The organism is Sphingomonas sp. 67-41 (genome assembly GCF_001899725.1).
GTDB lineage: Bacteria > Pseudomonadota > Alphaproteobacteria > Sphingomonadales > Sphingomonadaceae > Sphingomonas > Sphingomonas leidyi.
Map to the genome: position 1 here is coordinate 1 of NZ_MKWJ01000023.1, position 57671 is coordinate 57671.

Genomic DNA, 57671 nt, shown 5'->3' on the forward strand with positions numbered 1-57671 from the left:
CTCGACCCTGAACGGCAATGCGGCAGGCCCGCTCGTCGTGCAGGCAGGCACGCTGGCGCTGAACGGCACCACGGGCGGCGATGTCGCCGTCAATGGCGGCACGCTCGCGCTCGGCGCATCGAACCGCCTGGCCGACACCGCCACGGTAACCGTCGCATCGGGCGCGACGCTCAACCTCGGATCCTACAGCGACACGATCGGCGCCCTTGGCCTGAGCGGCACGCTGGCCGGCACCGGCACGCTCACCGCCGGCCAGTACCAGCTCACCGGCGCGACCGTGAACGCCAATCTCGGGGCAGGCACGGTGTTCAACCTGGGCGGCAGCTCGACCCTGAACGGCAACGCGGCAGGCCCGCTCGTCGTGCAGGCGGGCACGCTGGCGCTGAACGGTACCACGGGCGGCGATGTCGCCGTCAATGGCGGCACCTTGGCACTCGGCGCGGCAAATCGCCTGGCCGACACTGCAAATGTCACCGTCGCCTCGGGCGCGACGCTGGATATCGGCACGTACAGCGACACGATCGGCGCCCTTGGCCTGAGCGGCACGCTGGCCGGCACCGGCACGCTCACCGCCGGCCAGTATCAGCTGACCGGCGCGACCGTGAACGCCAACCTCGGTGCGGGCACCGTGTTCAACCTGGGCGGCGCCTCGACGCTCAACGGCAAGGTGGCCGGCGATATCGCGGTCCAGGGCGGCACGCTGACGCTCGGCACCTCGAACCGCATCGCCGACGCGGCGACCGTGCTGGTCAGCACCGGCGCCACGCTCGACCTCGGCGCGAACAGCGACACGGTGGGCGTCTTCGCGCTCGGCGGCACGCTGGCCGGCACCGGCACGCTCACCGCCGGCCAGTATCAGCTTACCGGCGCGACCGTGAACGCCAGCCTCGGCGCCGGTACGCTCTACAACATCGGCGGCACCTCGGTGCTGAACGGGACGGCGGCAGCGAACGCCGTCACCGTCCAGGCCGGCACGCTGCGCCTGGGGGCCAGCGACCGCCTGGCCGACGGCGCGACGATCGGAGTCGCCTCGGGCGCGGCCTTCGACCTGGCCAACTTCAACGAGACCGTCGCCGGCATCTCCGGCCCCGGCACCATCGCGCTGGGCACCGGCCGCCTGACCCTGGCGAGCGGCGCCAACTCGGCCTTTGGCGGCGCGATCACCGGATCGGGCTCGATCGACAAGCAAGGCATCGGCACGCTGACGCTGGCCGGCACCTTCGCCACCACCGGACGCTTCGACGTGACGGCGGGCACCCTCGCCTTCTCCGGCTCCACCCAGGGCGGCATGCGCGTCCAGGGCGGCACGCTGATCGGCGGCGGCACGCTGGCGGGCGCGCTGACGATCAACTCGGGCACCTTCTCGCCGGGCGGTCTCGCCACCGGGGCGCTGGGCGCGATCAACCCGATCGGCAGCTTCACCGCGGGCAGCCTGACCGTCAGCGGCGGCACCCTGCTCTTCGACTTCGGCGGCACGAGCCTGAACTTCGCTTCGGACAGCATCAAGGTGAACGGCGCCGCCACGCTCACGGGCGGCACGGTTCAGGTCAACGCGCTGACCGCGGCGGCAAGCGACTATCGCTTCAACCAGCTCTACACCATCGTCCAGGCGAACGCCCTCACCGGCACCTTCGCCAACGGCTCCGTGTTCGCCACCGTGGCGAGCAACCCGAGCCTGAAGTGGCGCCTGCGCTACGATCTGGTCGCCAACGCCGTCGTCCTCCAGGTCCAGAAGAACATGGAGTTCAACGACGGCGTGGCGGCGGGCGACACGAATAGGCTCGCAGTCGCCAATGCGCTCGGCAACTCCACCACCGGCAACGCCTCGGATCAGTGGGCGGCGACGCTCAACACGATCACTTCGCTCGACACCCGGCAGCGCGTCGCGGCGTTCGGGAGCTTCAGCGGCGAAGTCCTCGCCAATGTCTCGACCGCGACGATTTCGGCGAACAACCTGTTCACCGACCTGCTCCGCCGGCGCGTGGGCGATGGCAGCGATGCGCTGATCGGCGGCGGGTTCGCCGGCGCGAGCCTGGCCGATGTCCGCACCACCAGCACGGCGGGCAACGGCTTCGCCAGCGCACTCTCCGGCGCAACGCTGCCGGGCGCGGGCAATGACGATACGGGCAATGGCGGCGTCTGGGGCCAGGTCTATGGCGGCTATCAGAAGCTGCTGGGCGACAGCGTACATGCCGGCCTCGACACGACCGTGGCGGGCGTCGCCATGGGCGTGGAGACCCGGCTGGACGGCTTCACCGCGGGCATCGCCGGCGGCGTCGCCCAGATCGATGCGGATATGGACAGCCGCTCCTCGACGGTGAGCGGCAACCAGTATCAGCTGGGCGGCTATCTGAGCTACGATGCGGGCAGCGCCTTCGTCGCCGCTTCGGGCAGCTGGTATTCGAGCGACCTGAACAGCAAGCGCACGCTGGCCATCGGCACGACCACGGCGCTCGCCACCGGCGACATCCGCGCCACCGGCTATTCGGTAGGCATCTCCGGCGGCTTCCGCACCGAGTTCGCGAACGGCCTGCGCCTCGCCCTGATCGGCAGCGCAAGCAAGGTCCGCGACCAGCGCGACGGCTTCACCGAGAATGCCGCCGGCGGCCTGGGCCTGCAGATGGCGTCGGCCAACCGCGACCTGTTCACCGCGGGCGCGGAGCTGCGCCTTGGCGCCAGGGTGAAGGCCGGCGGGGGCACGGCGATGCCATGGGTCAGCATGGGCGTCCGCTACAATTCGGGCGATCTCGATACCGTCGGCGCCGTCCGCTTCTCGGGTGCGCCGAGCGGCACCGGTGGCTTCGGCGTGACCGGCGTGCGGATCGCCCCGGTGCTCGGTACGCTGGGCGTGGGCATCGATGCCCGGGCCAGCAAGAATGTCCGGCTGGGCATCGCGCTGGAAGGCTCGGCAGGCGAGAACACCCGCGAGGGCCGTGCATCGGTCCGCGTGAAGATCGGCTTCTGACGACAGTCGGCGCCAGGGTGCGGAGGGCCTGGAATCCCGCTCCGCACCGTGGCGCCGTTGCAGGCCTCACTCGGGGGGGCCGAGAGCCCGGGCAGGAAGACTGCACGGGCTCTCTTGCCGTCTGCCGCCGGCGCTGTCCTCGTCCGGCGGCCCCGCCCCGCGCCGTCAGACCAGCTTCAGGTCGGCCGGCCGCGCCTGAGGAAAGACCGTCGCCATCCGGTCGGCCGACAGCCCATATTGCCGCGCGACCAGCCCGCCGATCAGCGCGCGGTAATCGGTCAGCACCGGCAGGTCGCGCGCCTGGTTGAGCGTCGCGGCCGAGAGCGCCACCTGCGCGCCCGCCATCCGGCCGCCCGCAACGTCGCCGCCCATCACCCAATAGATGCTGCCATGGCCGTGATCGGTGCCCTTGTCCCCGTTCTCGCGGAACGTGCGGCCGAATTCGGAGACGACTACCACGGTGGTCGATCCCCAGGCCCTGGCGCCGAGCGCGTCGACGAATCCGGCCAGGCCGCGCCCGAGTTCGCCGATCCGGTCGGCCAGATAGCCGCTCGCATTGCCCTGGTTGACGTGCGTATCCCATCCGCCGACATCGACGAACGCCAGGTTGAACCGGTCACGCATCAGCGCGCCGATGCGCCGCGCCGAGAGTTCGAACCCCTTGCTGCTCACCGCACCCCGTCCCGCCGCCTTCATCTCCTGGTCGAGCGTGTCGAACACGGTTTCGCGGACATGGAAGCCTTCGGCGACGGATTGCGCGAGTTGCCCTCGCTTCCCGTACATCGACTCGATGATCGCCGTCTGGCGCCGGTCGATCGGCTTGCCGACATTCGTGAGCCCGAGATTGGGCACCGGCACCGGATCGCCGCGGAAGCACAGCGGCAACTGATCGGTGAAGGCGATGGGCCGGTCGTCCCTGCCCAGCATTTGCGCCAGGCGAGCCAGGAAGCCGGAGCCATAGTTGCGCGAGCCGCCGACAGGCTGGCCCAATTCTATCGTGTCCTGCGTTTCGAAATGGCTGCGGCTCAGGTCGTCGGTGCCGGCGAACGGCACGAACGCGATCTGTCGCTGCCGCCACAGCGGAAGGATGCTCTCCTTGAGCGCGGGATGCAGGCTCCAGTCGCCGTCCAGGGGCAATGCCGCCTTCGGATCGGCGGGATTGGGCCTGGCGAGCGCGATCGTCGGACGCGACTGGTAATAGAAATCGCTGCCCGTAGGAACGATGATGCTCGTCGCGTCATAGGCGCCCCGCAGGAACACGACGAGCAGCCGGCTGCCCGCCTGCGGCGCGGCAAAGGCACGGCCGGCGACGATCGAGGGCGCGAACGCGGCGGCGCCCTTCAGAAGATCTCGGCGTTGGATAGGCGGCATCACGACATCTCCTGCCGTTCAACGGTGCATGAATTCGGGGGAGGACAGGTACAGCGCGTTCCACTCCTGCGGCGACGTCGCCTTGGCCAGGGCGTCGCGCGTCGGCTGGCCCAGCGTGGTGCCGAGCCCCCCGAAATAGAGCGCATTCTGCAGCTGCGGAAAGGCCGGCTGGTCGGCGGAGGCGCCCGGTGGGCGAAACAGGCCGGCCGATCCGCCACCGATCTGGCGGGCGATGTCGAACCGGGTCGCCATCTGGCCGGGGCCGGACCAGGCGTCCGACCGCATGTCATAGCCATCGGGCGTCTCGTGGTTGTAGAGCCCTTCCCCCATCCGGTTGAGCCAGCCGACGATCGGCTGGGTATTCAGGATCACCCGGTCGCCATAGGCATAGCGCACGGCCGATATCGCATAATGGGCCGGATCCTTGAACACCGTCCCGAGCGAGGCCCTGAACGCCGGCGCCCCGATCATCGCGCGCAGCACCCTGGCGATGTCGCCATCGCTATGCCGAAACGCCTGTTCCATGCGTGCCACGACGTCCGCGGGCGGCGTATCGCCCATGAAATAGGTCGCGATCTGGAGCGAAACATGATGCGCGGTCGCGGGCGAGGAAGCGATCAGGTCGAGCGCTTCCTCGACCTCGGCGAAACCGCGCCCCTTGATGTCATGCCCCAGGAAATGCTTGTCGCCGAAATCGTGGCGCGCGGGATTGAATTCGAACAGGCCGGCGCGGACGTAGAGCGGCTGCCATTGCGGCTTCAGCCTGGGCGGATCGGGCTTCAGGTCGACGCCGACGCCGGTCAGGATCCGCGCCAGTTCCTGCACGTCCTGCTGCGAATAGCCGGAGCCCACGCCCATCGTGTGCAGCTCCATGATCTCGCGCGCATAATTCTCGTTGATATGCCCCGCCGCATTCTGGTCGTTGTCGAGATAGCGCAGCATCGCGGGATGGCGCAGCGTCGCCTCGAGCAGGTCGCGGAACTTGCCCAGCGCGCGGGCGTGGATCGTGTCTTCATAGTCGCCGACCATTGCGCGCACGTCGCGCTTCGGCGCGTGGACGTTGAAGTGGTTGAACCAGAACCACGTCATCTGCTCGCGCAACTGATCCGGGCCATAGAGCGCGCGCAGGATCGACCTTGCGCGCGCCTCGTCGGCGAGCGCGTTCATGTCCTTCTGATAGGCGTCGCGTGCCGCCTTGCGCTGGTCGGGATCGGTCATTGCGTTGGCGGCGCGGATCGCGGAATCCTCCTCGACCACCAATTGCGCCATCGGCTCGCGGACGATCCGCATCGCATCGACCTGGCGCTGCGCGTCGGGCGGCAGCGCCCCGGGGCCGGCGCGCAATTGCACGTCGAGCCAGCGGCCGGCATCGGGCGCGGTGCCGCCGCGGGAGGCAGCCGAACCCTCGACGCCCCAGGTCAGCCTGTCTGCCCAGGCCAGGTTCTTGACGGGGATGCCGGCGGACTGCGCCTGCAGCGGTGGCGCCGACAGTGAACAGAGGGCCACGAGAACCGTACGGATGCTCAGCTGAACTCTCATCATCGGCCGACGATTCCCGAGCGACCGGCCAATGCGACGCCGCCTGCCAGACCCGTCGGGTCCACAAGCCCCTGCGCTTCACCGGCGCGATCCATTGCCCCGAACATGCGCGTTCCAAAATGAACCGGCGCTGTCCGGAAAGCGCGCCTGGACGGGAATTGGGCCGCTAGGCTGGAGACTCACATTCCTTCAATCGCCATCCCCGCGAAGGCGGATATAGCGAAGGAAAATCAGATACTTGTCTGGGTTCCCAACCTGGCCGATCAGCAACCGACGCTCATATCGTCATGGCTGCGTTCGCCGCATCGGTGACCAGGCGCGCCCGAAGCGCCCGCTTGTCCACCTTGCCAACGCTGGTCCGGGGAAGGGTTTCAAGCACGAAGACTCGTTCGGGAATGGCGTATCCGCTCAGACGCCCGGCATCGACATGGCGCATCAGGCCTTCCCGCAACAGCTTGGTATCCGGCGGGCTGCCTGCAGCGGCCGCGACGACGAAGGCGACCGGCCGCTCGCCCCATTTGCCATCCGGAACCCCGATGATCGCAGCCTCGGCCACCCCGGGCAGCTCCATGAGAAGCTCCTCGATGGCGATCGAGGAAACCCACTCCCCGCCGGTCTTGATCACGTCCTTGAGGCGATCGACGATCCGGATGGCCCCGTCCCCGTCCGTGGCGGCAACGTCTCCGGTGTGCAGCCAGCCTCCCTCCCAGAGCGCGTCGGAAGCGGCCTGGGAACCATAGCCCTGGGTAAGCCAGGGCGCGCGCAGCAACAGTTCGCCCCCGCGCTCCGCGTCCACCCGTGCATGGACCAGCGGGATGGGAAAGCCGGCGCGGCAAAGTTCCGCGACATCGCCGCCCGGTGCGCGGGCCAATGCGACGACGGGCCCGGTCTCGGACATCCCGAAGCCGACCAGCGTCGACAGGCCGGCGCGCGCCGCCTCCTCCGCCAGCGCGGGCGCCAGCGCCGAGCCGCCGATAATCACCGTCCAGGGGCCGAGCGACTCCCCATCGTCCCGCGCGTCGAGCAGCATTCGCAGGATCGTCGGCACGCAGTGCGAGAAGCTCACGCGCTCGCGCTCCTTCAGCGCCAGCAGGCGCCTTGGATCATAGCGTCCCGGATAGACCTGTTTCAGCCCGAGCATCGTCGCGACGAACGGCAGGCCCCACGCATGGACATGGAACATCGGCGTCATCGGCATGTAGACGTCGCCGCGCCGGAGGCCCTGGCCGCTGGGCTGGTTCGCCAGGGTGGCCGCCAGCGCCAGGGTGTGGAGCACGAGCTGCCGGTGGCTGAAGAAGACCTGCTTGGGATTGCCCGTGGTGCCGGTGGTATGAAATGTGGTGGCGATCGCGTTCTCGTCGAAATCCTCGAAGCGGAAGGACGGCGCGGTAGCCGCGATCAGCGCCTCGTAGCTGTCCGCCTTCGCATCTTCCTCCATCGGGATCGCCCCATGGATCGCGGGAAGGTTCGGCCGGATCGCATCGAACAGCGGCGCGAAATCCGCGTGATGGAGCGCAAATACGGCGCCGGATTCGCGCAATGTGTACTCGATCTGCGCAGGCGACAGCCGGACGTTCACGGTCTGCAGGACCGCGCCCATCATCGGGATCGCGAAATAGCATTCGAGATAGCGATGGCTGTCCCAGTCCATCACTGCCACCGTATCGCCGGCACGCACCCCGCGCTCGGAAAGCAGCGTCGCAAGGCGAGTCACGCGATCGAGCAACGCGTCATAGGTGAGGTGCCACTGGCCGCTCACGATCTCCGCCGATGTCTGCCGCGCCACATTGGCGAGCAGATGGCGAAGCAGGAGCGGATAGGCATAGGCATCCTCCGCCGGGGTCGTCAGGATTCTGGGGGTGCCCATGGTTTCTCCGGCGGTCATTGCGATCGGTTGGACGGGGTGCGCCGCGGCGAACGGCAGGCGCCGCGCCTGCTGGTGTCCGTCCCGGTCACCGGCTTTGCGCCAAGACTGGGATCGCCGCCCTTGAGCGCCGCCATCGGAATCTTGTCCGCCTGGCGGATGACATCGGCGAGCATGGCCGTCTGCCGTGCGGCCAGCCCGGCGTCCAGCTTGTCGATATGGCCGTTGGGCGCGATGCTGAGCAGGTAGCTGGGGCCGCCGATCAGCCCCATGTGCGGAACGCCGCTTTCATGGAACACCACGCCCGTCGTGACTCCCGGCCCCGGCTCGACGCCGTGCCGCAACAGGTCGTGCCGCTTGATGCCCGCCACCACGATGTCGGTCAGCGGGCCGGCCGAGGTCGGGCAGTTCATATATTCATTGTGCCCGGTGGGCGCGTAACCCTTGCCGGGGATGTCCAGCCATTCGCTCGAGCCCAGATGCTCGATCGTGAACGCCGCCGCCGCGCGCTTCATGAGTTCGGGATGCGCCAGCGCCCAGCCCGGTGCTTCCGGCATCTCGCCCGTCATGTGGCCGGGCCAGCCCGCGAAGACGATGCTTCTGCGCAGCCGCTCGCCCTGGGGCAGGCTCGCGAAGTGGCGAGCGAGGTGCAGCAGGGTGATGCAGCCATTCTCCTCGACGAAATTCTGGCCGTCGGTATGGGTGTCGACGATCATCACCTCGTCGCTTTCGCCGGGGAGGATCGCGGTCAGCTGCGGCACGTCGCCCGTCGTCCATTCGGCATCGAGCGTAAGATGCGCCGTCCTGCCGGCCTTGGCCGCGCGGCGGAGCTCCTCGCCCGCGTCCTGGCCGACGAAGAGTGCCGGCAGCTTCGGCCGGTAGTGCGAGGCATGCGGAGAGTAGTTGCCCTCGATCATCGCCGAGGAGACGTCCATGATGATCGCGACGCCGACGACACCGCGCGCGGCAAGGTCGTCGAGCGGGAATGCCGGGGTCGTCCACAGCCGGTGATAGGGCGTGTCGAGCGAGGCCGCCTTCGGCTCATCGCCCATATGGACGAAGTGCGGATGGGTCAGGCTCCCCATCGTCAGGCGCGGAAGCTGCCCGTCGAAGACGAGGATGCTGCCCTTGGGGAAGTCCGGAAGCGCATCGGGGCCGGTCGGCTTCAGCAAGCCGCCATAGACGAGAGGCCCGGTGACCCCCTCCGGGCCGGTAGGCGCCGAACGGACGAAGAAGGTGACCTTGGCGATGGGCCGCCGCACGCCATCGTCCAGCACGTCGAGGCTGACGCGCCTGGGATCCCAGCGCCGATAGCTGTACGATTCGCACGGCCCCAGCATGAGGCCGGCGTCCTGAAACTGGCCGGCCATCCAGTCCACGAATGCCAGGTGGTTGGCATTGCCGGGAAGCCGAGGGCCGAAATCGACCATCTGCTGATAGTCCCGCCGGATATCCGCGGCGGACGGCAGCGGCACCGGCGCCCGGCGATGCCGGCCGGTGCCGAGCGCGCGACCCGCGGCACTGGCGCTGGCCAGCGCACAAGCGGCGGCAAGGAGCGCGCTCCGGCGGGAAATGAGCGATGGGTCATGCATGCGGACGATCTCCCATTCATGTTCGGCAGCGATCTCTCGCCTGGTCAGAATTTGATGTTCACACCCGCCGTGAACTGGCGTCCAGTCACGTCGTAGAGCAGCGGATTGGTGGGAATGAACGTGAAGAGCGTGCCGTTCGGCGCCAGCGGCGGGGCGCGATCGAACAGGTTGTTGACGGTCAGGAAGAAACGATAGCCCTCCTTGAGCCGCACCGCGGCGGTCAGGTCGGTGTAGAAGACCGACTTCACGCGGTTGTTCTCGATGGTCCTGGGCTCCACCCGGGTGACGTCATAGGTCCCCGCGCCGATGAAGCGCTCCTGCACGAAGAGCTCGACCGGTCCGCTCTTCCAATCCAGGCTGCCTGTCGCGCTCCAGCGCGGATTGGCGCTGAGGCCGACTTCCCCTGCCCGGTCGATCGATGGGCCGTTGCTGATGTCCTGCCGCTGCTTGTCGAGATAGCTGGCGATGAACCGCACGCTCGCCGCACCGCCAAGGACCTGTCCGCGCGGCCGGTAACCGAGCTCGATGTCGAGGCCGGATGTCGCCAGCCGGTTGAGGTTCAGGGTCGGCGATTCGATCCGCGTGATCTGCCCCGCCGTGTTGCGCGTGATGTTCGCGCAGAGGCTTGTGGCGCCCGCGAGGCACTGGTTCAGGGTCAGTTGCGGCGTGAGCGACGAGATGATGCCGGCGATGTCGATGGAGTAATAATCGACCGACAAGGTCAGGCCCGGCGCGAAGGCGGGGCTCAGGACGATGCCCGCGGTGTAGGTATCGGCCTTTTCCGGCTGCAGCGACGGGTTGCCGCGCGCCGCCTGGACGATGGGCACGGTGATGCCGTTCTCGATCACCGAGCCGGTGTTCTGCACGATCCCGGCGAACAGCTCCGGCACGTTGGGCGCCCGGATATCGCGCGAGGCGGTGCCGCGCAGGCGCACCCCGGCGGCCGGCTCCCAGACCATGCCGGCCTTCCAGGTCGTCACCCCGCCGCTGGTGCTGTAGTTGGTGTATCGCACGGCGCCGTTGATATCGAGCGCATGAAGGAAGGGCAGATCGCGGGCGAGCGGCACCGCCGCCTCCGCGAACACTTCCCACAGATGGTACCCGCCCTTCACCGGAAAGACGTTGGTGAGCAGCCAGCCGCCGGGCTGGTTCTGATAGGCCGGAGGGAAGCCGCGAATGCCGGTGGCATCGTTGATGCTCTGGGCGATGTCGTCGGCGACCTGGTTCAGCGCGACGCGACGATACTGGCCACCGGCCGCGATGGAGACCGGGCCCGCCCAGGTGGAGAAGGGCTGCGCGCGCAACGAGAGGTCGGCAACGTCCTGGGTGAAGTTGGTGGTGTAGCTCGACGCGCCCTCGACATAGGCTATGGCAGCCTGGGAGGGGGCGCCGGCCCCGAACAGGTTGATCGGAACGCAGCCGGGGTACAGGCCCGGATTGGTGAGCGCGACCCGGCAGACGATCTGGCTGGTGGCAGGATCGCGCACGGCGTCCGCCGCGGCATAGAGGCGTTCGAGCGCGACATTGTTGTAGGTCCGGATGTTCGTCCGGTTCCTGCCATGCTCGAAATAGCCTTCGATCTGGAGCCCGCCCGCCCCGGCGAAGCGGAAGCCGGCGGTGAGATCGAGCGTGCGCGCCCGCGCCGTCGCGTTCGCCGGCTCCCCGAAGTCGAAATTGACCCGGCCCATCGCAAATGCGGGCGTGTTCGTGTCGGTCAGGACCTGCTGGACCGCCGGGTTCAGAAAGGCATTGCCGCTGAAGATGGTGAAGCCGTTGAAGCCGCCCGGGTTGAACTGCTGGGCCTGGTTGTAGTGGTTGCGCGCAAGCGCCAGGCTGCCCTGGGCGTAGAGCGTGAGCGACGGCGTGACGTCGAACTCCGCGTGCCCGAAATAGCTGCGGGTGGTGACGTCGGCGGAAAGGTTGCTGAACACCTGGGCGCCGTCGCCGCCGACCTGGATGAGCCCCGATTGCGCCGACCCGCGCGAATAGGGAACGAGCGTCCCGCCGGGCGCGAATTGCTGGAACGCCAGGGGCCCGCTCAGGATCAGGCCGCCAGGAGACGCAGTCGACGACCGCAGATCGTTCCGGAAGATCAACTGCCCGGGAACGGCCGGATTGCCGAGGAAGCCGGTGCCGCGCCGGCCCCAGTCCCGATCGCCGACGCTCTGGATGCCGCCCATCTCGAAATAGGTGGCGCTTGCCACGATCCGCCCGCGCCCTTCCGCGAAGGACTGGCCGGCGGTGATGCTGGCCTTGTAGGTCGGGGCGTCTCCCTTGTCGGAGATGCCGGCCTGCGCGGTCGCCTTGATCCCGGTGAAGCGCGTGTCGAGCACGAAGTTCACGACGCCGGCCACGGCATCGGACCCATAGGCGGCCGAAGCGCCGCCGGTCACGATGTCGACACGCTTCACCAGCTCCTGCGGAAACAGGTTGATGTCGGTCGAACCGTCGCGGGACGAGGGCGCCGCCCGGCGGCCGTCGATGAGCACCAGCGTGCGCTGCACCCCCAGATTGCGAAGGTTGAGATAGCTTCCGGACTGCGGCCCCACCGCCCCCGTGAAGGCGCCCGCGGGACGCGTCGACCCGCGGAACGACGGCAGCTGGTTGAGCGCCTCGCCGATCAGGCCGGGCTGGCCCTTGGCCAGGTCCTCGGCCGCCATGACCGTTACCGGCGTCGGCGCCTGCGATCCGTCGCGGATCGCCCGCGATCCGGTGACGACGATATCGGCACTACCGGCGGAGACCGCCCCCGCATCCCCCTGCGGATCCTGCGGCAGCGTCTCTCCCGACGCATTCGCTGCGGATTGCGCATATGCGGGAACCGCCATCAGCGCTGCCGAGCACGCGGACGCAAACAATATCGGCCTGATCATTGACCGCCCCTTTCCAGCTTGGGCGCGACCATCGTCGTCTGCCCGTCCTCTCCATCCAGAGACCTCCGCCAATAGCCGCCGCGAGTCAACATCTTTCTTTTGTTAGGAAGGAATATGTTCCCCGGTCACCGCGCCCCCTGAGGCCAAGCCCCTCCGGATCGGGGTTGAATCTATTTTCTTTCCTGGGAAAAAGTGCCTACCGAAGATCGGAAGCCCGAGCATCGGCTCAAGTTTCAATCGCCCCTTGAAAGAGGGGAGCGGCAGCAGTTTCAACCGAGGTCTGGACGTGACAACGCAAGGGAAGTCGAGAAAGTCGCCATCGTCGCGGCGCTCGAATGCCGAACGCCGCGAAGAGTCGATGACGATCATTCTCGATCATGCCGAGGCGGAATTCGCCTCCAAGGGCTATGACGGCACCACATTCGTCAGCGTTGCCGAAGCCGCGGGCGTGGATGCCGCGCTGATGCGCTATTATTTCGGCGACAAGGAGCAGCTGTTCGCGGCCGTTTTCCGGAGGCGCGGCCCCATGGTCAACGCGCTGCGCGTGCAGGCACTGGACGCGTATCGCGCCGCGACGGGCGGACAAGGCACGCTCGAGGGGCTCATCGAAGCATTTACCCGCCCCGGCTTCGAATTCGGCATGTTGAGCGACGGCCATCGCAACTACGCCGCTATCGTCGCATTCGTGAACAGTTCGCGCGGCACGATGCACGCGCTGATGTCGGAAGTCTTCGACGAGGTTTCCCGCGTGCTGATCGACGACATGCAGCGGCTGATGCCCGATGTCCCACGGGAAACGCTATATTGGGGCTATCACTTCCTCACGGGCGCCTTCACCTTCTCGCTCGGCCAGACCGGCCGCATCGACCGCATCTCCGGAGGCTCCGTCTCCTCCGAGGATTTCGCTGGAATTGCCGATCGCCTGCCTGCCTTTGTCGCTGCCGGCATAAGGTCGCTGGCCGCGCGCTGATCGTGCGCCCTTCCGGCACGGCCGGAATGCACGAACCGGTTCAGAAGGCCGGGATCACCGCCCCGCCATATCTGCGCTCGATGAACGCCCTCGTCTCGGGGCTGTGCAGCGCCGCGACCAGCTTTTGAACGCGCGGGTCGTTCTTCGCGCTTTCCTGGCCCACGATGAAGTTCACATAGGGGCTGTCCTTGCCCTCGATCGCCAGCGCATCGCGCCTTGGGTTCAGCTTCGCATCGAGCGCATAGTTGGTGTTGATCAGCGCCAGATCGACCTGGTCGAGCACCCGCGGCAGCGTCGCCGCCTCGAGTTCGCGGAACTTGAGGTTCCTGCGGTTCTCGACGATGTCCTTGGGCGTGGCCGAAACGGCCTTGGGATCGAGCAAGGTGATCAGCCCGGCCCTGGCGAGCAGCTGCAGCGCGCGGCCGCTGTTGCTCGGGTCGTTAGGGATCGCGATCGTCGCGCCCTCGGGCACGTCCGCAATCGCCTTCCACTTGCGCGAATAGGCACCCATCGGCTCGACATGCACGCCGGCAATCGTCACCAGATGCGTGCCCTTGGCCCGGTTGAACTCGGCGAGATAGGGCGCGGTCTGGAAGTAATTCACCAGGATCCGGCCTTCCGCCACCTGCGTGTTGGGCTGAACATAATCGTTGAACACCCGAACATCGAGCTTCAGCCCCTGCCTGGCCAGCGCCGGCTTCACGAATGCGAGGATCTCGGCATGCGGCACCGCCGTAGCGGCCACGCTCAGCATGTCGGGATCCTCGGTCTTCGCGGATTTGCCGCAGCCGGCGAGCGCGAAGGCGGCTAGAGCGGTGAGGAGCAGGCGTCGTTGCATCGGAAATCCTATCGGCGGGTAAAGTGGCGGACGAGGCGGTCTCCCGCCATCTGGAGAAGCTGGACGAGGACGAGCAGCAGCGCGACGGTGACCAGCATCACATCGGTCTGGAAGCGTTGATAGCCGAAGCGGATGGCGAGATCGCCAAGGCCGCCGGCGCCGACGGCGCCCGCCATGGCGGTGAACGAGACGAGTGCGATCGCAGTGACGGTCGCCCCCGCCAGGATCCCGGGCAGCGCCTCGGGCAGCAGAGCCCGAAACACCAGGTCGCGCGTGGTCGCTCCCATGGCCTGGACCGCTTCGATGGTGTTGCGATCGACTTCGCGCAGCGCGGTCTCGACCAGCCGCGCGAAGAATGGCGCCGCCCCGACCACCAATGGCGGGATCGCGCCCGCCACGCCGAGCGAAGTGCCGGCCAGCAACACCGTCAGCGGGATCATCACGATCAGCAGGATGATGAAGGGCACGGAGCGCAACAGGTTGACGGCGAGCGCCAATCCCCCGCTCACCACGCGATTCTGCCAGATCTGCCCCGGGCTGGTGAGCAACAGCAGCACGCCGAGCGGCAAGCCCAGCGCCAGGGTCAGCAACAGCGAGCCGCCGAGCATCGCAAGCGTGTCGAGACAAGCCTGGCCGATCTCGCTCCAGTCGACATTGGCGAACCAGCCGTTCATGCCGCCACCTCGCCATGCTGACGCAGCGCCGCGAGCGCGGCTTCGGTGTTCCCGCCGGACAGGCCGAGAGTCAGCTGGCCGAAGCTGGCGTCCCTCAGCCGGCCGATCCGGCCGTCCAGGATTACGAAGTCCGTACCGGTCTCGCGCGCGATACGGGTGAGCACGGGCTGCAGGACCGCATCGCCTTGCAACGTCAGGCGGGCGAGCGGCCCGTCAAAGGCGAGCGGCCGCGCGTCCTCGCCGTCTTCGTCGATCAACGCGCGGGTCTCCGCTGCCCGCGGGCGAAGGAAGACATCGGCGACGCTGCCCGCCTCGACGACGCGGCCGGCGTGCAGCACCGCGACGCGATCGCAGACCTGACGGACGACTTCCATCTCGTGGGTGATCAACACGATGGTGAGCCCCAATTCGCGGTTGAGGTCGCCAAGGAGCGCGAGGATGCTGCGGGTCGTCTCCGGATCGAGCGCGCTGGTCGCCTCGTCGCAGAGCAGGATGTCGGGATCGGTCGCCAGCGCCCGGGCAATGCCGACGCGCTGCTTCTGCCCACCCGACAGCTGGGCGGGATATTTGGCGCGATGGTCGGCAAGGCCGACACGGGCGAGCAATTCGGGCACGCGCGCGGCGATCCGCGCCTTGTCGGCTCCAGCGATCCGCAGCGGCAGCGCGACATTGTCGAATATGGTGCGCGAACCGAGCAGCCCGAAATTCTGGAAGATCATGCCCACGCGCCGACGCAACGCGCGCAGGCCCTCGCCGGAGAGGCCGTCCAGCGCAATGCCGTCGATCTCGACCCTGCCGGCGGTAGGGCACTCGAGCCCGTTGAGCAGCCGCACCAGGGTGGACTTGCCCGCGCCCGAGCGGCCGATGATGCCGAACACTTCGCCGCGAGCGATCTCGAGGTCGACGCCAGCCAGCGCCGCATGACCATTGGCGAAGGCCTTATGAACGTTTTCGAGATGGATCATGGGCTTTCCGGATGGCGCCGGGCTGGGATTGCCCGGCAGGTTCACGAGCGACGTGGATAGCGCTTCTGCTTCGCCGCACGCACGAGATGAGCTTTAGCGTGCGATAGCCGAACTTGCTTCTTAATGCCTACTCGATCAGTATGAATTTGATGCGTGCCGATGAAGCCAGCATTCGCTCTCGTCCGGCTTCGTCGCTTCCCCGGGCTAGGTCATCCCCCCGAGCTCAGGTCTGGGCCGCGCTCTTCCCCCCGATGAGCGCGGCCCCTCTTTCCCTCAGGCTTCGGGCCGGACAGTCGGCCGGGTATTGGGATAGATCTGCTCGACCCTGGGCTCGCCGGGCGCCGGGCCGCGCATCCCATAGGCGTTCACCGGCTGCGAACGGTTCACCCAGAGCGCATAATAGAGATGGTCGGCGCGCGGATCCTCGGTGTTCGGATGGAGCAGGATGGTGAGGCCGAGGCTGTTGAGCTGCAGCCACGGCACGATCACCGGCAGCAGATCGTTGGTGAAGCCGAAATAGAAGGACGGCGTGACGTGCGGCCCGCGCGGCTCGAGGTTCCAGTTGCCGAGTTCGACGGAGAAGCGCTCGGCCGCCCATTTGCGGATCAGCGCCGCCTTCGCGTAGCTGTCCTCGTCGAAATAGATGTGCGCATGATAGCTCTCGATATCGGTATAGGCGCGCGGAGCCGAGGGCAGCACCGCCTCGCCCGGACGTACCGAGCTGGGGCGCGGCGTTGGCTCCCTGTAGGTCTCATAGCCCCAGGGACTGCGGCCCGCTGCGCCCGGCGCGGGGGCGGCAACCGGCACGGTCTGCGCCCGCGCGTCCCGTGCCAGCCCGAGCGCAGCCAGCGCCGCGGCGCCGCCGCCGAGCAAGGCCCTGCGCCCGGGAGAAAGCAGATCGGCCCACATCTGGTCGTCGCGTTCGTTGAAGAAATTGGGTTCCAGCGACATGGGTCGTTCTCCGATGCGGTTCAAAGGACAAGCTTGCCGCCCACGATGGCGAGCGTTCCGGCAAGCACGGGACGCAGCACCCGATCGGGGACGCGCGTAGCGACAAGGCTGCCGACGACGATGCCGGGCACCGATCCCAGCAGCAGCGACCCGAGCAGTACGAAGTCGATCGAACCGAGAACCCAATGCCCGGCCCCCGCGATCAGGGTCAGCGGTACGGCATGGGCGATGTCGGAGCCGACGAGGCGATTGGTCGGGAGGCGCGGATAGAGGATCAGCAGCACGGTCATGCCGAGCGCGCCCGCGCCGACGGACGACAGCGAGACGAGCACGCCGAGCACCGCGCCAAGGACGATCGTCAGCGCCGCCACCTGGCGTTCGGGCCGCGGCGGTCGGTCGTTCGTGAAATATTCGACGATCCGGCGCCGGAAGAAGATCGCCACGGCGGTAGCGATCAGGGCGACGCCAAGCGTGAGGCTGATCACGCGGCCGGTGCTCTCGAGATGCGTCCCGAGCGCCGCCAGCGCCAGCAGCGTGACCAGCGTGGCCGGCACGCTCCCGATGGCCAGCCGCCGCACCACCTTCCAGTCGACCGTGCCGCCGGCGCCATGGACCGCAGTGCCCACTGCCTTGGTAGCCGAGGCATAGAGCAGATCGGTGCCCACCGCGGTGGCGGGATGGAAGCCGAAGACCAGGACGAGCAGCGGCGTCATCAACGAACCGCCACCGACACCCGTCATGCCGACAAGCAGGCCGACCAGCACCCCGGCGAGCGAATAGAGCGGATCGAAATGCGTCACCGACGGGCCACCGTCGCCGGGCGATAGGCCGGATCGCGCGCATCGCGCGCGGCTTGCGCCTTGGCGAGCGTCGGCGCATCGCGCGTCGCTTGCGGCGCGAACAGGCTGATCTTCACTGGGTTTCTCCCATGGTTTGATCCCGCAATGCGAGGCCATGGCCGCCGCCCGTTTATTCCTATTCATCAAATAGGAATTTAGGCGCGTGAAAATCTATCGCCGCCCCAAGCTGGCGTTGCGCGCGACGGGCCGCGCTATCGCATCCCCCTATCGTTCCCTGCCCGCATCCCGGCGCCGATCCCCTGTGCGTCAAGGGCGGAGCAGCATCTATCCCGCGCGCGCGGGCAGTCTGGCGACATCGATCTGCTCGCCCATCCATGCGCTGAAATCGACCATCGCGTCGTTGCTCCGCCAATCCGTACGCCGAACGAGATAATAGGCGTCGTCGGTGTGCAGCGGCTGGTCGAAGGGTATGACCAGATTGCCGCTCGCAAGCTCCGGCGAAATCAGGAACTCGGGTATCAGCGCGACGCCGACGCCGGCCGCCACCGCCTGAGCCAGCATCAGGAAATGCTCGAACCGCTGCCCCTGCAGCCTGGGCAGGTCGACGATCCCGCAATCCGCGAACCAGCGGTTCCAGGCATCGAGGCGGGATGCCTGGAACAGGAGCGGCTTGTCGATCAGGTCCGCCGGCGATCCTACCGGATGGGATGCCAGCCAATCGGCACTGCAAACCACCACCGCCCGCTCCCCGAACAAGCGCAGGTGCGAAGCGTCCGGCCAGTCCGGCTGGCCGAAATGGATCGCCCCGTCGAATCCCTCCTCTTCGAGGTCGAACGGAAAGGAACGCGCCGCGAAATTGACGGTCATCTCGGGGTGGCGCGCGGATAGTCCCGGCAGCCGCGGCGCGAGCCAGCGCATCCCGAAGCTCGGCAGCGTCGCGATCATCAGGGTCCGCCCGGTGCCGCTTGCCAGCCGGTCGGTGGCCAGCCGGATCCGATCCAGCGCCGGCCTGACTTCGTCGGCATAGGCGCGGCCGGCCGCGTTGAGGGTAACCCGGCGTCCATGCCGGTCGAACAGGCTCGCCTGCAGCCAGTCCTCCAGCAACGCCACCTGCCGGCTGACGGCGCTCTGCGTGAGGCCGATATGCGCTGCCGCCCGCGAGAAGCTGCCATGGCGCGCCGCGGCGACGAAGCTGTTGAGCGCCGCCATCGGGGGCAATAGCCGCCTGCCTTCACTCATTCCAAATGCTCATCTGTAGATGACACTAATCCGTTTTGAATCGCTCCATCCATACCTCACATGGCCGCAAGCCATTGGCAACCAGGTCGAGGTAAATGATGAATGAGCATCAAAGCGCGTTGGATGCACTGGTCGGCGCCATCCTGCCCGCGGATCGGATGCGGGCAGCGCGGGATATCATCGAACCCATGGCGGATTCGGCGAAGACCGCCTCCGGCGTCGATGCGCTCGACTTCACGGTAGCGCTCAACACGATCCTCTTCGCCGACCTGCTCGATCGCACCGCGACGGGCGCGGCCTATGTCGACGATGTCCGCCGTTCGGGCCGGCGCGTCCGTTTCGACCATGGCGCCCTGCGGACGATCCGCCTTCCACATGGCGATACCGGCAGCCTGCCTGCCGGCGAGCAGGCATTTCGCCGGATCCTCGAGCCGCTCGGCTATGCGGAGGCGGCGATCTATCCGCTGCCCCGGCTGCGGATGACGGGTCGCGCCTATCGCCACCGCACCCATCCCGAGACCATTCCCCAATTCTTCGTCAGCGAGCTGCACGTCGACCGGTTCGACGCGGAATTCGCCGGCGCGGCCGCACGCGTCTTCGGCACGTCCCGGGATCCCATCGACGCGGAGACCGCGGCCGCGCTCGCCCGGCTTGGCCGGGGGGAGGCGCTGCCTCCCGACGTCGCGGCGCATGCGCTACGCGTGGCTGTCGACGCGTTCGGGCGCCAGCACGACCGGCCGATGCTCGCGGACTATGAGCTCCTCAAGCGCGCCTCGGCAGAGGCCGCCTGGATCGCGACCGAAGGCAATGCCTTCAATCATGCGACCGACCGAGTGCCCGATGTGGCTGCCCTGGCCGAAGCGCAGCGCGCGCTCGGCCGGCCGATCAAGGACAGCGTGGAGGTCTCCGGCTCCGGGCGCGTCCGCCAGACCGCCTTCCGCGCCGATCCGGTCGATCGCGCGTTCGGCATGCCGGCGGGCCCGGATCGCACCCTGTCGGTGCCGGGCTCATTCTACGAATTCATCACGCGCGACGTCGATCCGGCAACCGGCACACTCGACCTGTCCTTCGACAGCGGCAATGCCACCGGCATCTTCGGCATGACCAAGGCCGCATGACCGACGCCGCAACCTCCCTGTTCGACATGCTCGCCGAGATCGTCGGCGCGGCGCAGGTGCTGACGGACACGTCCGACCTGGCCACCTATCGCACCGATGGCCGCGGCGCCGGCGGCGGCGCGCCGATCGCGGTCGTTCGGCCGAGCGATGCGGCCCAGGTATCGGCGCTGGTGCGGCTGGCGGCCGGAGCGAATATCCGCCTCGTCGTCGCGGGCGGCCGGACCGGCCTGGCCGGCGCGGGCCTGGCCGCCGAACGCGAGCCGTGCATCCTGGTAAGCCTGGAGCGGCTCGCCGGCCTGATCGAAATCGATCCGGTCAACCGCACTGCCACCGTCGACGCCGGGATTCGGCTGTCGGCGCTCAATGCGGCCGCGGCCGAGCACGGGCTGAGCTTTCCGATCGATCTCGGCGCCGATCCGGCCATCGGCGGCATGATTGCCAGCAATACCGGAGGCGCCCGGCTGCTGCGCTATGGCGACGTGCGCGCGAACCTGTTGTCGGTAGAGGTCGTCCGCTCCGACGCGAAGGGGTCGCGCATCGCGCTGGGCGCGCCGCTCCGGAAGAACAATACCGGGCTCGACCTCAAGCAATTGCTCGTCGGCGGCTGCGGATCGACCGGGATCGTCACGCGCGCCACCATCGCCCTGCATCCCCTGCCCGCCGCACGGTTGACCGCATTGCTCGCGCTCGACGACCCCCATTCCGCACCGCGGCTCCTGCTGGCACTCGAGCGTGACTTCGGCAGCTGCCTGTCCGCGTTCGAGGGCATGAGCGAAGCGGCGATCCGCGCCGCGGCGGATCACGTCCCCGGCCTCCGGCTGCCGTTCGACAGCGTTCCCCCCTATGCGGTGCTGGTCGAGCTGTCCGCCGGCGCGGCGTTCGACGAGAATCTGCTGGAGGAGCGGCTGGCGGCCGCGCTGGAGCCGTTCATGACCGGCACCGATGCCAGCATCCGCGACGCGGCGATCGATCGGCGCGACAGGCTCTGGGCCTTGCGGCACGCGATTCCCGAGGGCTTGCGGGCGAGCGGCACGGTGGTGGCCTGCGACATCGCGCTGCGCCGCGGCGACGTCATGGTCTTTCGCGAGCGGATGGCCGGCTTGCTCGCCCAGCATGCGCCTGGGCTGGTGCCCCATGACTTCGGCCATATCAGCGACGGCGGACTCCACTATAATCTCGTCTGGCCGCGCACCGGCGGCACGCCGGACCCGGCCCTGCTCGACAAGGCCCGCACGCTGATCTTCGACACCGTAGTGGGGGAATTCGGCGGCAGCTTCAGCGCAGAACACGGCATCGGCCCGCGCAACATCGCGAGCTATCGGCGCTTCGTGCCGGGCGCGGTGCGCCGCCTGGCCGGCGAGATCCAGAACATCATGGCCCCGGTGTCGATCGGCCGGGTCGATTTCGGAACGACAGGAGAAGGCACGGAATGAGCGAAGCATTGATGGGCGTCTACAACCGCGCCCCGCTCGAAGTGGAACGCGGCAACGGCATGTGGCTCCACACCCGCGACGGACGAGCCTTTCTCGATTGCGTGGCGGGCATCGCCACCAACTGCCTGGGCCATGCCCATCCGCGCCTGGTGGCGGCGCTGGAGGAACAGGCGCGCAAGCTGTGGCACGTCTCGAACATCTTCCGCATTCCCGGGCAGGAGGAACTGGCGGCCCGCCTGGTCGGAGCGACGTTCGCGGACGCGGTGTTCTTCGGCAATTCGGGATCGGAGGCGGTCGAGTGCGCGCTCAAGGCCGCGCGCCGATATCATGCGGTCAACGGCGCTCCGGAGCGGATCGACATCGTGGGGTTCGCGGGATCCTTTCACGGCCGCACCTATGCCGCGGTCAATGCCTCGGGCAATCCCGCCTATCTCGACGGCTTCGGCCCGCGCCTGCCGGGCTATGTCCAGCTCACCATCGACGACCGCGCCGCGATCGACGAAGCGGTGCGGCGCCCGACGACGGCGGCGGTGATCGTCGAGCCGGTCCAGGGCGAAGGCGGCGCCCGGGCGCTCGACGGCGAATGGCTGTCGTGGTTGCGCCGCCTGTGCGACGCGCACGGCGTATTGCTGATCCATGACGAGGTGCAGAGCGGCATGGGCCGCACCGGCCGGCTATTCGCCCATCAGTGGTTCGACGGCGCGGAACCGGACATCATGGCGGTCGCCAAGGCGCTGGGCGGCGGTTTCCCGATCGGTGCCTGCCTGGCCACCGCGGCAGTGGCCGGAGCGATGACGGTGGGGGCCCATGGTTCGACGTTCGGCGGCAATCCGCTGGCCATGGCAGTGGGCATCGCCGCCTTTGACGAGATCGCCCGGGAAGAGACGCTGGCCAATGTCCGCGCGGCTTCGGACCGGCTGACGACGGGCCTGCGCGATCTCGTCGCCCGCTTCCCGGACGTCGCCATCGACGTGCGCGGCAAGGGCCTGCTGATCGGCATCCGGATGGTGCCGAACAACCGCGAGATCATGGCGCTGGCGCGCGACCACGCGCTGCTGGTCGCGGGCGGCGGCGAGAATTGCATCCGCCTGCTGCCGCCGCTCACGATCACCCTCGACGAGGCCGACGAAGTGCTGCGCCGGATCGAGGCAACGTTCGCCGCGGCGCGCGTTCGCTTCGCCGCCGCGGCCTGATGCTGGTTGCTCGGGCCGTTGCCGGGCAAAGCGGCGACGGCCTGCCTATATGCGATGCCGATACGCCCCCGGACGGGCGTGTCGGCGACATTGTCCCTGCAAGCGAGTGAATGCCATGTTCCTGCGATCCACCGATCCCTCTTCCGGCGAGACCATCTGGGAAGGTCGGCCGACCAGCCCGGCGGAATGTCTTGCCGCGGTGGAGCGCGCGCGCATCGCCTTTCCCGGCTGGGCTCGCACGCCCTTGGCCGAGCGCGTCGCGATCGCGCGCCGCTTTGCCGAGATCCTGCGCGATGAAGCCGAGGATCTCGCCATCCTGATCTCGCGCGAGACCGGCAAGCTGCTGTGGGACAGTCGGGGCGAAGTGGCTGCCATGATCGGCAAGGTCGAGATATCGATCGCCGCCCAGGCGCAACGCGCCGGCCTCGACGAGGCCGCCATGCCGTTCGGCCGCTCGGTCCTGCGGCACCGTCCCCATGGCGTGATGGCGGTGCTCGGCCCCTATAATTTCCCCGGCCATCTGCCCAACGGGCACATCGTCCCCGCGCTGCTGGCGGGGAATTGCGTGGTTTTCAAGCCGTCCGAGGAAACGCCCGCGATCGGCGAGCGCATGGCCGGCATCTGGTCCCGCGCCGGGCTGCCCGGCAATGTGCTGCAAGTCGTCCAGGGCGGCCGGGAAACCGGGGCGGCGCTGATCGAGGCCGATATCGACGGCTTGCTGTTCACGGGATCGGCCGAGACCGGACGCCATTTCCGCCGTGCGTTCCTGGACCGGCCGTCGGTGATCCTCGCGCTGGAGCTTGGCGGCAACAACCCGCTCATCGCCTGGGACGGCGATCCCGAGGCGGTGGCGACCCTGGTGGTCCACTCCGCCTTCGTCACTACCGGCCAGCGCTGTTCGTGCGCGCGCCGCCTGATCGTCCCGGACAACCGGCAAGGCGCCGCGATCGTCGACGCGGTGCAGGCACTGGCCATGCGCCTGCCGGTGGCGGCGTGGAACGACGGGGCCGACGCCTTCATGGGCCCGCTGGTTTCCGCGCGCGCGGCGGCATCGGCCGGGGCCGCGTTCGATGGCCTGGTCGTTCAGGGCGCCGCGCCGCTGCTGCCCGGCGGCTCGATCCCCGGGCGTGGCCCGGCCTTCATCGCCCCGGCGCTGTTCGATGCGACCGGGATCGACCTGCCCGATCGCGAGATTTTCGCGCCGGCACTCCAGGTTACTCGGGTCGCGGATTTCTCCGCGGCGGTCGCCCGCGCCAACGCCACGGCCTTCGGCCTGTCCGCGGGACTGATCTCGGCCGATCCGGCGCTGTGGGAGCGTTTCTCGACGGAGATTCGCGCCGGCGTGGTCAACTGGAACCGGCCGACCACGGGCGCCGCTTCCAACCGGCCCTTCGGCGGGCTGGGGGAATCGGGCAACCATCGCCCGAGCGCCTTCTATGCGGCCGATTACTGCGCCTATCCGATGGCGAGCTTCGAGGCAGAAGCGATCGAGGCGCAGCCGGTACCCGGCCTATAGGCATTGCCGGTCCCTTGTCAGCCGATCAAATGCTCGCCCAAAATGCGAAACGCCGGATGGGCGGTCTGGTAGGGGCCGTTCGACCACAGCAATTCAGGAGCCGCGCGCGATGATGGGAATTCTACGGGATCAGGTCCGGGTGATCCTGAACGATTTCGGCGTGGCGGCATCGGCGCTGGAAGGAGGGCCGCTGGTGGCGACCTCCCCCATCTCCGGCGAGGCGCTGGCCGAGCTGACGGTGCACACGGCCGGGGATTGCGACGCCGCGGTGGCGGCGGCCGTGGCTGCGTTCCGGCAATGGCGGCTGGTGCCCGCGCCGCGCCGCGGCGAGTTCGTGCGCCGGTTGGGCGAGAAGCTTCGCCTGCACAAGGACGCGCTCGGCCGGCTCGTGACGATCGAGGCCGGGAAGGTCCTGTCCGAAGGGTTGGGCGAAGTCCAGGAGATGATCGACATCTGCGACTTCGCGGTGGGCCTGTCGCGCCAGCTCTACGGCCTGACGATGCCGTCGGAGCGCGCGGACCACCGGCTGGTCGAACAATGGCATCCGGCCGGCCCGGTCGGCATCATTTCCGCGTTCAACTTCCCGGTCGCGGTGTGGAGCTGGAATGCGGCGCTGGCGCTGGTGTGCGGCGATTCGTTGATCTGGAAACCGTCGGAGAAGACCCCGCTGACCGCGCTCGCGGTGCAGGCCCTTTTCGAGCAGGTTGCCGCCGATTTCGGCGACGATGCGCCCCGCGGCCTGTCGCAGCTGCTGATCGGCGGGCGCGAACTGGGCGAGCGGCTGGTCGAGCATCCGGACGTGCCGGTGGTGTCCGCAACCGGGTCGACCCGGATGGGCCGCGAGGTTGGGCGGGTGGTCGCCGCCCGCTTCGGCCGCAGCATCCTCGAACTGGGCGGCAACAACGCCTCGATCGTCACGCCTTCGGCCGATCTGGACCTCGCATTGCGCGCGGTCGCGTTCGGGGCGATGGGCACGGCGGGCCAGCGCTGCACCACGCTCCGCCGGCTGATCGTCCACCAGGACATCGCCGACGATTTCGTCGCGCGGCTGCGCAAGGTCTATGCCGGGGTGACGGTGGGCGATCCGCTCCATGGCAATGCCCTGGTCGGCCCGCTGATCGATCGCGGCGCATTCGAGGCGATGCAGGCGGCGCTGAATGCGGCGAGCGACGCCGGCGCCCGCGTCCATTTCGGCGAACGCCTGCCGATCGGAGACGGCGATGCCTTCTATGTTCGCCCCGCCCTGGTCGAGGCCGATCGGCAGGACGGGCCCGTGGTGCAGGAGACCTTCGCGCCGATCCTCTACGTCCTGCGCTATTCCACGCTAGACGAGGCGATCGCGCTCCAGAACGGCGTGCCGCAGGGCCTGTCCTCCTCGATCTTCTCGACCGACATCCGCGAAGTGGAGCGGTTCCTCTCGGCGGCCGGATCGGATTGCGGGATCGCCAATGTCAACATGGGGCCGTCCGGCGCGGAAATCGGCGGCGCGTTCGGCGGCGAGAAGGAAACCGGCGGCGGCCGCGAAAGCGGCAGCGACAGCTGGAAGGCCTATATGCGGCGCCAGACCAACGCCATCAACTATGGCCGCTCGCTGCCGCTGGCGCAGGGCGTGCGCTTCGACCTGGAGGTGTGAAATCCGCACGGAACGCTCCGGCGGCGCGCTCCGTGACGCTTATGTGTAAAAACGCCCGTCCTCCCCGCTAAGCAGCGCAGGCCCCGAGCATCGAAGATCGAACCATTACGGCGCGTTCGATTGCCGATGCTATTGGGAGGGCATGAAGATGGCGGGAAAGAAAGACCGGCTACTATTTTGCGCGACGTCGCTGGCGGCCCTGTTCGCGCCAGCGGGCGCCATGGCACAGGAGGCGGCGGACCCGCCCTCCCAGGCCGATATCGTCGTGACCGCGCAGCGACGGGCGCAGAACGTCGTCGACGTGCCGCTGACCGTCAACGTCCTGTCCGGATCGGAGCTGACCAAGCGCAACATCACGTCGCTGCAGGATATCGCCGACAACGTGCCCGGCCTGGACGTCTTCTCGCAGGGCGGCGGCAAGCAACTGATCCAGATCCGCGGCATCAACAGCCTCAGGGGCACCTCGTCGCTCGTCGGCATCTATCTCGACGAAACGCCGCTCACCGGATCGCAGGACGGCTTCTACCCGGTCTATGCCGACGCGGGGGCGCTCGACCTGGCCCGGGTCGAAGTGCTGAAGGGGCCGCAGGGCACCTTGTTCGGCGAAGGAGCGATGAGCGGCGTCATCCGCTACGTCACCAACGACCCGAAGCTCGACCGGATCGGCGGCACCGTCGACTATTCCCTGTTCGCCACCGATGGCGGGCGCGCTTCCGCCCAGGTGAAGGCGGCGCTCAACCTGCCCCTGTCGGATACGCTCGCAGTGCGTTTCGCCGGCGAGTATCAGAACAATGGCGGCTGGCTGGACAATGTCGGCACCGGTGCCAGGAACGTCAATTCCAACCAGATCTATGACGGGCGCGTCAAATTGCTGTGGCAGCCGGACTCGCGGCTGCGCGTCGTCGGCATGGTCGACATCCGGCACAATGACGAGGATTCACCCTCCTACGCCAATATCCTGCCCTATGAGAAAGGGCTGTATCGCCACGCCATCGATCCCCATGGCCGGACGAGCGGCGTGTCCGAGCTCGACCTCTACAGCCTGCGCGTGGAATATGACCTCGGCTTCGCCGAGCTGATGAGCAACACCGCGCACAGCCGGCGCTACAGCAACAGCAATCTCGACCAGATCTACTACGCCACCAACGATCCGGCGGCGCCGATCGTGCTGGAGATCGCCAACACGCGCTATCTCAACAAGCAGTCGATCACGAGCCAGGAACTGCGCCTGACCTCCAAGGGGGACGGCCCGTTCAAATGGGTGCTGGGCGGCATCTACAAGGACGACGACCTGCTGCGCCATTTCCTGGACGGCGCGGAGCTGCTCTATCCGCCGTCCACCACCGTCACCATCCTCCAGGAGCCGATCAGGACGACCTCCAAGTCCTGGGCGGTCTATGGCGACGCCTCCTATTCGCCGTTCCGCCGGCTCGAGATCGGCGGAGGCCTGCGCTATTCGCACGACGACCGCAGCTTCACCGACGGCACCCTGCCGACCGCTTCCGGCACCTTCTCGCGGGTGACCTATCGCGCCTTCGTGAAATACGACGTCGCCCGCGACGCAAACCTGTATTTCAACGTCGGCAACGGCTTCCGCAGCGGCGGTTTCAACGCGGTGGTCAACCCCGCCTTCCCGCCCCCGCTGACCTATGCGCCCGAACGCTCGATGGCCTATGAGGCCGGCTTCAAGGCGAGCCTGCTCGACGGGAAGCTGGGCGTGAATATCGCGGCGTTCCAGCAATATTATCGCGGCCAGGTCTATGATCGCGTCGTGCTGACGCCGGTGTTCCTGCAATATACCGCCAATGGCGGCAACACGCGGATCCGGGGCGTGGAATGGCAGCTGACCGCCAGTCCGGTGCGCGCCCTGCGGCTGTCCGCCAGCGGCACGGTGATGGGATCGGTGTTCGTCGCCTCTACCCCCGAGGCGGAAGTGGATTTCCCGCCCGGCACCAGCCCGCTCGCGCTGCCCAAATATTCGATCCAGCTCGGCGCCAACTATGCCTTCCGCTGGGCGGCCTCGGTTCCCGGCTATCTCGATATCGATTTCAACCACAAGGACGAGCTGGTCGGCGGACAGGGCGTCACGCGCATCGTCACCGGGCCGCAATCCTTCCTGGGGGCCAGCCTGGGCGCGACGGTGGAAGGGCTGGACATTGCGATCTTCGCGCGGAACCTGTTGAACGAGCATTCGCCCTATTACCCGACGCTCGGCGGGATCGGCGCGGTGCCGCGGCCGCGGCAGATCGGCATCAGGCTCGGAAAGTCGTTCTAACCAAGCGGAGGGCCGCCCGTGTACCCGATCGACGTCGCCGCCCTTCTCCTGCTCGGCTCGGCCGCCGCCCTGTCCGCGATCGGCCGGCGGCGGCCCGCGCTGCTGGCGGCGCTGGCCGCGCTTGGAACATCGCTGGCGGCGCTCGCCCTGTACCATTGGCAGGCGGCTCCGGCGACGGCGATCGCAGCCGTCGCGACGGCCTGTCTGTGGCACGGCCCCGCCTGGCGAAGGCGCTGGATGCGGATCGCGGCGCACACCGCGTTCGCGCTGGGCATCCTGGGTGCGGCGATCCCCTATTACCTGTTCCCGCTCTTTTCGCTGCCCGCGCCGGACGGCCGCTATCCGATCGGGACGACGCGCATCGAGCTCATCGACGCCGGCCGGCATGGCGTGCTGGAGGACGGAGCGGCCGAACGGCGCCGCGTGACGGTGCAGCTCTGGTACCCTGCCTCGCCCGGGGGCCATCATCCCCTCGCGCGCTATCTGCCGCGCGACACCGTCGCGACCGATGCGGGGTCGATCGCGCGCAACGCCCTGCATCGCTCGTTCGAGCTGCTGCATCTCGTCGCCGTCCCGACTCATGCGCGGCTGGATGCCGAACCGGCGGGAAGCGGCCATCCGCTGTTCGTCTTCAACCATGGCTATACGATGTACCCGGCACAGAACACGCCATTGTTCGAGCGTCTGGCGAGCCATGGCTATGTCGTGGCCAGCATCGGCCATCCCTATGATTCCGCGCGACAGCAATTCGCCGACGGATGGAGCCGCGAGACCACGCCGCTGGTGGTGTCCCCGGCAATGATCGAAGCCCTGGGCGCGCTGGTGCAGGACCAGAGCGCCAAGGGCTGGCGCCGGCGCTTTCCGGCCTATGCCGAGGCCGCGGCGAAGGACCGGCTGATGCGCAGCACCGAGGCATGGCTGGCCGATACCCGCTTCGCCCTGGCCACCCTCCAGCGCGGCCGGCCCTCGCCGCTCGCCGCGCGGATCGCAAGCTCGACGGATTTCTCGCGCCTGGCGTTCGGCGGCATGTCGTTCGGCGGCGGGATCGCGGCGCAAGCCTGTGTGCAGGAACCGCGGTGCCGTGCCGCGATCAGCCTGGACGGCGTGACCTATGACCCCAGGATGTTCGATCGCGCCGCCGGCCGGCCGATGCTGTGGCTGCAATCCGACTGGCCGCGATATCCGCTCTATCCGAACCAGCCGCGCGATCCCCGCACCCATCCGATGGACTTCGCGTTCCGATCCTGGGCGGCTCCTGCGGCGCCGGACGATTTCCGGTTCCGGATCGAGGGGTCGGGCCATCTCGCCTTCACCGACCTGATCCGGATGTTCCGCCATCGCACGCCGCCCGCCCTCTACGGCACCATCCCGGCGGCCGAGATGGACGGCGTGATCGGCGACTTCTCGCTCGGCTTCCTGGACCGGTTCGTCGAAGGAAGGGACACGGGCTTCCCGCAGGCCCAGCAATCGCGATATCCCTCGGCGGTCCGCCACCTGCCTGGAACGGGCGCTCCGCGCTAGGTTGAGAACTCAAACAAATATCTGATTTTACGTCGTCATCCCCGCGCGGGCGGGGATCCAGAGCCAGGCGCGGAGCCGAGGTGACGGGGTGCTGTCCTCTCCGGACGGCGTTCGCGTGGTGGTGCCGATATCCCGCATTACCCTGGATCCCCGCCTGCGCGGGGATGACGATTGAAGGAATATGAGAGGGAGCGCCCTTCGAGCCGCTCAGTTCAACAGGACGTCGAGGATGCGATCGACGCCGTGCCGGATCGGATCGCTGCAGGGCAGCCCCGTCTGCGCTTCGATATCCCGGATCGCGGCGTCGATCGCGGCGGGTTCCATGCGCGAGGTGTTGACGCTGATCCCCACCACGCGCGCCTCCGGATTGGTCAGCTGCGCCGCGGCGACGTTCATGTCGATGCAGCGCCGCAAGTCGGGCACCCCATAGTCGAAGCCGAGCAGATGGGTGCGAACCGGTTCGTGGCACACCACCAGCGCGTCGGGCTGGCTGCCATGGATCAGCCCCAGCGTGACGCCGGCATAGGCCGGATGGAACAGCGAGCCCTGGCCTTCGATCACGTCCCAATGATCCGGCGCGGCATCGGGCGACAGCCATTCGGCCGCGCCGGAGATGAAGTCGGCGATCACCGAATCGATCGCGACGCCGCGCCCGGAGATCATGATGCCGGTCTGCCCCGTCGCACGAAAATCGGCATCGACCCCGCGCGCGCGCAATCCCGCCTCCAGCGCCAGCGCAGTGTATTTCTTGCCGACGGCGCAATCGGTGCCGACCGTCAGCAGCCGCTTGCCGGAGCGCTTGCGCCCCGAGCCGGGCAGGAAACCGCGATCGGGCTGGCGAAGATCGAGCACCGCGCGCCCCGTCCGGTCGCGGGCTTCGGCGATCGCCGGGATGTCGTTGAGACGCTGGTGCATCCCCGCGGCAAGGTCCAGCCCCTGTTCCAGCGCGTCGACCATGGTCGCGACCCAATGCTCGGGAATGAAGCCGCCGACATTCACCACGCCGACGATCATGGTCCGCGCGCCCGCCCGCGCGGCCTCGGCGGGAGTCATCTCGGCGATGCCGAGATCGACCGTGCAGCCAGGCAGCCGGTGCTGCGCCAGCACGCGTTCGCGGCGCCATTGATTGACTCCCGCGGCGGTCTTGGCCGCGCTGAATTCCTCCACGTCGCCTAGGAAAAGCAGATATGGTGCCTGCATCGTCATCCCCGTTTCATTGCCAGAAGACGATGCGGGATGGCGCAGCGCGGCGCAGACCGCTTTGCCATTCCGGGCCCGCCATTAGCCATCACGGTGCCCGCGGAAGGAATCGCGAACTGGCGCGCCTCGACGGCTAAACGGGCAGGTTCGGAATGGTCTCAAATCATCGCCGTCAATCAATGTGGGACGGACGACGCAACCGATGCAGGATATCGCGGAACAGACACCCCTGGCGCCACGAACGACGATGGCATGGGAAATCGGCCGCCTCGACGCGCATGACCAGGCCGCGCTCGTCCGCCGGGGCGAGGTGTCGGCGCGCGAATTGTGCGAGAGCGCGATCGTGCGGATCGAAGCGCTCGACGGCGCACTGAATGTCATCACCCATCGCGATTACGATGCCGCGCTGGCCCGCGCCGACCGTGCCGCCGGGCCGATGGCGGGCGTGCCGTGGCTGCTCAAGGACGGGCTCGACTATCGCGGCATGCCGAACCGCAGCGCCAGCCGCCTTCATCGCGATGCCGCGCCGGGCGATGTCGACTTTCCCTTCACCCGGGCCTTTGACGATGGCGGCCTGGTCGCGCTGGGCAAGACCAACGCGCCGGAATTCGGCCTGCTGCCGACCACCGAACCGCTGCTCTACGGGCCGGCCCGCAATCCATGGGCGCCGGAGCGCTCGCCCGGCGGATCCAGCGGCGGCGCGGCCATCGCGGTGGCGACCGGCATGGTGCCCCTGGCCCATGCGGCGGATGGCGGCGGATCGATCCGCATCCCGGCCTCGTGCTGCGGCCTGATCGGCCTGAAGCCGGGGCGCGGCGCAACCCGGCGCGCCCGTGCGCCGCACCTGATGGAGGACCTGCTCGCCTGCGACATGCTGCTCGCCCGCAGCGTGCGCGACGTGGAATGGGCGATGGGCATGGTTGCCGCGAACGCGCCCTCGCCTGCGCCTCGCCGCGAGAAGGGGTTGCGCATCGCGGTGGTCACGACCAACCTGAACGGCGACCAGCCCCATCCCGACGTGCTCGCCAGCACCCTGCGCAGCGCGCGGCTGTGCGAGGAACTGGGCCACCATGTGTTCGAGGCGCCGCCGCCCTATGACGGCCCGGCGGTGATGGTGGCGTTCAAGGCGATCTGGGCCTATCTGGCGCGCGACGTGCTGCAATCGGCCCGTGCGCGTTTCGGCGCCGCCGCAGACGGTGCCGTCGAGCCCTGGACGCTGGGGCTGGGCGAATGGGCGGGCGGCGCCGCGATCGACGATGTCGACCATCTGTTCCGCGCGACCGAGGAGGCCCGCCGCGCACTGGACTCCGCGTTCGGCGATGCCGATGCCATCCTGTCGCCGGTGCTCGGCCTTCCCGCGCTGCGCATCGGGGAACTGGCCCCGGACGCGGATTTCGATCACATCATGCAGCTGATGTTCGATTATGTATCCTACACGCCCTTGCACAATCTGACCGGCCATCCGGCAATGTCGCTGCCGGTCCAGCCGGGGCCGGACGGCGTACCGATCGGCACGATGTTCGCCGCGCGGCGCGGCGGCGAGCCGCTGCTGCTCGACCTGGCCCGCCAGCTCGAGCAGGCCGCGCCGTGGCAGGATCGCTGGCCCGGCTGCGTTCCCGGCGCGAAGATGGGCTGACCCGCGATGGCCGACCCGCCCCCGCCCGAGATCCTCTCCCGGAGCCTGCACGACATGCTGGCGCAGCTTCGCGACCCGGCCGCCGCGGAGGGGCTCTCGACGCGGAAGTCGGACGGCTGGAGCCATCCGACACCTGGCGGCCTCGGCTTTCGCTACGAATATGACAGCAATGTCGCCAAGGGCGGATGGGAATTCTACGAGCTGCACAACGGCGTCTGCGTCGCCCTGGTCAACATGGTGGCGCGCCGCCAGCTCGCCCGAAGCCACCGGTGCGACGATTATCTCGCCTTGTCGGCGGTGCTCAACGGCAATGTCCGATTGACCGATGCGGCGGGCACCGACGGCGAGCTCGCCGATGGCTATTGCACCATCTACGGCACGGGCGGCGGGCGCAGCTTCGACACCGTCTACGAGGCGGGTGACCATCTGCGCTGGGTTACCCTGTACTTCGAACGCGGGCGCTTCTTCGAGCTTACCGGCCTGACGGAGAGCGACATCCCCGCCGATCTCGCCCAGTATGTCCGCAACGGCGGCGACTATCCGGTCCGCAACGTGCCGCTGTCGGAGCTCGCCTCGCTCACCGCGCATCAGCTCATCTCGCCGCCCTTCGCCCGCGCCTTTCGCGGCGCGTTCATGTCCGCCAAGGCGCTGGAGCTCGCCTGCCACATCCTGTTCGGCCTGTCCCAGCCGGACAGCGAGCAGTTCGGCGGCCGATTCGAAGCGGAGGATCACCGGCGGCTCAAGCGGGCGATGCAGATCATCCGCGACAATATCGACCAGCAGATCAGCATCCATGAGATCGCCGAGATGGTGGGGATGACGCGCCACCGCCTGCAGATCGGCTTCCGCATGATCTATGGCGAGACGGTGGGCCGCATCCGCGACAAGCTGCGCATGGAGCTGGCGCTCGACCTCATCCGCGATTCCAGGATGTCGATGATGGAGATCGCGCTGGAGACCGGATATGAGCATGCGGCAAGCTTCACGCGCGCCTTCAAGGCGGCGTTCGGCGTCTCGCCGATCCAGATGCGCAAGGTGGCGAACGACGAGCTGCGCGTGCGGCACCTGGCCTCCAGCCTGAAGCGCGGCGCCAAGCCGGCGAGCGAAGGGGATGACGATGCGGCCTGAGGCGCGCGGGGCGAGGATCCCGCGGGGCGCGATCGTGCTGCTGCTGAGCGCGATCTACGCCGTCAATTACATCGACCGGCAGATTCTCGCGATCATCCTGGAGCATATCAAGCACGAGTTCCGGGTTTCCGACACGCTGCTCGGGCTGCTGGTCGGCCCGGCCTTCGCGCTGTTCTACGCGACGCTGGGCATGCCGATCGCGCTGGCCGCCGACCGGATGAGCCGGTCGCGGATCATCATCGCCTCGCTCGCCTGCTTCAGCGCGATGACGCTGGCATGCGGGCTGGTCGCGCGCTTCTGGCAGCTCGTCGTCGCGCGGATGCTGACGGGCGTCGGCGAAGCCGGCACCGGGCCGGCCTCGCAATCGATCATCTCCGATCTCTACGGCCCGTCCGAACGGGCGACGGCGCAGGCGATCTACGCCACCGGCGTCAATGTCGGGCTGATGATCGCCTTCTTCGCGGGCGGCTGGATCGCCGACGCCTATGGGTGGCGCGCGGCCTTTGTCGCCGCCGGCGTGCCCGGCCTGCTGCTCACCCTGCTGGCGATGGCGGTCCTGCGCGACCCGCCCCGGCCCGCGCCGGTGCAATCGCCATCGCCCACCGCCGCGCGGCTCGGCTTCCTGTGGCGGCAGCGCTCCTATCGCTACATCGTGCTGGGAACGGCGATGAGCGCCTTTTCCGGCTATGGCATCACGGCCTTTGTCCCCGCCTTCCTGATCCGCTCGCATGGCATGGGCTCGACCGAGGTGGGCCTGACATTCGCGCTGATCGTCGGGCTGGGCGGCGGGTTGGGCACCTATGCCTCGGGCCGGTTCGCCGACATCGCCGCGCGGCGCGGCGGCATCCATCGCAACCTGCTGGCGCCGGCCATCGCCGCCGTCATCTCGATTCCCTTCTGGGTGCCGTTCTTCCTGGCCGGCAACGTCGCGATCGCGATCGCGGCGGCGGTCATCCCCGTCTCGCTCAGCGCCGCGTTCATCGGGCCGTGCATCGCGACGATCCAGACGATCACGCCGCCGGCAATGCGCGCGCGCGCCGCGGCGATCCAGCTGTTCGTCGGCAATCTGATCGGCCTCGGCCTCGGCCCGCTGGTGATCGGGGTGCTGAGCGACCTGCTGCGGCCGGTGTTCGGCGCGGATTCGCTGCGATACGCGATGTTCGCCGGCGTGGCAGCGGCGGCGGCCTCGATCCCCTTCTACCTGGTTGCCGCCCGCCATGTGCCCCAGGACCTGGAACGGCTGGACGGGCTGGACTAGCTGCCGCGCCGCAGCAGCCGCCCGGCGCAGTCGCCGGTCGCGCCTTTCGCCTCGCTATAGGCCAGCCGCCCGTTCACCCAGGTCGCGACGACGCCCGCCGACAAGCGGGTCGGAGCGGCGAAATCCGCACGGTCGATGATGCGCGATGCGTCGAACAGGGTGAGATCGGCATAGGCGCCCGCCGCCACGATCCCGCGGCCGGCTATCCCGAAGGTGTCGGCGGTCAGCCCGGTCATCTTGTGGACGGCGGTCTCGATCGGGAACAGCCCCAGATCGCGCGCATAATGGCCCAGCACGCGCGGGAACGTGCCCCACAGGCGCGGATGGGGCCGCTCGTCATGCGGCAGCCCGTCGCTGCCGATCATCGCCAGCCGGTGCGCCATGATGCGGCGCACCTCGTCCTCGTCCATCGAGAAATAGACTGCCCCCGCCGGCACCAGGCGCGCCGCCGCCGCCTGCAACGGAACCCGCCATTCGGCGGCGATCGCCGCGAGCGACTGTCCGGCGCGGTCCGGATGCGGCACCGACCAGCTCACCACCGTCTCGATATCGGGGCGCACCCATTCGGGGCGCAGCACGGTGCTGGATGCGCAATAGGGATAGACGTCCAGGCCGATGGGATGGTGGGCGGCGCAGGCGTCGATCATCGCCAGCGTCGCACGCGACTTGCCGAAATTCTCCGGGGCAGTGCATTTGTGATGGCTGATGACGATCGGCAGGCCGCCGGACACGCCGATGTCGATCGCTTCCGCGACCGCCGCCTCGACTGCGTTGCCCTCGTCGCGCAGATGCGTGACGTAGAGCCCGTTCCGCGCCGCCGCGCACCGGGCGAGCGCAACCAGTTCGTCCATCTCCGCGCCGCTGCCGGGAGCATACCAGAGCCCGGTCGACAGGCCTGCCCCGCCCTGTTCGAGCGCCTCGGCCAGCCGGGCCGCCATCCGCCCGACTTCCGCGGCGGTCGCCGCCCGCCCGGTATCTCCCCCCATCGCCTCGACCCTGAGCGGCATGTGGCCGACCAGCGCCAGCGCGTTCACCGCCGGCGGGGCCTCCGCCAGCTGCCCGGCATAGGCGGCGAAGCTGGGGAAGCGCCACCAGCGCGCGTCGCCGAGCAGGTCGAGCGGCGCGGGCGGGCGGCTGTCGAACGCGACCGGGGCCAGGCTGATCCCGCAATTGCCGACGATCACCGTCGTGACTCCCTGCGACAGCTTGCACAGCATCGCGTCCGCACCGCCGAGGATCAGCCGGTCGTCATGCGTATGCGCGTCGATGAAGCCCGGCGCGAGCGTGAGCCCCGCCGCATCGATCTCCTCCCGCGCCGCGCCGATATTCCCGCCGATCGCGACTATTCGGTCACCCTCCACCGCGACATCCGCGACGGTGCCCGCCGCACCGGTGCCGTCGATCACCAGCGCGCCGCGAATGGCAAGGTCGATCACGCCTCCGCCTCCAGCCGATCGGCGTTCATAGCCTCCACCCAGCGGATCAGCGCGTCATCCCCCAGATGGTCGAGCGTCTCGCGGACCACCGGCGGCGGTTCGTCCTGGGCAAGCTTGAACCGCGCATCGACCTTCAGGATCGTCGCCGTGAACCCGATCACGCGATCGCGCAGCGCGGCGTAGCGGTGCGCGATCTCCGCCACGCGCCAGCGCTCCGGGCGGCCCTGCTCCATCTGGTGGACCAGCAGGTTGATCGCGCGATCGGTCAGATCCTCGCGCAGGGTGATGTCGGCGGTGAGCGTCGCGTTGACATAGATCCATGTCGGCGCCGAATCCCGATCGGCGTACCAGCTCGGCGAGACATAGGCATTCGGCCCCTGGAACAGGATCGCCGCACGCGGCCGATCGCCGAGGCGCGCCACCAGCGGGTTCGTGCGCGCCATATGGCCCAGCAACAGCATCCCGCCATCCTCCGGCGGCAGCGGCAGCGGCAGCAGCGGCAGCTGGCTGCTCAGTATCTCGCCGGCTGGATCGACGCTCACCAGCCATGCCAGCGGGCACGTGCGCAGCAGTGTGGCGACATCCTCCGGCGAACGGGGCGCGAAAGGCGAATGCACTCGATGTTCCTCCGGATGCCAGGCCGGAGAGACAGCCACATCGCGCCGCGCCCCGCTTTGCAATCCGACCCGCGAATTCGCGAAACCGCGCGCCGGACTGCAAAGCCGGCCCGCGCCGCGCCTCTATGCCGGCAGCAGGGAGGAACCGCGATGAAAGTGGATGCACGAGCCGAACAATGGGAGATGGCGGAGCCGTTCCGCATCTCCGGCGAGACGTTCACCCATGCCGAGATCGCCGTGGTCACGATCGAGGATCGCGGCATCATCGGCCGCGGCGAGGCATGCGGCGTCTATTATCGGGGCGACACCTCGGCGCGGATCGTCGAGCAGGTGACGCGGCTCGCGCCGATACTCGCGGAAGGCATCGATCGCGCCGCGCTTCAGCGCCTGCTGCCGGCCGGGGGCGCACGAAACGCGCTCGACGCCGCGCTCTGGGAAATCGAGGCGGGCCATGCCGGAAAGCCGGTATGGCAGCTTGCCGGCCTGTCCGGGACACGGTCGCTCCCCACCGTCTTCACGATCGGCATCGCTTCGCCGGGGGAAATGGCGCGGAAGGCGGCGGGCATGGCGCACGCGCGCCAGATCAAGCTGAAGCTGGAAGGCAATGGCGAGGACGGGGAACGGGTCAGGGCGGTGCGCGCGGCTCGCCCCGATGCCGCGATCGCCGTCGATGGAAACCGCGGCTTCGATCCGGATGGGCTCGATGCGATCATGCCGATATTGCGCGCGGCCGGCGTGACGCTGATCGAACAGCCCTTCGCGATCGGGCGAGATGCGGACCTGCGCCATGTCGACCGCGCCATCCCGATCGCGGCGGACGAGAGCGTCCAGGACAGCGACGATCTCGAGGGGCTGGTCGGCCTGGTCGACCTCGTCAACATCAAGCTCGACAAGTGCGGCGGCCTTACGCACGCGCTCGAAATGGAACGCAATGCGCGCCGCATGGGCTTCCGCGTCATGGTCGGGAACATGACCGGCACGAGCTGGTCGCAAGCCCCCGCCTTCATCCTCGGCCAGCGATGCGACCTTTGCGACCTGGACGGGCCCACGTTCCTCGCCCGGGATCGCACGCCGGGCGTCCGCTATGCCGACGGCCTGATTCATTGCCCGGATGCGATTTGGGGCGGCGGGCGCCGACGCGAACCGTAGCAACCGCGGCAAGAGAGGCGGCTATGCCGGTGCGCCTGCCCGGGATACAGCCCGAATGCGGCCCGGCGCCGCGCATCGCCCACATACGGGAAACGGATATGGATTTCTCCCTGCTCCAGCGCACCAGCAAGATCGTCGACGAATGGCGCTATCCGGCGGCCGAACCCCTTAGGAACGGGCTGTTGCAGGTCGATCACGATCCCGATCATCGCCTCTATTGGGAGGAATATGGCAATCCGGCCGGCGAGCCGGTCATCGTGCTCCATGGTGGCCCGGGTGGAGCCTGCGCGCCCGTCATGGCGCGCTATTTCGATCCCGGACGCTATCGGATCGTCCTGTTCGACCAGCGCGGCTGCGGCAAGAGCGAGCCGACCGTCGCATCCGCCGGCCCCGCGGTCGCGCTCGCCAACAACGCGACCCCGCATCTGATCGAGGACATCAACCGGTTGCGCGCGGCGCTGGGCATCGAGGGAAGGATGCACGTGTTCGGCGGAAGCTGGGGCAGCACGCTGGCAATGGCCTATGCGATCGCCCACCCCCATCACTGCGCCAACCTGATCCTGCGCGGCATCTTCCTGGGCGCGGCGGAGGATCTCGACTTCATGTATCAGGGCAATGCGGCGACGTTCGAGGATGCTCCGTTCGCCCTCACCGCGCCGGGCGCCTATGTCAGCTATCCCGAAGCGTGGCGCCGGTTCCTGGCCCCGATCGCCCCTGCCGAGCGCGGCGACGTAATGAAGGCCTATAAGGCGATCTTCGACCGAGTGCCGTCGACGAAGCAGGAGCGCGAGCAGCAATTGGCGGCGGCGCTGGCATGGTCGATCTGGGAAGGCACCATCTCCAATGCGATCCCCGACGTCGACGACAGCGGGAAGTTCGGCGAGGATGTGTTTGCCCTGTGCTTCGCGCAGATCGAAGCGCATTATTTCGCCAACGGGCTGTTCCTGGAACCTGACCATCTCGTCCGCAACGCTGCCACGCTGGCGAGCATCCCGGTGCATATCGTCCATGGGAGGTTCGACCTGGTCTGCCCGCTGACCCAGGCCTCGCGGCTGGCCGCCGCCTTGCGGGAAGCCGGCACCGAACCCGCGACCTTCGTGGTGACGAATGCGGGGCACAGCGCGATGGAACGCGAGAACGCACTCGCGCTGACTGCGATCATGGATGGTCTGCCCCCGCTCGATTGACCGCCAGCGGGCGCCGAGGCGCCTTTCGGCCCTGAATCGATTTGCAGACGATCGACCGCTATCTCGCTGTAAGGAAACATGTTTCCTTCGCGGCAACGCCTCCGCACGGCTAACGCCCCCCGGGAAATCCCCCACGGCCTAGCATGTTGGAGCGCTGTAAGGCGGAAGGCATCGGGCGGGTTCCGCCGGATAGCTGTAAGCCTTCCCCCATGTCCTAATCCGGCCACCAGCAGTCGCTGGGACGGTAGGAGATGTATGATGAAGATTATTGCAATCGGCGCAGCAGCCCTGGCGGTACTCACGGCCGCTCCGGCCCTCGCCCAATCGTCGGGCTCCGGCAACATCGGCGGAGGTATCGGCGTGGGTGTCGGCGGTTTCACCAATGGCGGCATCAATACCGACTCGCTGAGCAGCACCAGCACCAGCGGAGTCAGCGGAACCATCAACAACGAGCTGTCGGCGTCGTCCGGCAGTGGTTTCGGCGGTACGATGAACATCAACAGCCTGCCCGGCGGCACCAGCTATGCGGTGGTCGGCGGAGTCGGTGACGCCGGCACCTCGATCAGCTCCAGCGTGAGCCCCTCGGGCGTCGGATCGATCACCAGCAACAGCTACAATGCCGGCGTCTATGGCGGCCTGACGCACGGAAACGCCGCGTTGAACATGCAGGTGATGAACTTCGGCGAGAGCGCCGGCGACTACAAGTTCACCGCCAACTTCAATGCGTCTAACACCACCAACGTGAATGCAGCGAGCATCGACTGGAACGCCGCAGGAGCAGTGGGACTGGTGGGGTTCGGGTTCGGCTCGCTGGGCTGGACCGTCGAATAGGAGGCTTACAGGCGGGGCGGCAGCCGCCGTCCCGCCTCCCTTTCCGTTCAGGAGTTCGATCATGAAGCACCTAGCAGTCGCGGCGACCCTCGTCCTGATGGTCAGTGCCACAGCCGCCAACGCCCAGCAGAACACGTCGGATACCGCCACGACCAACAGTGCGGTGACCGTCGAGGCGATCACCGGTCCGGTCAGCGAGGCTCCGGCCCACGAGACCGTCACCTATAGCGGGCATGAGTGGACCACCCCGAGCGTCCAGGGCAGCTATTTCGCCGGCGCCAATCCCTGCCTCATCGGCACGGGCGGCGGCATTGCGGGCGGGCCGATCGGAATCAACCTCAATTTCGGCCGCAGCGACGAAGGCTGTACGCGCAGGTCCGATGCCGCGGCATGGCATGCGATGGGCTTCGACAATGTCGCGGTCGCCCGGATGTGCCAGGATCGCAAGAGCGCCGATGCATTCTTCGCTGCCACGGGCACGACATGCCCCGGCGCCGATCCCGGCCGCTATCGGGCCGCCGATGGCAGCAAGGCGCCCATGGCCATGCTCGTCGCGAACAGCCGCGCGATCCCCGGGAACCCCAATGCCGGGCCGGTGGACCTGAACAATCCGGCGGTACAGGCCGCGATCCACGAGGAAGCCGCGCGCCTGGCACGCACGAACGCCTTCGCGCCGCAAGCGCCCAAGGGCATGCTTCCGCCGCCGCCGCCGCCGCTGCCCCAGCAATAGGGGCGGCAACGGGCCTTGTCTCAACCGGCGATGATGAAGGGAATGTCGAGGTGACCTTGGAGACCGAACCGGAACGCCAGCTGGATCATATGGGCGCGGTTGCGGGCACGAAGCTTCAGGCGAATGTTCTCGACGTGGCGATCCACGGTCTTCGGACTGATCTCGAGCCGTCTGGCGATTTCCTTCGCACAGAAACCGCCGGCGGCGAGATCGAGGACCTGCAGTTCGCGGGGAGTGAGATGGTCATAGGAATGCGCTCGTTCTTCCATGGTGCATTCTCCGATACTGGCCTCGCGCATGGTGCTTCCCTGAAGATCCAGCCATGCCGAAACTCGGCCAGCCCCTCGTGGGCGAGGCTGCTTACTCCAACCTTACGGGTATATGTCGGCCGATTGGGCGCTGTCTCAAATCCGCACAGGCCCCGCGCGGCCTTTCCGGGGGACACGGTCGGGGAATGGCGGAATTCCGCACTATCCCGGCCCACCGGGCAGCCATGTGGCTAGGGAGTTTTCCGGAGGGCGACAGCCGCCCCGTCACCACGCGAAGCCGCTTGTCGACGCGGCGCAACGCTACGATAGTCGTCCTCATGAGGTACACGCCATCCTGTCCGGCAATGGGACAGATGAAAGCCGTGGCGAAGGCGATGATCGAGCACGGCCACGTGGATACCGATCCGGCGCTTCCGACCGACCGCGCGCCCGCCGATACCTTCACCGGCGATCCTGACGGCATTTTGCCCCCGACATGTTCGGAGACGGATCCTGACTAGATGCGGCCCCTGGCCGCGACGGAGCGAGTTAGATGCGCTTGCTGATCGTAGAAGATGATGCGGACCTCGCCCATGCGATGGTTTCGGCATTTGCGAAGCGCGACGTGCGTTGCGACCTTGCCAGGACCGCGGGCGATGCCGAGCTCCTGATCCAGACCATCAACTATGCGGCCATCGTCCTCGATCTCGGCCTCCCCGACGAGAACGGCCTTGCCCTGTTGCGGCGCCTGCGCGCCTATAAGCGCATGGAACCAATTCTCGTGCTGACCGCACGCGGCGAGGGGGAGATGCGCGTCCAGGGGCTGGATAGCGGTGCCGACGACTATATCGTCAAACCCTTCCTCTTTCCCGAACTGCATGCGCGGATCTGCGCGGTGCTCCGCCGGCAGGGCGGCTATGTCGAACATCTCCTCGCCGTGGGAGACCTGTCGCTGGATACCCGGACCCGCGAAGTGCGGGTGGGAGGCGAGCCTGCCGATTTTTCGGAACGCGAGGCCGAACTGCTCGAGCTGCTGATGCGTCGATCGGGCCATGTCCTCTCCAAGCGCGTCATCGAGGATCAGCTATTCGGCTCGGGGGACATGCTGGGCTCGAACGCAGTGGAAGTGTATATTCACCGGATCCGACGAAAACTGGACAGCGTTGCGGCACAGGTCAGGCTCAAGACCGTGCGCGGCATCGGCTACATATTGCTGAACTCGTGAAGGTTCACTTCCCCAGATCGATGTTCTGGCAGCTGTTCCTGTCTCAAGTCGTTCTCGTGCTGTTTCTGGCGGTGTTCCTGCCCATGTTGCTCGGATATCTTCTGAGCACGACTGCCGATCAGTTCGTAGCGGACAAGCTGAGGCATGAGGCTCTGATCATCGCAACGGGCAGTCCCATAAGATCGCAGGCTGGCGGCTTCACCTTCGAAGGCAGGCTCGGCGTCACCGATACCGGTGGCCTCGACTTCGAGTCCAGTTCGGGCCTGCCTCCGATCCCCCTTGCCGACCTCGAACGTGGCGACACGCCGATATTCTTCAAATATGGTCGCTATGACGTGGTGACTCTCCCGGCCCCCCGGCCCGGGCGCCAGGAATGGATCGTCGTCGCGCAGGATCGAACCTTTCCCAATCATATCGTCGACGATGTGGTCACGACCTTTCTCGAGCGTTCCGGCTGGATCGTTCCGGCCTCCCTGTTCGCCTCGCTGATCATCGGGCTTCTCATCCTGGGTCGCGTGACGGGCAGGTTTCGGCGAATGGCCCGCCAGGCCGATGCGATCGGCCTGGACCATATCGGTCGCCGTCTCGAGCCGACGAGCGTTCCCCTCGAAGCCGTTCCTCTGGTGCACGCCACCAATAACGCCCTCGACCGCCTGGAAGCCGGCTATCGTTTCCAGGGCGAGTTCATCGGCAATGTCGCTCACGAATTGCGTACGCCGCTGGCGCTCATCTCGCTGCGTCTCGAAGCGCTCGACCCTTCTCCCGAACGCGACGCCGTGCAGTTGGGCGTCGAGCGGGCCAATCGCGTGGTCCAGCAGCTGATGGACCTGGCGATCGTGGATCGCCACCATCCAAGGGTCGAGATATTCGATCCCGTGGCGCTTGCCGGCGAAGTGGTCAGCGTGATGGCGCCGCTCGCACTTCGCCGGGATCACGATATCAACTTCACGGCACCCACCGGCGTTCATGCCTGGGTAGAAGGCATAACCGGACTGGTGCAGATCGCGTTGACGAACCTGATCGACAACGCCGTTCGCCACACGCCCGCGGGCTGCACGGTTTCGGTCCGGGTCGAGCAGGACGGCAGCATGGTCGTGGCGGATGACGGCCCTGGCTTCACCGTCGAGATCGTGGCCAAGCAGATCAAGCGCTACCGAAAGGAGGGCGCCAATCGAACCGACAGCGCCGGCCTGGGACTGTCCATCGTGGAGCGGATCATGACGGCCTGCGGCGGCACGCTCGAGATCGACAATCTCGCTCCGAATGGAACGCGATGCGTCGTCAGGCTCCGGGCAGTGCCCCCTCCCCCCGACACCGTCGCCCCCGGCGGCCCGGCAAGGCCACGCAGGAAGCAGGCATGGCAATTCGCCCAGAAATCGATCGTCGTCTCCGACGCCGATCGGGATGCGGGACGAGGCGCCCCAGGCTCGATTTGAAGGCAAGGATCGGAGTGCGGCGGATCGACGCGGCCGGCAGGGCGTTCGCGATGCCGGAAAGATGCGCATATGGCTGACCTGTTCACTCCGCTGCTCGCGGAGGAGCCCGCACGCGAAACCCTTGCCGATGGTGCGATGCTCCTGCGCGGACTGGCACTGCCGTTCGCGCCGGCGCTGATCGAGGCGATCCATGGCATCGCCGCCATTTCGCCCTTCCGGCACATGGTCACGGCGGGCGGCCATGCCATGTCGGTCGCCACGACCAACTGCGGCGCGGCCGGGTGGGTCAGCGATCGGAGCGGCTATCGCTACGACGCGATCGACCCGGAAACCCGCAAGCCATGGCCGGAGATGCCCGAATGCTTCGCGGCGCTGGCGGAACTGGCGGCGATACAGGCCGGCCATGCGCAATTCCGGCCGGACGCGTGCCTGATCAATCGCTATGTGCCCGGCGCGCGCCTGTCGCTGCATCAGGACCGGAACGAGCGGGACTTCGCGCAACCGATCGTCTCGGTTTCGCTCGGGCTGCCCGCCATCTTCCGGTTCGGGGGGATCAGGCGCAGCGATCCGGTACGCAAGTTCGCCCTGCATCATGGCGACGTCGTCGTCTGGGGCGGGCCGGCGCGCCTTCGCTTCCACGGCGTGGCGGAGCTGAAGGACGGCTTCCATGACCAGTTGGGCCGGCAGCGCATCAACCTGACCTTCCGGCACGCCCGCTGAACGCGATCGAGCCCATTGTCGCAGGTTCGAGAGCAAGGACCGGAGTTCGACAAGCCTGAGCGCCCGATATCGATGCTCCCGAGGCACCACAAGGAGCGCATGCCATGACCCTGACAACCTTGGAGAATATGACGGCGCGGGTCGCCGGCCATGATTGGCCGGCCGCTGCCCGGGAGCTGGACGGCCAGGGTTCGGCGATATTGCCCGGGCTGCTCGCGCCGGGAGCGTGCCGCGCGATCGCGGCATCCTATTCCGACGAGAGCCGCTTTCGAAGCCAGGTGCACATGGCCCGGCACGGGTTTGGCAAGGGCGAGTATCGCTACTTCCGCTACCCGCTGCCCGATCTCGTCGGCGAATTGCGCGCGGCGCTATATCCGCGCCTGGCGGGCCTCGCCAATGCGTGGAACGACCGTATGGGCATCGACGTGCGATATCCCGCCGACCATGCATCCTTTCTCGAACGATGCCATGCGGCTGGCCAGCGCCGGCCGACGCCGCTCCTCCTGCAATATGGCCCCGGCGACTATAACTGCCTCCACCAGGATCTCTATGGCGCGCACGTCTTTCCGATCCAGGTGGCGATCCTGCTTTCCGAGCCGGGAGTGGATTTCACCGGGGGCGAGTTCGTGCTGACCGAGCAGCGGCCGCGCATGCAGAGCCGGGCCGAGATAGTTCCGCTGCGGCAAGGCGATGCCGTCGCATTCGCCGTCCATCATCGGCCGGTGCAAGGCACGAGGGGCACGTATCGCGTCAATCTGCGCCATGGCGTGAGCCGCGTGCGGTCCGGCACGCGCCACACCCTGGGGATCATCTTCCACGACGCGACATAGGGCCGGGGCGCCCGCCGCTCAAAGGCAGCGGGGATCCCTGACGGGCGCGTCGCCGCCGCGGGTGAGCCAGCGGCCGTCGGGCGCCCGGTACTTCTCGCCCGCTACGGTGCGGGCGATCAGGTTGCAGCCGGTGACGAACGCCATCTGCTCGACCGTCGAGCTTGCCGCCGCCTGCTGGGTATATTGGCGCTTCCGCTGGATGTTGATGTTGTTCACCATTGCCTGAAGCTCGGCCGTCGGGCTGCCGACGATGCCGAGATAGCCATCGGGCTGCTCGCCGACGAGCCCGGCCTGGCGCGCCGCCTGATAGGCGGGATCCCGCTGCGCGAAGGCAGGCGCGGCGATGGCAACCGCGAGCGCCGCGGCCAGGCTGAAGGTGGGAAGCAACTTGCGCATCAGAATATCCCCGGATGGTCCTGGATTATGGCCTTCGCCTTGTTGTCGAGACGATAGACCACTTCCTGGGTAATCGAAATGTTGAGGTTGATGACGATCGGCTTGTCGGGCGCGGTCACGTTCACGCAACCGCCCGCGAGCATCGCCGGTGCCGCTCCAAGGTACCCGATCCAGTGTGGCAACGCCTGTATCATGCTTCGAAGCTGCATATTCTTGCCTTTCATGGGACAGGGGCGCTTTCTCGGGGCTGAACGGCGGGCTTGGCGCCTTCCTGTGCACGATTCTGCTCCTCGATCAATGACGGCAGGTTGCGCTCGATGAGGCGGCGCGGATCATACCAGGACTGGATGGAGTCCAGCAGCTGGCGGAAGGGCGCGCTGATCCGCACGTTGAACACCAAGGGCAGCCGCGCCAGCCTGCGGATCAGGAAGTTCGATTTCGCGCCCTTGCCCTGGCTCACGCCCGAAAAGCCGATGTCCGTGATCATCTCCCCGGCCAGCGGGCCGTTCATCCGGATGGTGAGATCCTTGTAGTCCAGCGATTTCAGCGCCTGAAACGCCATGTTGCCCCAGAAGCCGACATCCTGCCGCGATACCTCGCCGACATAGGCGATGTGCCCGCCCGTCCGGGCGCGGAGCTCGCCGCCTTCGATCCGCCCGCCCCGCGCGTCGAAGATCATCGGCAGGGTGCCGTCGAACGTTCCGGTGGCATCCAGATTGTCGAAGGCCATCTCCTTCAGGAACAGCGCCGCGTCGGCGCCCTTCACATGGAAGGTGAGCCGCCGCTCGCCCGCCACGTCGAAATCGAGGACGGTGGGATCCAGGACGAGCTCGCCGCCCGCGAAGGGCCAGCGGGCACCTTCCACTCGCACGCGGCGGCTGTCGAGCAGCTGATAGCGCAGCACGCCGCCGCGCACCGGAACGCCCGGATTGATCTCGGCTATATTGGCTGTCTGCCCCGGCGCGCTGCGCAGGTTCAGCAGGTCGGTGAAGTCGAGCTGCGTCGTGAGCCCCTGCACCGGGCCGAAGGCCGCGGCCAGGGCGACATCGGTCGCCGTGAAATGGCCGGTGCTGGCGACCGTGTCGCCCGACCAGCCGAACCGGCCGGTCCCGGCGACGAGCCCGTCCACATCGGCGATCACGCCATAGGTCAGCGAAGTGAGATCGCTGGGCTGAAGGCCGTCCGTATGGAAGCGGATGCCGGGCACGTCGAGCAGGGCCTGTCCTTCCGCGCGGGCCAGGTCATGCGCGATCTTCACCGTCCCCACGGGCAGCTGGTGCTTGGGGCTGACGAATGCGGCTTGTGCGTCGATCTTGCCGTCGTGCAGGCGCAAGCTGCCGTTCGGCGCCGCCAGGGGCTCGAAGCGCGCCGCCGCCTCCGCGTCGGCAAGGGTGAAACTGCCCCGCAGCAAGAAGTCGCCGTTCTCGACATGCCAGCTGCCCTTGCCTTCCGAGAGCTGCAGCGGCACCGCGCCGATCTGGCCGCCGAGCGCGTCGAATTCCCCGCCCAGGCCCGAGCGGAAGCTGCCATCCAGCTGGCCGATATCGAGGCGGGTCGGCCGATCGCCCCCCAGGCGCGCCGCAGCCCTGGTGACGGTGAACCGGCTGGCGGCCAGATCGAGCTGTGCCGCTTCCGCCGCAACGCGCAAGGCACTGTCGCCCACGCTGCCCTTCAGCTCCGGCTGTGCGAGCCGAATACCGCCGGCGAGCCCGTGCGGCCCCCATCGGACCATTGCCGGCCCGAGCGGGCACAGCTTGAGGCGATCGCCGTCCAGGACGGCACCGCCCATCGCCACATGCGAAAAGCCGATCATGCTGCACTGGGGGTTCACCGCGAGCATCTGCGCATCCCAGTGCACCAGGAGTGGCATCGACAGCCCGTCGACGCGCCCGCCGCGCACCGGCCCCGACAAGGTCATGGCGGTCCGTACGTCCCCAGCCGTTCCGCGCAGGCTGAAATCGAGGCCCGAGAGTTCGAGCCGGGCGCCGTCGGCGACATAGGGCCGCACCAGGCCGGTGCCGCGCAGTTCGCGGCTCCCCGGCCGGCGGGACAGGCGGACCGCCGCATCCGGCAGTCCGCCGCCGCCGAGCGAGAGCTGCCCCGCGAGATCGAGCCCGCCATCGCGCAGGTCGAGCCCCAGCCCCGTATCCTGGCCGAAACGCAATCGCGCTCCCGAGCGCGCGGCAAGGTCCAACCGGCGCACGCGGAGCGTGGTCCGATCGGCATGCATCGCGAGCTCGAGAGCCGCGGATCCGCCAAAGGCGCGGCCGGCTTCGCCCATGGCGTGCAGGAGCCGGCGGACCAGCGGCGCGACCGGCGTTCCCTGCCCGACATTGCCATAGCCCGCGACCCGGCCGAGCAGGGACGCGGGCAATGCCGCTCCCTCCAGGGCGACCTCGCCCTGGAACGCAGCGGTTCCGCCGAATGCATAGCGGCCGGATATCGCCGCCGAACCCGCGCTGACCTGCGCGGCGGCAAGCGCGCCGGAGCGCAGCGCGACGCTGCCCTCCGTACGGGCGACATCCCCATCGAACCCGATACCGCCACGCAACCGGCGCAACTGCCCCAAGGGCGAATCCATGGCCGCGGCATCCAGGTCGGCACTGCCCTTCCAGCGTGCCAGCGATGCTTCCAGCGCCGCCCGGACCGCGACACGGAGCTGAGTCACATGGGTATCCGCGCAGGCGATCCGCGCTGCCTGGACCGGGCCGTCGAGGCGCGGTGCCCCGTGCCTGATGCCCACCTGCATCCTGGCCGCGACGCCCTCCAGGGCGCAGTCCGCGATGCGCAGGCGGGAGGCGTCGGCCCGCAGCGTGCCGGCAAAGCCGTCGGCCAGCATTCCCTTGCCGCTGAGGCCGAGCACGACCAGGCCGCCGCCGCTGTCGAGCCGGAGCTGGGCGTCGGCGACATCCACGATCAGGCGGGGCAGCGAGAATGGCTTGCCGGATGGCGGCGGCAGCAGCCGGTCCAGCGATCCCATCGAAAGCGCGCCGTTGACGATCCGGCCCCTGGCCCGGACCTTGCCCGCCTTCGCCACCAGCACCTCCGCCCGCCAGGGGTAGAGCGACGTGCGTAGCTCGATCCAGTCCGCGACGAGGTCGGGGTCGCGCGGGTCGCCGATCGACACGTTGACCAGCCGTTGCCGCCAGGGCGACAGCTGCTCGATCTCATATCGGGCGGGAACGCCGCGCCTGGCCAGTTCGCGATCGACGAAGCCGCGCGCGATCGTGCGGCGCTGCAGCCATGCCGCCCCCACCGCCACGGCCAGGAGGACCAGCAGACCGATGGCCGCACGGCGCCAACGCCATGGCGCGCGCGGAGCAGCCGCTCGCGCGCTTCCGGCGTCCGCTTCTTGGTCACTAAGGTCCACGCCCGCTCCAGCCAACAAGCGCCCATCCGGTTGCGGCGCCGCGATCTCCTAGAGTATTTTCATCCCCCAAAGGTTCCGTCAAAGGCAAGCGGCACGGGAATTCGTCGGCCACGGCCTTGCCTCTGCTCCATGCGCTATGCCGGCATCGCCGCCATGGTGGGAGGAACGTCCAGGGCCTCGCGCAGGGCGGGCTGGCGGGAGCGGCTGACGGGCAGCGGCGCTCCTTCGCTCAGATATAGCCGCCACCGATCGCCGTCGCGCTCGAGGCGTTGCGCCTGGGCCAGGTTGGCGATCGCCGAGCGGTGGATGCGCAGGAAGCTCCCCGGCAGTTGCGCCGCCAGGCCGTCGAGGCGCGCGGCATGCAGCAGGCTGCGGCCGCCGACCAGCCGCAGCTCGACATAGTCGTCGGCGCCCACCACGGCCAGAATCTCGGCGATCGGCACCAGCTCGACGCCCCGCGCCGAAGCCACGGTCAGGCGGTCCGGGCGGCTGACAGCGCGGGTAAGGGCAGCCTCGCGGCCGCGATCGTCCCGGCCGAGCCGAACGACTTCGACCATCAGCAGCGGCAGCACCAGGCCGGCCGCGAGCAGGAAATAGGAGAGATCGGCCAGCCATTCGGGAAATGCGAGGGCCAGGGCGAGGAACAGCGCCAGATAGGCCAGGGCCGGCCGCGCGCCGGGAACCCGCAGGCGCACGCCCGCCGCAGCCGGCACGACGGCAAGCGCAACCCCCAGGATCAGCGCCCAGGCCGTCTTGATGTCGAAGCCCGGAAGCAGCGCCGTGGCACCGATCACGCCGGCGGCCAGGCCGATCATCGGCGCGCGGGCCCTGGGGAAGAACCGGGTCGTGACATAGGCCACCAGCAGAAGCGCGAAACTGGCCGCCAGCACCCAGATGGCGCTCATTCGCCAGGCATGCAGGGGATAGGAATAGTCGAACAGCGTCCGCATGCTCTCGACGATCGCCTGCAAGGTGGCGACCGCGGCCATGCCGGCCAGGATCAGGCTCGATCCGGTGCGGCGCATGGCATGGATGGCGCCGAAGCCGAACGCAGCGGCCAGCAGGCTGCCGGCCGCAAGGAACGTGACGGCCAGCGGCGCGACGCGTTGCGGACGGGGATAGGGCAACACGGCCAGGGCGCTCATCGGGCGGGCGAAATGCAGGCCGCCATGAAAGGACGACAGATGCAGTACCAACTGGTTCCCGCCGGGCTGCCAGGCGCCTTCGCGGATCGGGAAGATCGCCTGGTAGCGGCCGGGGATTTCGGCCTGCGCCGTGGCGCCCGGGCGGCCGTTGATGCCCAGGTGCCGGCCGTTGAGCCAGGCCTCGGACGAGGCGACGCCCGCCACATAGAGGACGCGCGGCCGGGCGTCGGCCGGGGCGCCGAGGACGGCGCGGATCCAGAGCTCGCGGCCCTGCGGGTCGACGAAATCCTGAATCGGGTGGCAATCGCGCAGCAGCGGGCCCGCCGGACCGGCCGCGCCGCGACAGGCTTGCCACGAAATGCCCTGGGCCCGGGCCGGGATCACGAAGCCCATCAGGAGGATGGTGAGAAACAGGATTCGCCGCATGCGCCCCCTCTAGGGCGCCACTCGCCGAGATGCACCGCCATTCGCCGATGATCGGCTGTCGTTGACCGAAGCGGGGTGGCGGTCGGCACCGCGAGCGGCTCAGCCATCGGCATGACCTGCACATCGCTCAATCGCCGCGGCCTGCTCGCCGCCGCCGCCATCGCCCTTCCCGCCCTGGCGTTCGCTCGCGTCTCGGCGCAGACCGCGCCTCCGTCGCAGGCCGGCCCCTTCCGCTTCAAGGGCTGGCGCAACGCGGAGACCGATGCCGAAAGAGGCTTCTTCGAAGTACCCGAGGATCGCCGCGATCCCCGTTCGCGCAAGATCCGGCTCGGCTATGTCCGGTTCCCCTCGACGGCGGCCAGGCCGGGCCCGCCGATCATCTACCTGGCCGGAGGGCCCGGCGGCGAGGCGACCGGCGCGGCGACCGGGCCGCGCTTTCCGATCTTCATGGCCCTGCGCGCCGTGGCCGACGTCATCGCCTTCGACCAGCGGGGCACCGGCCTGTCCAGCACCATCCCGGAGCGGCCGGCCTCGACGCGTCCCGTGCCGGAATTCACCGAAGCCGGGCTGACCTCCTATTTCCGTTCGGAACTCCAGAGCGCCTGGGCCGACTGGACCAAGGCCGGCGTGGCCATGGCCGGCTACAATACCGAGCAGAGCGCCGACGATATCGACGATCTGCGACGGCATCTGGGCGCGGAGAAGATCGACCTCTGGGGCACCAGCTATGGTTCGCACCTGGCGCTCAGCGTGCTCAAGCGGCATGGCGACAGAGTGAACCGCGTGGCTCTGTCCAGCCTGGAGGGCCAGGACCAGACGGTGAAGCGGCCGGCACGGATCGATGCCTATCTGCGCCAGGTGGACGCGCTGCTCGGCACCGACCCGGCCGCCCGTGCAGCGGTGCCGGACCTGCCGGCCCTGATGCGCCGCGTGCATGCCCGGATGGAAGCGCAGCCGGCCTTGACCGCGGTCACGCTGAACGGCGCGCCGGCCGAGATCCGGATGGGCGGCTTCGGCGTGCAGATGCTGGCGAGCGGGCTGATCGCCAATCCCCGCACCCTCGCCATGCTGCCGGGCCTCTATCTGGCACTGGATGCCGGCAAGACCGGGGCGCTGACGCCGTTCCTGGGCGACGTGGCCGGCCTGCTGAACCTGCGGGGAATGCCCGAGGCCATGGATCTGGCGTCCGGAATATCGCCGCGCCGGCTGGCCCTGATCCGGCGCGAGGCGCGGGCCGCCGTGCTGGGCGAGGCGCTGAACTTCCCCATGCCGCAGCTGCTGGGCGCCATCCCGGGCGTCGACCTGGGCGACGGCTTCCGCGCCGCGATCCGCATCGACCACCCCGCCCTGCTGATTGCCGGATCGCTGGACGGCCGCACGCCGCTGGCCGAGCAGGACGAAGTGGCGGCGCAGTTCCGGCGCAAGTCCCGGCTCGTCGTCGAGAATGCCGGCCACAACGTCTTCGAGGCGCATCCCGAGGTGCAGCCCCTGCTGGTGCGCTTCTTCCGCGGCGAGGCCGTGGCCGACACCCGGCTGACGCTGCCGCCGCCGAAGTTCCAGGTGGCGTGATCGGGCGGGGTGCCGCGCGGCCGGCACCCCGTCTCCGGACGGCGCGTCAGAAATTGTATCTGAGCGTCGCCCGCGCATTTCTCGGCTCGCCATAGACGAAGCCGGGGAACCAGCTGTTGCCGCTGTAGAAGGTCCGGTCGAACAGATTGTCGACGTTGAGCTGGAGCGACAGCTGCCTGGTCATCTCGTAGCGGGCCATGAGATTGACGATGGCATAGGCGGGCTGGCCGATCGGCTCCACGATGCCGGTGCCCGGATTCTGCGCGGTCACCGGCGGCCGGCTCTCCCATTTGAGCGCTCCGCCCAGGCTCAGCCCGTCGAGCGCGCCGGCAAGGGCGTATTTGGTCGCCAGGTTGAACGCCCGGCGCGGCTGGTGCGCAAGCACGTCGACGCCCTGGGCGTCCTTTGCGCTATAGTCGCTCCAGCCCAGGCTGAGGTCCCATTGCCGGGTGACCTTGCCGACGACTTCGAGCTCATATCCCTTGGCGACGGTCCCCGTCGCCCCGCGATAGGCCGGGTTGGACGTACCGGGCACGAACTGCCCCGGATCCGGAACGGCGAGATTGTCCTGCTCGATGCGGTACACGGCCGCCGTCGCCAGGAGCTTGCCGCCCAGCAGCAGCGCCTTCAGGCCGGCCTCGTAATTCTTGCCTTCCAGCGGATTGAGCAGGCGCCCGTTGCGGTCGCGGACATTGCCCTGCGGCTTGAAGATCTTGGTATAGCTCGCATAGGCGGATAGGTTGTGGGTGATGTCGAGGACCAGCCCCGCATAGGGCGTGAGCACGCCCTTGTAGGTCAGCCGGTAGGCCGGGCTCGTCCCCGCGGCCTCCTCGTTGCGCCGGAAATAGCTCAGCCGCCCGCCGCCGATGAGCTTGAGCGGGCCGACCAGGCCGATCCGCGTCGTGGCGAAAAGCGCGGCCTGGGTCGTGGAACCGCGGCTGGACACATAGCGCGGCCCCCAGGCCGGCTGGGCGAGCGTCCCGTCCCAATGGTTGAAATCGGCGATCGGATCCATCGCGACGGGATCTCGGTTGGACCATCCGTCGGTGAGGCGATTCACCATCGCGCCGACGGCCAGGTCGTGCTCGCCGCCAAGCAGCGAAAACGGGCCGCTGGCCTGGATGCTGCCGTTCCATTGCTCGGGATCGGCCTTGAACCAATAGGCCGAGGTGGCCATGCCGGCACCGGTCACCCGGTTAGGCATGCCATCGAGCCACAGCAACCGCGATTCCTCCAGCCCCTTGTGGTAGCCGAGGTCGCCGCGAATGCTCCATTTCCCGCCAAGGTCGTGCGTGAGGGTGGCGAAGCCCGAAATCTCCGTGGTGTTCCAGAAGCCCCAGTCGGTGCCGGTGGTCTTGGAGCGCGGCCAGCGCGTCCGCGTGCCGTCGGTATACCAATAGGGAAGCTGCGCCCACATCACGCCGTCGCGGTCGTCGCGCTGATAGCTGGCGCCGACCGACAGCTTCGTGCGCGGACCGAGATCGGCGTCGACCACCCCATAGAGGACGAGGCCCTTCTTCTCCTCGCGATCGACGAAGCCGTCCTGCCGATAGGCCTGGGCGACGGCGCGCACGCGCACCGTTCCGGCGGCATCGAGCGGCGACTGCACGTCCACGGTTCCGGCGAAGCGGTTCCATGATGCCGCTTCGAGGCTGACCTGACCGGAGAAGGCGTCGGCATCGGCGTGCTTGCGGATCAGGTTGACGACCGCGGAAGGATCCCCTGCCCCATGCATCAGGCCCGCTGCGCCGCGCACCAGGTCCACGCGCTGGTAAATCGCGGTGCTCGTCTCGCCGAAGCCGACATTGCCGTTGGCGAACGGCGCACCGTCGAGCTGGAAGTTCTGGACCTCGAAGCCCCGCGCGGAGATCGCGCTGCGGCCGCGATCGATGTCCTTCTTGGAAATGCCCACGGCGAAATCGAGCGCGTCGTTGATCGAGATCAGCGCCTGGTCGTCGATCTGCTGCCGGGTGATGACGCTGATCGTCTGCGGCGTCTCGATCGGCGTGAGGTGCAGCCCGGTAGCGGTGGTAGGCTGGTCGCTCCGGCCATAGCCCGTGACGACGATGCCCTCGCCGGTCTCTTCCTCCGCCGCGGTGCCCTGCTGCGGGGCGTGCTGGGCGTGGAGCGACGCCGGCATGAGCATTGCGGCAGAGCCGGCCAGCAGCAAATGAAACGAACGGCGCATCATCGTCCCCCTTCTTGTCTTTCGCCGCGCCTCATCCTTCCCTCCGTCCCGGATGCAGCCGCGATCGCTCCCGCCGGAATGGAGCCGTCGCCCTGGGGCGGATCGGCAGATCCGGGAGATGGAGCGAGCGTGAACCGTTCGCGAAGACGGAAGCGATGATTCGCGTTCCCGATGCGCGCCACTAATGCGATTAATTAGCAATTGCAAATCTGCAAATGCCGGAGCGAGGCCTCCGCGTTACCGGGTGCCGCAGGGCCGCGCGCCGGCCGACCTCAAAGCCACACCGCCCGCAGCCGAGCCATGAAGCCCTCGTCCCAGGTGGGGGAAAAGGCATTGGTGGCGAAGGCGAAGCCGCAGGACCCGCCCGGATCGAGCGCAAGATAGGCGAAGCAGCTGCCCGTGGAGCCGGCATGCCATAACAGCAGCCGCCCATCCGTCGGCCGCTCGACGCACCATCCGAGCGCATAGTTCCAGTCGACCCCCGGCTCGGGGCCGCAGCCGACCGGGCGATAGAGCGTTCCCAGCACCCCCGCCTGCACGGCCGGATCGGCAAGCAGGCGCAGATGCGCCGCACCGTACCGCGCGAGATCGACGATCCGCCCATGGACGTCGCCGGACGGACGGACGATATCCAGATCGTCGACGGCCCGCTTGCCCGGCTTCAGCGCCACCCATTTTTCGCCCCATAGCGCGTGCCGGTGCTCGACCGGCTGCGAACCGTCCTGCGGGGGCCGGTCGAATCCCGCGCCATGCAATTCGAGCGGATCCAGCACATATCTGCGCATCAGGGTGCGATAATCCTCGCCGGTCGCGGCCATGGCGATCGCTCCGGCCAGACCATAGCCGAGATTGGAATATTGGAAATCGCCGTCGCGCTGCGGCCGCGATGCGCGCAGCGCGTTGCCGAGCAGCCGGGCGGACGTCCGCCCGGGATCGCCGCCGAGAAGCAGATATCGCACCAGTCCCGGCCGCGACGGATCGGCGGGCAGGCCGGCACGATGCGCGAGGAGGTCCAGCAGCGTGACGTCCTGGAGCGCACCGGCCCGCGCATCGGGCATTGCGGCCAGGCCCTCGCCCACCGTCATGTCCCAGCGCAGCACGCCCGCCTCGACCAGACGCGCGATCATCAGGCTGGTCATGGATTTGCCGATCGAACCATAATGCCAAAGGTCCTCGATCGTCGCGGCCGTCCCGCCGAGCTGACGGATGCCGCGCACCGCGGTGACGACTTCGCCACCCGCATCGAAAGCGGCGCACGCCGCCGCGGGCAAATCAAAGGCATCGCGGAACAGATCCAGCCTCGCCATCATCGGCTGCGACGATGCGGGGGCCGGCTGGGAGGACGATAACATGGCAGCTTTCCTGATCGTGAAGGCGATCCGCCGGAACGGTCGCGCGGCGAGTCGCCGCCTCTCAGGATGGTCATCCTTCATTGCGTGGAGAATGCGTGGAGCCTCTGCGAAGCGAATGCGAAGGCGCGACCGCGCGCCGCCCTCCCCTCTCCGAGGATCCATCGCGCGCGCGAGGCACAACCCGTCCGCGGCCTCGATCCGCCGGACGGATTGCCAGCCGGCACGAAGGTCCGCGCCTGCACAAGGTCTCCACACCCTCTAGCCGCGGCCTGCACGATCGCCCGGCACCGCCCCCATGCTCTCACGGAGAACGCGCAATGAAGGCGAGACTGCAGGTTGGAACGATCGGGTCGTCACCGTGGTGACGCGGGGCGGGTCGCCGCCGCTCCGATCGATCGCGCATGGAGCGGCGGGCGGACCGGGATCGCTATCGATGCGGGCCAGCGGCCTTCCCGCTTGGCGCAACCGGCGCTATCGGACGGGACGGCCGCGACGATCTGCGGCTGGTTGCCGGCACGCGGATGCGGTTCCGAGGGGCGGCGTCCGCAACCGGCCACCGCCTCCATCATTTCTCCACATGATCTTCACGCGCCCCGAATAACCAGGTCACAGGATGGCGGACATCCTTCATTAGGCAGAATATCGTGGAAAATGCCCTGATCCTCATCGTCGAGGACGAACCCCAGATTGCCCGTATCCTGTGTTCCTACCTGGAGCGCGAGGGATACCGGACCGTGACCGCCCAGGACGGAGAGGTCGCGCTGATCCATCACCAGTCGCTGAAGCCCGATCTCGTCCTGCTCGACGTTGGCCTGCCGAAACGGGACGGCTTTTCGGTGCTGGCCGATCTCCGCGCGCGCGGCATGACTCCGGTCATCATGACGACTGCGCGGGCGGAGGACCTCGACAAGCTTTCCGCGCTGCGGATCGGTGCCGACGACTATGTCGTGAAACCGTTCAATCCGCTTGAGGTGGTCGCGCGGGTAAAGGCCGTGCTGCGCCGCTCGGCCGGTGCGGGCGCCGATCAATCGCTGATCCGGTTCGGCGCGCTGCAGCTCGATACCTTGAGCTATACCGCGGCGGTATTGAACGATGCGGCCACGATCCCGCTCGACCTGACGCTGACCGAGTATCGGTTGCTCTCGCACATGCTCCGGGCGCCGCGCCGCGTGTTCGACCGCGCCGAGCTGGTCGATGCCTGCCTGCCCGAGGGGAATGCGCTCGAACGGACCGTGGACAGCCATATCAGCAACCTTCGCCGCAAGCTCGACCGGGCCGGCATGACCGGTCTCTGCGTCGTGGTGCGCGGCGTCGGCTATCGGCTGGCGGCATCATGATCGCCGCGTTGCGCGCCCGCCTGCGCCGCCGCTGGCCCATCGCGCGCCAGCTGGCGACGGCGCTGGTCGTGATCGTCATCACCAATTGCGTGCTGATCTTCGTGGCGATGACGCTATGGACCAGCAACGAAGAGCGCCTGATCAAGGAGAACGCATCGCCTGCCGCCCAGCGCGCCCTCGCCGCGCTGGAGGCCGGCCGGGTGCCCGATTTCAACGGAATCGACAAGGTCATCAAGGAGCTGGACGAGCTGACGGACACGGTCAATCAACGCGGCAATACCGCGCTGCTGATCTGCCTGCTGTTCGTCGCGATATGCGATTTCGTCCTCGGCAGCATCTTCCTGGCCAAGCTGGCACGCGCCCTGAACGACGTCGCGTTCAGCGCCCGGCGCCTGGCCGATGGCGACCTGTCGGCGCGGGCGCCGCTGGTGCGCTGGGCCTCGGTGGAGGAAGCGCAGCTCATCGACGACTTCAACGCCATGGCGCAATCGCTGCAGCGCGCGGAGCGGGAGCTCGCGGAAAGCACGGCTGCGATCGCCCATGAATTGCGCACACCGCTCACCATCCTGCGCGGGCGCATCCAGGGGACCATCGACGGGATATTCGCGCGCGAAGAGGAAGAGATGCGGTCGCTGCTGCTGCAGGTGGAAGGGCTGGGGCAGCTGGTGGACGATCTCCAGACGATCAACCTGGCCAAATCGGACCGCATGATCCTGAATCCCGACCATATCGACCTCGCCCTGGAGGTGGAGCGGGTCATCGCCCTGATCCGGCCCGATCTGGAGGCGGCGGGATTGGAGCCGGTGCTTCTCCTTCGGCCGACCGCTGTCGTCGCCGACGCCGCCCGGATCCGCCAGATGATCGGAGCGGTCCTTTCGAATGCGCAGCGCTATGCCGCCGGAAGCGGTCCGCTACGCATCAGCACCG

44 protein-coding genes and 1 pseudogene (1 of these 45 running past the window's edge) are annotated in these 57671 nt (G+C 68.2%); 24 read left to right on the forward strand and 21 right to left on the reverse strand.

Annotated features, from left to right (window positions below):
- Window positions 1-2965, forward strand: a 2965-nt coding sequence (locus tag BGP17_RS16660; protein ID WP_286712793.1) for an autotransporter outer membrane beta-barrel domain-containing protein, incomplete at its 5' end; no start/stop codon positions are given.
- Window positions 2966-3130: 165 nt separating this feature from the next.
- On the opposite strand, the gene BGP17_RS16665 is transcribed toward BGP17_RS16660, so the two are convergent.
- The 5 genes from BGP17_RS16665 to BGP17_RS16685 all read right to left on the reverse strand — a co-directional run bounded on the left by BGP17_RS16665 (window position 3131) and on the right by BGP17_RS16685 (window position 12159).
- Entirely contained in the window at window positions 3131-4336 is a 1206-nt protein-coding gene (locus tag BGP17_RS16665) for a DUF1501 domain-containing protein (protein WP_286712794.1), read from the reverse strand.
- Window positions 4337-4354: 18 nt separating this feature from the next.
- Window positions 4355-5878: a DUF1800 domain-containing protein gene (locus tag BGP17_RS16670; protein ID WP_286712795.1), complete on the reverse strand. Its 1524-nt coding sequence runs from the start codon at window positions 5876-5878 to the stop codon at window positions 4355-4357.
- A 274-nt stretch (window positions 5879-6152) separates the two neighbouring features.
- Window positions 6153-7742: a long-chain-fatty-acid--CoA ligase gene (locus tag BGP17_RS16675; protein WP_286712796.1), complete on the reverse strand. Its 1590-nt coding sequence runs from the start codon at window positions 7740-7742 to the stop codon at window positions 6153-6155.
- Window positions 7743-7756: 14 nt separating this feature from the next.
- On the reverse strand, window positions 7757-9331 hold the full coding sequence (locus BGP17_RS16680; RefSeq protein ID WP_286712797.1) for a hypothetical protein: 1575 nt from the start codon (window positions 9329-9331) through the stop codon (window positions 7757-7759).
- 44 nt (window positions 9332-9375) lie between these two features.
- Entirely contained in the window at window positions 9376-12159 is a 2784-nt protein-coding gene (locus BGP17_RS16685) for a TonB-dependent receptor domain-containing protein (RefSeq protein ID WP_286712798.1), read from the reverse strand.
- Window positions 12160-12562: 403 nt separating this feature from the next.
- Here BGP17_RS16685 and BGP17_RS16690 point away from each other — a divergent pair, with 403 nt between their 5' ends.
- Window positions 12563-13174, forward strand: coding sequence for a TetR/AcrR family transcriptional regulator (locus tag BGP17_RS16690; RefSeq protein ID WP_167299377.1), 612 nt, complete (start codon window positions 12563-12565; stop codon window positions 13172-13174).
- A 40-nt stretch (window positions 13175-13214) separates the two neighbouring features.
- Here BGP17_RS16690 and BGP17_RS16695 read toward each other — a convergent pair whose 3' ends face one another.
- From BGP17_RS16695 to BGP17_RS16720, 6 genes are all read right to left on the reverse strand, one after another.
- Complete coding sequence (locus BGP17_RS16695) at window positions 13215-14012, reverse strand: MetQ/NlpA family ABC transporter substrate-binding protein (protein ID WP_286712799.1); 798 nt, start codon at window positions 14010-14012, stop codon at window positions 13215-13217.
- A gap of 8 nt (window positions 14013-14020) precedes the next feature.
- Window positions 14021-14686: a methionine ABC transporter permease gene (locus BGP17_RS16700; RefSeq protein ID WP_286712800.1), complete on the reverse strand. Its 666-nt coding sequence runs from the start codon at window positions 14684-14686 to the stop codon at window positions 14021-14023.
- Window positions 14683-15651 (reverse strand): methionine ABC transporter ATP-binding protein, encoded by a 969-nt coding sequence (locus BGP17_RS16705; RefSeq protein ID WP_286712801.1) that lies wholly within the window; start codon window positions 15649-15651, stop codon window positions 14683-14685. The genes BGP17_RS16700 and BGP17_RS16705 overlap by 4 nt, the downstream gene beginning before the upstream one ends.
- A gap of 273 nt (window positions 15652-15924) precedes the next feature.
- On the reverse strand, window positions 15925-16602 hold the full coding sequence (locus BGP17_RS16710) for a DOPA 4,5-dioxygenase family protein (RefSeq protein ID WP_167298485.1): 678 nt from the start codon (window positions 16600-16602) through the stop codon (window positions 15925-15927).
- Window positions 16603-16622: 20 nt separating this feature from the next.
- Window positions 16623-17402: a sulfite exporter TauE/SafE family protein gene (locus BGP17_RS16715; protein WP_286712802.1), complete on the reverse strand. Its 780-nt coding sequence runs from the start codon at window positions 17400-17402 to the stop codon at window positions 16623-16625.
- Window positions 17403-17726: 324 nt separating this feature from the next.
- Window positions 17727-18641: a LysR substrate-binding domain-containing protein gene (locus BGP17_RS16720; protein ID WP_286712803.1), complete on the reverse strand. Its 915-nt coding sequence runs from the start codon at window positions 18639-18641 to the stop codon at window positions 17727-17729.
- 95 nt (window positions 18642-18736) lie between these two features.
- Here BGP17_RS16720 and BGP17_RS16725 point away from each other — a divergent pair, with 95 nt between their 5' ends.
- From BGP17_RS16725 to BGP17_RS16755, 7 genes are all read left to right on the forward strand, one after another.
- Complete coding sequence (locus tag BGP17_RS16725; protein ID WP_286712804.1) at window positions 18737-19759, forward strand: 2-oxoadipate dioxygenase/decarboxylase family protein; 1023 nt, start codon at window positions 18737-18739, stop codon at window positions 19757-19759.
- Entirely contained in the window at window positions 19756-21192 is a 1437-nt protein-coding gene (locus BGP17_RS16730; RefSeq protein WP_286712805.1) for an FAD-binding oxidoreductase, read from the forward strand. Before BGP17_RS16725 ends, BGP17_RS16730 begins: the two co-directional genes overlap by 4 nt.
- A complete protein-coding gene (locus BGP17_RS16735) occupies window positions 21189-22385 on the forward strand; it encodes an aspartate aminotransferase family protein (RefSeq protein ID WP_286712806.1) in 1197 nt (398 codons plus the stop codon). Before BGP17_RS16730 ends, BGP17_RS16735 begins: the two co-directional genes overlap by 4 nt.
- A 115-nt stretch (window positions 22386-22500) precedes the next feature.
- On the forward strand, window positions 22501-23901 hold the full coding sequence (astD, locus tag BGP17_RS16740; RefSeq protein WP_286712807.1) for a succinylglutamate-semialdehyde dehydrogenase: 1401 nt from the start codon (window positions 22501-22503) through the stop codon (window positions 23899-23901).
- A 109-nt stretch (window positions 23902-24010) separates the two neighbouring features.
- Window positions 24011-25534 carry an L-piperidine-6-carboxylate dehydrogenase gene (gene amaB / locus BGP17_RS16745; protein ID WP_286712808.1) on the forward strand — a complete coding sequence of 508 codons (1524 nt, stop codon included), beginning with the start codon at window positions 24011-24013 and terminating at the stop codon, window positions 25532-25534.
- 142 nt (window positions 25535-25676) lie between these two features.
- Complete coding sequence (locus tag BGP17_RS16750) at window positions 25677-27809, forward strand: TonB-dependent receptor (RefSeq protein WP_286712809.1); 2133 nt, start codon at window positions 25677-25679, stop codon at window positions 27807-27809.
- Between the two features lie 18 nt (window positions 27810-27827).
- A complete protein-coding gene (locus tag BGP17_RS16755; RefSeq protein ID WP_286712810.1) occupies window positions 27828-29330 on the forward strand; it encodes an alpha/beta hydrolase in 1503 nt (500 codons plus the stop codon).
- A gap of 207 nt (window positions 29331-29537) precedes the next feature.
- Here BGP17_RS16755 and dgcN read toward each other — a convergent pair whose 3' ends face one another.
- Window positions 29538-30536 (reverse strand): N-acetyltransferase DgcN, encoded by a 999-nt coding sequence (gene dgcN / locus BGP17_RS16760; protein WP_167298475.1) that lies wholly within the window; start codon window positions 30534-30536, stop codon window positions 29538-29540.
- A 241-nt stretch (window positions 30537-30777) separates the two neighbouring features.
- Between dgcN and BGP17_RS16765 the strand changes: the two genes are divergently transcribed.
- From BGP17_RS16765 to BGP17_RS16775, 3 genes are read left to right on the forward strand one after another with little or no spacing between them, the layout of a single operon-like run.
- Complete coding sequence (locus BGP17_RS16765; protein WP_286712811.1) at window positions 30778-32166, forward strand: amidase; 1389 nt, start codon at window positions 30778-30780, stop codon at window positions 32164-32166.
- 6 nt (window positions 32167-32172) lie between these two features.
- A complete protein-coding gene (locus tag BGP17_RS16770) occupies window positions 32173-33294 on the forward strand; it encodes a helix-turn-helix domain-containing protein (protein ID WP_167298473.1) in 1122 nt (373 codons plus the stop codon).
- A complete protein-coding gene (locus BGP17_RS16775; protein ID WP_286712812.1) occupies window positions 33278-34552 on the forward strand; it encodes a spinster family MFS transporter in 1275 nt (424 codons plus the stop codon). Before BGP17_RS16770 ends, BGP17_RS16775 begins: the two co-directional genes overlap by 17 nt.
- Here the strand turns inward: BGP17_RS16775 and BGP17_RS16780 are convergent.
- A complete protein-coding gene (locus BGP17_RS16780; RefSeq protein ID WP_286712814.1) occupies window positions 34549-35988 on the reverse strand; it encodes an N-acyl-D-amino-acid deacylase family protein in 1440 nt (479 codons plus the stop codon). The two genes, BGP17_RS16775 and BGP17_RS16780, sit on opposite strands and share 4 nt — an antisense overlap.
- A complete protein-coding gene (locus BGP17_RS16785; RefSeq protein ID WP_286712816.1) occupies window positions 35985-36605 on the reverse strand; it encodes an FMN-binding negative transcriptional regulator in 621 nt (206 codons plus the stop codon). The genes BGP17_RS16780 and BGP17_RS16785 overlap by 4 nt, the downstream gene beginning before the upstream one ends.
- 150 nt (window positions 36606-36755) lie before the next feature.
- Between BGP17_RS16785 and BGP17_RS16790 the strand changes: the two genes are divergently transcribed.
- The 4 genes from BGP17_RS16790 (at window position 36756) to BGP17_RS16805 (ending at window position 40502) form a co-directional block, all read left to right on the forward strand.
- Complete coding sequence (locus BGP17_RS16790) at window positions 36756-37754, forward strand: dipeptide epimerase (RefSeq protein WP_286712817.1); 999 nt, start codon at window positions 36756-36758, stop codon at window positions 37752-37754.
- 98 nt (window positions 37755-37852) lie between these two features.
- On the forward strand, window positions 37853-38941 hold the full coding sequence (gene pip, locus BGP17_RS16795) for a prolyl aminopeptidase (protein ID WP_286712818.1): 1089 nt from the start codon (window positions 37853-37855) through the stop codon (window positions 38939-38941).
- A 258-nt stretch (window positions 38942-39199) separates the two neighbouring features.
- Window positions 39200-39772 (forward strand): hypothetical protein, encoded by a 573-nt coding sequence (locus BGP17_RS16800; RefSeq protein ID WP_243857123.1) that lies wholly within the window; start codon window positions 39200-39202, stop codon window positions 39770-39772.
- Between the two features lie 61 nt (window positions 39773-39833).
- Complete coding sequence (locus BGP17_RS16805; RefSeq protein ID WP_167298466.1) at window positions 39834-40502, forward strand: hypothetical protein; 669 nt, start codon at window positions 39834-39836, stop codon at window positions 40500-40502.
- Between the two features lie 20 nt (window positions 40503-40522).
- Here BGP17_RS16805 and BGP17_RS16810 read toward each other — a convergent pair.
- Window positions 40523-40843, reverse strand: a pseudogene (locus BGP17_RS16810) (helix-turn-helix domain-containing protein); the annotation flags it as partial.
- Window positions 40844-41124: 281 nt separating this feature from the next.
- On the opposite strand from BGP17_RS16810, the gene BGP17_RS16815 reads away from it, so the two are divergent.
- From BGP17_RS16815 to BGP17_RS16835, 5 genes are all read left to right on the forward strand, one after another.
- Entirely contained in the window at window positions 41125-41271 is a 147-nt protein-coding gene (locus tag BGP17_RS16815; protein WP_167298465.1) for a hypothetical protein, read from the forward strand.
- Between the two features lie 32 nt (window positions 41272-41303).
- Window positions 41304-41975: a response regulator gene (locus tag BGP17_RS16820; RefSeq protein WP_167298464.1), complete on the forward strand. Its 672-nt coding sequence runs from the start codon at window positions 41304-41306 to the stop codon at window positions 41973-41975.
- A gap of 20 nt (window positions 41976-41995) precedes the next feature.
- Window positions 41996-43411 (forward strand): sensor histidine kinase, encoded by a 1416-nt coding sequence (locus BGP17_RS16825; protein ID WP_286712819.1) that lies wholly within the window; start codon window positions 41996-41998, stop codon window positions 43409-43411.
- A 69-nt stretch (window positions 43412-43480) separates the two neighbouring features.
- Entirely contained in the window at window positions 43481-44131 is a 651-nt protein-coding gene (alkB, locus tag BGP17_RS16830; protein WP_286712820.1) for a DNA oxidative demethylase AlkB, read from the forward strand.
- A 128-nt stretch (window positions 44132-44259) separates the two neighbouring features.
- Entirely contained in the window at window positions 44260-44961 is a 702-nt protein-coding gene (locus BGP17_RS16835) for a 2OG-Fe(II) oxygenase (RefSeq protein ID WP_286713019.1), read from the forward strand.
- Between the two features lie 18 nt (window positions 44962-44979).
- Here BGP17_RS16835 and BGP17_RS16840 read toward each other — a convergent pair whose 3' ends face one another.
- The 4 genes from BGP17_RS16840 to BGP17_RS16855 form a co-directional block, all read right to left on the reverse strand.
- Window positions 44980-45357 (reverse strand): YdbL family probable chaperone protein, encoded by a 378-nt coding sequence (locus BGP17_RS16840; RefSeq protein WP_286712821.1) that lies wholly within the window; start codon window positions 45355-45357, stop codon window positions 44980-44982.
- A complete protein-coding gene (locus BGP17_RS16845; RefSeq protein WP_167299375.1) occupies window positions 45357-45551 on the reverse strand; it encodes a YnbE family lipoprotein in 195 nt (64 codons plus the stop codon). The genes BGP17_RS16840 and BGP17_RS16845 overlap by 1 nt, the downstream gene beginning before the upstream one ends.
- A 26-nt stretch (window positions 45552-45577) precedes the next feature.
- Window positions 45578-48727 (reverse strand): intermembrane phospholipid transport YdbH family protein, encoded by a 3150-nt coding sequence (locus tag BGP17_RS16850; RefSeq protein ID WP_286712822.1) that lies wholly within the window; start codon window positions 48725-48727, stop codon window positions 45578-45580.
- 134 nt (window positions 48728-48861) lie between these two features.
- Entirely contained in the window at window positions 48862-50298 is a 1437-nt protein-coding gene (locus BGP17_RS16855) for a LytTR family DNA-binding domain-containing protein (protein WP_286712823.1), read from the reverse strand.
- Between the two features lie 111 nt (window positions 50299-50409).
- Between BGP17_RS16855 and BGP17_RS16860 the strand changes: the two genes are divergently transcribed.
- Complete coding sequence (locus tag BGP17_RS16860) at window positions 50410-51867, forward strand: alpha/beta hydrolase (RefSeq protein WP_286712824.1); 1458 nt, start codon at window positions 50410-50412, stop codon at window positions 51865-51867.
- Between the two features lie 46 nt (window positions 51868-51913).
- Here BGP17_RS16860 and BGP17_RS16865 read toward each other — a convergent pair whose 3' ends face one another.
- Window positions 51914-54055 carry a TonB-dependent siderophore receptor gene (locus BGP17_RS16865; protein WP_286712825.1) on the reverse strand — a complete coding sequence of 714 codons (2142 nt, stop codon included), beginning with the start codon at window positions 54053-54055 and terminating at the stop codon, window positions 51914-51916.
- 272 nt (window positions 54056-54327) lie between these two features.
- Window positions 54328-55407 carry a serine hydrolase domain-containing protein gene (locus BGP17_RS16870; protein ID WP_286712826.1) on the reverse strand — a complete coding sequence of 360 codons (1080 nt, stop codon included), beginning with the start codon at window positions 55405-55407 and terminating at the stop codon, window positions 54328-54330.
- A gap of 644 nt (window positions 55408-56051) precedes the next feature.
- Between BGP17_RS16870 and BGP17_RS16875 the strand changes: the two genes are divergently transcribed.
- Together BGP17_RS16875 and BGP17_RS16880 are read left to right on the forward strand one after the other, a co-directional pair.
- Complete coding sequence (locus BGP17_RS16875; RefSeq protein WP_167298454.1) at window positions 56052-56744, forward strand: response regulator; 693 nt, start codon at window positions 56052-56054, stop codon at window positions 56742-56744.
- Window positions 56741-57671, forward strand: partial view of an ATP-binding protein gene (locus BGP17_RS16880; protein ID WP_167298453.1) — the 5' portion only. The gene runs 263 nt beyond the window's last position; only the first 931 of its 1194 coding nucleotides appear in the window; the start codon lies at window positions 56741-56743; its stop codon lies off the right edge, out of view. The genes BGP17_RS16875 and BGP17_RS16880 overlap by 4 nt, the downstream gene beginning before the upstream one ends.

Bases quoted from the DNA above. Each gene is read 5' to 3' on its own strand.
- BGP17_RS16835 (WP_286713019.1), top strand. From the start codon at position 44,260: ATGACGGCGCGGGTCGCCGGCCATGATTGGCCGGCCGCTGCCCGGGAG.
- BGP17_RS16730 (WP_286712805.1), top strand. From the start codon at position 19,756: ATGACCGACGCCGCAACCTCCCTGTTCGACATGCTCGCCGAGATCGTC.
- astD (WP_286712807.1), top strand. From the start codon at position 22,501: ATGTTCCTGCGATCCACCGATCCCTCTTCCGGCGAGACCATCTGGGAA.
- BGP17_RS16770 (WP_167298473.1), top strand. From the start codon at position 32,173: ATGGCCGACCCGCCCCCGCCCGAGATCCTCTCCCGGAGCCTGCACGAC.
- BGP17_RS16665 (WP_286712794.1), bottom strand. From the start codon at position 4,336: ATGCCGCCTATCCAACGCCGAGATCTTCTGAAGGGCGCCGCCGCGTTC.
- BGP17_RS16670 (WP_286712795.1), bottom strand. From the start codon at position 5,878: ATGATGAGAGTTCAGCTGAGCATCCGTACGGTTCTCGTGGCCCTCTGT.
- BGP17_RS16860 (WP_286712824.1), top strand. From the start codon at position 50,410: ATGACCTGCACATCGCTCAATCGCCGCGGCCTGCTCGCCGCCGCCGCC.
- BGP17_RS16720 (WP_286712803.1), bottom strand. From the start codon at position 18,641: ATGAGTGAAGGCAGGCGGCTATTGCCCCCGATGGCGGCGCTCAACAGC.
- BGP17_RS16725 (WP_286712804.1), top strand. From the start codon at position 18,737: ATGATGAATGAGCATCAAAGCGCGTTGGATGCACTGGTCGGCGCCATC.
- pip (WP_286712818.1), top strand. From the start codon at position 37,853: ATGGATTTCTCCCTGCTCCAGCGCACCAGCAAGATCGTCGACGAATGG.
- alkB (WP_286712820.1), top strand. From the start codon at position 43,481: ATGGCTGACCTGTTCACTCCGCTGCTCGCGGAGGAGCCCGCACGCGAA.
- dgcN (WP_167298475.1), bottom strand. From the start codon at position 30,536: ATGACGATGCAGGCACCATATCTGCTTTTCCTAGGCGACGTGGAGGAA.
- BGP17_RS16705 (WP_286712801.1), bottom strand. From the start codon at position 15,651: ATGATCCATCTCGAAAACGTTCATAAGGCCTTCGCCAATGGTCATGCG.
- BGP17_RS16700 (WP_286712800.1), bottom strand. From the start codon at position 14,686: ATGAACGGCTGGTTCGCCAATGTCGACTGGAGCGAGATCGGCCAGGCT.
- BGP17_RS16805 (WP_167298466.1), top strand. From the start codon at position 39,834: ATGAAGCACCTAGCAGTCGCGGCGACCCTCGTCCTGATGGTCAGTGCC.
- BGP17_RS16710 (WP_167298485.1), bottom strand. From the start codon at position 16,602: ATGTCGCTGGAACCCAATTTCTTCAACGAACGCGACGACCAGATGTGG.
- BGP17_RS16680 (WP_286712797.1), bottom strand. From the start codon at position 9,331: ATGCATGACCCATCGCTCATTTCCCGCCGGAGCGCGCTCCTTGCCGCC.
- BGP17_RS16845 (WP_167299375.1), bottom strand. From the start codon at position 45,551: ATGATACAGGCGTTGCCACACTGGATCGGGTACCTTGGAGCGGCACCG.
- BGP17_RS16820 (WP_167298464.1), top strand. From the start codon at position 41,304: ATGCGCTTGCTGATCGTAGAAGATGATGCGGACCTCGCCCATGCGATG.
- BGP17_RS16675 (WP_286712796.1), bottom strand. From the start codon at position 7,742: ATGGGCACCCCCAGAATCCTGACGACCCCGGCGGAGGATGCCTATGCC.
- BGP17_RS16790 (WP_286712817.1), top strand. From the start codon at position 36,756: ATGAAAGTGGATGCACGAGCCGAACAATGGGAGATGGCGGAGCCGTTC.
- BGP17_RS16865 (WP_286712825.1), bottom strand. From the start codon at position 54,055: ATGCGCCGTTCGTTTCATTTGCTGCTGGCCGGCTCTGCCGCAATGCTC.
- BGP17_RS16840 (WP_286712821.1), bottom strand. From the start codon at position 45,357: ATGCGCAAGTTGCTTCCCACCTTCAGCCTGGCCGCGGCGCTCGCGGTT.
- BGP17_RS16870 (WP_286712826.1), bottom strand. From the start codon at position 55,407: ATGTTATCGTCCTCCCAGCCGGCCCCCGCATCGTCGCAGCCGATGATG.
- BGP17_RS16800 (WP_243857123.1), top strand. From the start codon at position 39,200: ATGAAGATTATTGCAATCGGCGCAGCAGCCCTGGCGGTACTCACGGCC.
- BGP17_RS16855 (WP_286712823.1), bottom strand. From the start codon at position 50,298: ATGCGGCGAATCCTGTTTCTCACCATCCTCCTGATGGGCTTCGTGATC.
- BGP17_RS16685 (WP_286712798.1), bottom strand. From the start codon at position 12,159: ATGGCGGTTCCCGCATATGCGCAATCCGCAGCGAATGCGTCGGGAGAG.
- amaB (WP_286712808.1), top strand. From the start codon at position 24,011: ATGATGGGAATTCTACGGGATCAGGTCCGGGTGATCCTGAACGATTTC.
- BGP17_RS16695 (WP_286712799.1), bottom strand. From the start codon at position 14,012: ATGCAACGACGCCTGCTCCTCACCGCTCTAGCCGCCTTCGCGCTCGCC.
- BGP17_RS16815 (WP_167298465.1), top strand. From the start codon at position 41,125: ATGAAAGCCGTGGCGAAGGCGATGATCGAGCACGGCCACGTGGATACC.
- BGP17_RS16765 (WP_286712811.1), top strand. From the start codon at position 30,778: ATGGCATGGGAAATCGGCCGCCTCGACGCGCATGACCAGGCCGCGCTC.
- BGP17_RS16825 (WP_286712819.1), top strand. From the start codon at position 41,996: ATGTTCTGGCAGCTGTTCCTGTCTCAAGTCGTTCTCGTGCTGTTTCTG.
- BGP17_RS16775 (WP_286712812.1), top strand. From the start codon at position 33,278: ATGACGATGCGGCCTGAGGCGCGCGGGGCGAGGATCCCGCGGGGCGCG.
- BGP17_RS16750 (WP_286712809.1), top strand. From the start codon at position 25,677: ATGAAGATGGCGGGAAAGAAAGACCGGCTACTATTTTGCGCGACGTCG.
- BGP17_RS16690 (WP_167299377.1), top strand. From the start codon at position 12,563: ATGACGATCATTCTCGATCATGCCGAGGCGGAATTCGCCTCCAAGGGC.
- BGP17_RS16735 (WP_286712806.1), top strand. From the start codon at position 21,189: ATGAGCGAAGCATTGATGGGCGTCTACAACCGCGCCCCGCTCGAAGTG.